The sequence below is a fragment of the Salinimicrobium gaetbulicola genome, from assembly GCF_042676025.1.
GTDB classification, from domain to species: Bacteria; Bacteroidota; Bacteroidia; order Flavobacteriales; family Flavobacteriaceae; genus Salinimicrobium; species Salinimicrobium gaetbulicola.
Genome location: NZ_JBHTJP010000032.1, coordinates 172,012 through 229,682 on the forward strand (window position 1 = coordinate 172,012; position 57,671 = coordinate 229,682).

General features: G+C 40.0%; 55 protein-coding genes and 1 tRNA gene (2 of these 56 only partly in view). 21 read left to right on the top strand and 35 right to left on the bottom strand.

The features are described 5' to 3' along the window. On the top strand, positions 1-757 hold the 3' portion of the coding sequence (locus ACFQ1G_RS02295; protein WP_380736650.1) for a tRNA pseudouridine synthase A. 29 nt of this gene lie to the left of the window's left edge; 757 of the gene's 786 nt are visible here — the last part of the coding sequence; its start codon lies beyond the left edge, outside the window; the stop codon is at positions 755-757. Positions 758-763: 6 nt separating this feature from the next. On the opposite strand, the gene recQ is transcribed toward ACFQ1G_RS02295, so the two are convergent. Continuing rightward, complete coding sequence (gene recQ, locus ACFQ1G_RS02300) at positions 764-2,863, bottom strand: DNA helicase RecQ (RefSeq protein ID WP_380736651.1); 2,100 nt, start codon at positions 2,861-2,863, stop codon at positions 764-766. 130 nt (positions 2,864-2,993) lie between these two features. Here recQ and corA point away from each other — a divergent pair, with 130 nt between their 5' ends. Beyond that, complete coding sequence (gene corA / locus ACFQ1G_RS02305) at positions 2,994-4,076, top strand: magnesium/cobalt transporter CorA (protein ID WP_380736653.1); 1,083 nt, start codon at positions 2,994-2,996, stop codon at positions 4,074-4,076. A 4-nt stretch (positions 4,077-4,080) separates the two neighbouring features. Here the strand turns inward: corA and ACFQ1G_RS02310 are convergent, their stop codons facing one another. Beyond that, positions 4,081-4,548, bottom strand: coding sequence for a hemerythrin domain-containing protein (locus tag ACFQ1G_RS02310; RefSeq protein WP_380736654.1), 468 nt, complete (start codon positions 4,546-4,548; stop codon positions 4,081-4,083). A 166-nt stretch (positions 4,549-4,714) separates the two neighbouring features. Here ACFQ1G_RS02310 and ACFQ1G_RS02315 point away from each other — a divergent pair, with 166 nt between their 5' ends. Beyond that, complete coding sequence (locus ACFQ1G_RS02315) at positions 4,715-5,038, top strand: hypothetical protein (protein WP_380736655.1); 324 nt, start codon at positions 4,715-4,717, stop codon at positions 5,036-5,038. Between the two features lie 56 nt (positions 5,039-5,094). Here the strand turns inward: ACFQ1G_RS02315 and ACFQ1G_RS02320 are convergent, their stop codons facing one another. The 3 genes from ACFQ1G_RS02320 to ACFQ1G_RS02330 are packed head-to-tail and all read right to left on the bottom strand — an operon-like array spanning position 5,095 to position 8,947. Further along, entirely contained in the window at positions 5,095-5,982 is an 888-nt protein-coding gene (locus ACFQ1G_RS02320; RefSeq protein ID WP_380736656.1) for a succinylglutamate desuccinylase/aspartoacylase domain-containing protein, read from the bottom strand. 23 nt (positions 5,983-6,005) lie between these two features. Beyond that, entirely contained in the window at positions 6,006-7,064 is a 1,059-nt protein-coding gene (locus ACFQ1G_RS02325; RefSeq protein WP_380736657.1) for a glutathione synthetase, read from the bottom strand. After that, positions 7,061-8,947, bottom strand: coding sequence for a flavohemoglobin expression-modulating QEGLA motif protein (locus tag ACFQ1G_RS02330; protein WP_380736659.1), 1,887 nt, complete (start codon positions 8,945-8,947; stop codon positions 7,061-7,063). Before ACFQ1G_RS02330 ends, ACFQ1G_RS02325 begins: the two co-directional genes overlap by 4 nt. 342 nt (positions 8,948-9,289) lie before the next feature. On the opposite strand from ACFQ1G_RS02330, the gene ACFQ1G_RS02335 reads away from it, so the two are divergent. Together ACFQ1G_RS02335 and ACFQ1G_RS02340 are read left to right on the top strand one after the other, a co-directional pair. Next, a tRNA-Arg gene (locus tag ACFQ1G_RS02335) sits at positions 9,290-9,363 on the top strand. A gap of 306 nt (positions 9,364-9,669) precedes the next feature. Continuing rightward, on the top strand, positions 9,670-10,512 hold the full coding sequence (locus tag ACFQ1G_RS02340; RefSeq protein WP_380736660.1) for an HAD family hydrolase: 843 nt from the start codon (positions 9,670-9,672) through the stop codon (positions 10,510-10,512). A 104-nt stretch (positions 10,513-10,616) separates the two neighbouring features. On the opposite strand, the gene ACFQ1G_RS02345 is transcribed toward ACFQ1G_RS02340, so the two are convergent. Both ACFQ1G_RS02345 and ACFQ1G_RS02350 read right to left on the bottom strand, forming a co-directional pair. Then, positions 10,617-12,107 carry a S10 family peptidase gene (locus tag ACFQ1G_RS02345; protein WP_380736662.1) on the bottom strand — a complete coding sequence of 497 codons (1,491 nt, stop codon included), beginning with the start codon at positions 12,105-12,107 and terminating at the stop codon, positions 10,617-10,619. A gap of 65 nt (positions 12,108-12,172) precedes the next feature. Then, positions 12,173-12,976 carry a phosphatase PAP2 family protein gene (locus ACFQ1G_RS02350; protein ID WP_380736663.1) on the bottom strand — a complete coding sequence of 268 codons (804 nt, stop codon included), beginning with the start codon at positions 12,974-12,976 and terminating at the stop codon, positions 12,173-12,175. 171 nt (positions 12,977-13,147) lie between these two features. Between ACFQ1G_RS02350 and ACFQ1G_RS02355 the strand changes: the two genes are divergently transcribed. Then, positions 13,148-13,672, top strand: coding sequence for an SRPBCC family protein (locus tag ACFQ1G_RS02355; protein ID WP_380736664.1), 525 nt, complete (start codon positions 13,148-13,150; stop codon positions 13,670-13,672). Beyond that, positions 13,669-14,367, top strand: coding sequence for an SDR family NAD(P)-dependent oxidoreductase (locus ACFQ1G_RS02360; RefSeq protein ID WP_380736665.1), 699 nt, complete (start codon positions 13,669-13,671; stop codon positions 14,365-14,367). The genes ACFQ1G_RS02355 and ACFQ1G_RS02360 overlap by 4 nt, the downstream gene beginning before the upstream one ends. A gap of 63 nt (positions 14,368-14,430) precedes the next feature. Here ACFQ1G_RS02360 and ACFQ1G_RS02365 read toward each other — a convergent pair whose 3' ends face one another. Further along, positions 14,431-15,885: a TonB-dependent receptor gene (locus tag ACFQ1G_RS02365; protein WP_380736666.1), complete on the bottom strand. Its 1,455-nt coding sequence runs from the start codon at positions 15,883-15,885 to the stop codon at positions 14,431-14,433. Between the two features lie 109 nt (positions 15,886-15,994). On the opposite strand from ACFQ1G_RS02365, the gene ACFQ1G_RS02370 reads away from it, so the two are divergent. Together ACFQ1G_RS02370 and ACFQ1G_RS02375 are read left to right on the top strand one after the other, a co-directional pair. Then, positions 15,995-16,756, top strand: a complete 762-nt coding sequence (locus tag ACFQ1G_RS02370) for an MBL fold metallo-hydrolase (RefSeq protein ID WP_380736667.1) — start codon at positions 15,995-15,997, stop codon at positions 16,754-16,756. Then, entirely contained in the window at positions 16,757-17,257 is a 501-nt protein-coding gene (locus tag ACFQ1G_RS02375) for a hypothetical protein (protein WP_380736668.1), read from the top strand. It begins immediately after the preceding gene. Here ACFQ1G_RS02375 and ACFQ1G_RS02380 read toward each other — a convergent pair. The 7 genes from ACFQ1G_RS02380 to ACFQ1G_RS02410 all read right to left on the bottom strand — a co-directional run bounded on the left by ACFQ1G_RS02380 (position 17,254) and on the right by ACFQ1G_RS02410 (position 25,479). Continuing rightward, positions 17,254-17,913, bottom strand: coding sequence for an alpha/beta hydrolase (locus ACFQ1G_RS02380; protein WP_380736669.1), 660 nt, complete (start codon positions 17,911-17,913; stop codon positions 17,254-17,256). The genes ACFQ1G_RS02375 and ACFQ1G_RS02380 overlap by 4 nt on opposite strands. Further along, positions 17,913-18,239 (bottom strand): DUF4870 domain-containing protein, encoded by a 327-nt coding sequence (locus ACFQ1G_RS02385; RefSeq protein ID WP_380736670.1) that lies wholly within the window; start codon positions 18,237-18,239, stop codon positions 17,913-17,915. The genes ACFQ1G_RS02380 and ACFQ1G_RS02385 overlap by 1 nt, the downstream gene beginning before the upstream one ends. Before the next feature lie 37 nt (positions 18,240-18,276). Next, positions 18,277-19,545 (bottom strand): dihydroorotase, encoded by a 1,269-nt coding sequence (locus ACFQ1G_RS02390; protein ID WP_380736671.1) that lies wholly within the window; start codon positions 19,543-19,545, stop codon positions 18,277-18,279. Further along, entirely contained in the window at positions 19,542-21,464 is a 1,923-nt protein-coding gene (locus ACFQ1G_RS02395) for a BatA domain-containing protein (protein WP_380736672.1), read from the bottom strand. The genes ACFQ1G_RS02390 and ACFQ1G_RS02395 overlap by 4 nt, the downstream gene beginning before the upstream one ends. Positions 21,465-21,569: 105 nt before the next feature. Further along, entirely contained in the window at positions 21,570-22,334 is a 765-nt protein-coding gene (locus tag ACFQ1G_RS02400) for a TIGR02757 family protein (protein ID WP_380736673.1), read from the bottom strand. A gap of 18 nt (positions 22,335-22,352) precedes the next feature. Further along, complete coding sequence (locus ACFQ1G_RS02405) at positions 22,353-23,012, bottom strand: ABC transporter ATP-binding protein (RefSeq protein WP_380736674.1); 660 nt, start codon at positions 23,010-23,012, stop codon at positions 22,353-22,355. Between the two features lie 22 nt (positions 23,013-23,034). Beyond that, positions 23,035-25,479 (bottom strand): DUF5916 domain-containing protein, encoded by a 2,445-nt coding sequence (locus ACFQ1G_RS02410; RefSeq protein ID WP_380736675.1) that lies wholly within the window; start codon positions 25,477-25,479, stop codon positions 23,035-23,037. 132 nt (positions 25,480-25,611) lie between these two features. Between ACFQ1G_RS02410 and msrA the strand changes: the two genes are divergently transcribed. Next, positions 25,612-26,157, top strand: a complete 546-nt coding sequence (msrA, locus tag ACFQ1G_RS02415) for a peptide-methionine (S)-S-oxide reductase MsrA (RefSeq protein ID WP_380736676.1) — start codon at positions 25,612-25,614, stop codon at positions 26,155-26,157. A gap of 59 nt (positions 26,158-26,216) precedes the next feature. After that, positions 26,217-26,525, top strand: a complete 309-nt coding sequence (locus ACFQ1G_RS02420) for a hypothetical protein (protein ID WP_380736677.1) — start codon at positions 26,217-26,219, stop codon at positions 26,523-26,525. Between the two features lie 59 nt (positions 26,526-26,584). On the opposite strand, the gene ACFQ1G_RS02425 is transcribed toward ACFQ1G_RS02420, so the two are convergent. The 7 genes from ACFQ1G_RS02425 to ACFQ1G_RS02455 all read right to left on the bottom strand — a co-directional run bounded on the left by ACFQ1G_RS02425 (position 26,585) and on the right by ACFQ1G_RS02455 (position 33,444). After that, entirely contained in the window at positions 26,585-28,843 is a 2,259-nt protein-coding gene (locus ACFQ1G_RS02425; RefSeq protein ID WP_380736678.1) for a TonB-dependent receptor, read from the bottom strand. Between the two features lie 51 nt (positions 28,844-28,894). After that, positions 28,895-29,215, bottom strand: a complete 321-nt coding sequence (locus ACFQ1G_RS02430) for a hypothetical protein (RefSeq protein WP_380736679.1) — start codon at positions 29,213-29,215, stop codon at positions 28,895-28,897. A gap of 11 nt (positions 29,216-29,226) precedes the next feature. Next, a complete protein-coding gene (locus tag ACFQ1G_RS02435; RefSeq protein WP_380736680.1) occupies positions 29,227-29,547 on the bottom strand; it encodes a DUF6787 family protein in 321 nt (106 codons plus the stop codon). 95 nt (positions 29,548-29,642) lie between these two features. Further along, a complete protein-coding gene (locus ACFQ1G_RS02440; RefSeq protein ID WP_380736681.1) occupies positions 29,643-30,068 on the bottom strand; it encodes a DUF6146 family protein in 426 nt (141 codons plus the stop codon). 144 nt (positions 30,069-30,212) lie between these two features. Next, a complete protein-coding gene (locus ACFQ1G_RS02445) occupies positions 30,213-31,163 on the bottom strand; it encodes a D-2-hydroxyacid dehydrogenase (protein ID WP_380736682.1) in 951 nt (316 codons plus the stop codon). 37 nt (positions 31,164-31,200) lie between these two features. Beyond that, positions 31,201-32,265: a 3-phosphoserine/phosphohydroxythreonine transaminase gene (serC, locus tag ACFQ1G_RS02450; protein WP_380736683.1), complete on the bottom strand. Its 1,065-nt coding sequence runs from the start codon at positions 32,263-32,265 to the stop codon at positions 31,201-31,203. A gap of 99 nt (positions 32,266-32,364) precedes the next feature. Then, positions 32,365-33,444, bottom strand: coding sequence for an acyl-CoA reductase (locus ACFQ1G_RS02455; RefSeq protein WP_380736684.1), 1,080 nt, complete (start codon positions 33,442-33,444; stop codon positions 32,365-32,367). A gap of 64 nt (positions 33,445-33,508) precedes the next feature. On the opposite strand from ACFQ1G_RS02455, the gene ACFQ1G_RS02460 reads away from it, so the two are divergent. Beyond that, positions 33,509-33,862, top strand: coding sequence for a 4Fe-4S dicluster domain-containing protein (locus ACFQ1G_RS02460; RefSeq protein WP_380736685.1), 354 nt, complete (start codon positions 33,509-33,511; stop codon positions 33,860-33,862). Between the two features lie 72 nt (positions 33,863-33,934). On the opposite strand, the gene ACFQ1G_RS02465 is transcribed toward ACFQ1G_RS02460, so the two are convergent. Next, entirely contained in the window at positions 33,935-34,363 is a 429-nt protein-coding gene (locus ACFQ1G_RS02465) for an FKBP-type peptidyl-prolyl cis-trans isomerase (protein ID WP_380736686.1), read from the bottom strand. A gap of 307 nt (positions 34,364-34,670) precedes the next feature. Here ACFQ1G_RS02465 and ACFQ1G_RS02470 point away from each other — a divergent pair, with 307 nt between their 5' ends. Genes ACFQ1G_RS02470 through ACFQ1G_RS02480 form a run of 3 tightly spaced genes read left to right on the top strand, consistent with a single transcriptional unit; the run spans position 34,671 to position 36,586 of the window. Then, the gene (locus ACFQ1G_RS02470; protein ID WP_380736687.1) at positions 34,671-35,138 is read left to right on the top strand and encodes a 3D domain-containing protein; all 468 of its coding nucleotides are present in this window, start codon (positions 34,671-34,673) and stop codon (positions 35,136-35,138) included. Then, complete coding sequence (locus ACFQ1G_RS02475; RefSeq protein WP_380736688.1) at positions 35,138-35,905, top strand: phosphatase PAP2 family protein; 768 nt, start codon at positions 35,138-35,140, stop codon at positions 35,903-35,905. Before ACFQ1G_RS02470 ends, ACFQ1G_RS02475 begins: the two co-directional genes overlap by 1 nt. 48 nt (positions 35,906-35,953) lie before the next feature. Continuing rightward, the gene (locus ACFQ1G_RS02480; RefSeq protein ID WP_380736689.1) at positions 35,954-36,586 is read left to right on the top strand and encodes a CPBP family glutamic-type intramembrane protease; all 633 of its coding nucleotides are present in this window, start codon (positions 35,954-35,956) and stop codon (positions 36,584-36,586) included. Between the two features lie 16 nt (positions 36,587-36,602). Here the strand turns inward: ACFQ1G_RS02480 and ACFQ1G_RS02485 are convergent, their stop codons facing one another. Then, on the bottom strand, positions 36,603-36,731 hold the full coding sequence (locus ACFQ1G_RS02485; protein ID WP_380736690.1) for a hypothetical protein: 129 nt from the start codon (positions 36,729-36,731) through the stop codon (positions 36,603-36,605). Between the two features lie 78 nt (positions 36,732-36,809). Beyond that, positions 36,810-37,460 (bottom strand): hypothetical protein, encoded by a 651-nt coding sequence (locus ACFQ1G_RS02490; protein ID WP_380736691.1) that lies wholly within the window; start codon positions 37,458-37,460, stop codon positions 36,810-36,812. A 98-nt stretch (positions 37,461-37,558) separates the two neighbouring features. On the opposite strand from ACFQ1G_RS02490, the gene ACFQ1G_RS02495 reads away from it, so the two are divergent. Then, positions 37,559-38,881 carry an aspartate kinase gene (locus ACFQ1G_RS02495; RefSeq protein ID WP_380736692.1) on the top strand — a complete coding sequence of 441 codons (1,323 nt, stop codon included), beginning with the start codon at positions 37,559-37,561 and terminating at the stop codon, positions 38,879-38,881. A 73-nt stretch (positions 38,882-38,954) separates the two neighbouring features. Here ACFQ1G_RS02495 and ACFQ1G_RS02500 read toward each other — a convergent pair whose 3' ends face one another. Next, positions 38,955-40,208, bottom strand: a complete 1,254-nt coding sequence (locus ACFQ1G_RS02500; RefSeq protein ID WP_380736693.1) for a glycosyltransferase — start codon at positions 40,206-40,208, stop codon at positions 38,955-38,957. A gap of 87 nt (positions 40,209-40,295) precedes the next feature. Between ACFQ1G_RS02500 and ACFQ1G_RS02505 the strand changes: the two genes are divergently transcribed. Beyond that, on the top strand, positions 40,296-40,808 hold the full coding sequence (locus tag ACFQ1G_RS02505; protein WP_380736694.1) for a GreA/GreB family elongation factor: 513 nt from the start codon (positions 40,296-40,298) through the stop codon (positions 40,806-40,808). Here ACFQ1G_RS02505 and ACFQ1G_RS02510 read toward each other — a convergent pair. The 6 genes from ACFQ1G_RS02510 to ACFQ1G_RS02535 form a co-directional block, all read right to left on the bottom strand. Beyond that, the gene (locus ACFQ1G_RS02510; RefSeq protein ID WP_380736695.1) at positions 40,799-43,705 is read right to left on the bottom strand and encodes a peptidoglycan-binding protein; all 2,907 of its coding nucleotides are present in this window, start codon (positions 43,703-43,705) and stop codon (positions 40,799-40,801) included. The genes ACFQ1G_RS02505 and ACFQ1G_RS02510 overlap by 10 nt on opposite strands. 8 nt (positions 43,706-43,713) lie before the next feature. After that, a complete protein-coding gene (locus ACFQ1G_RS02515) occupies positions 43,714-44,235 on the bottom strand; it encodes a DUF4402 domain-containing protein (RefSeq protein WP_380736696.1) in 522 nt (173 codons plus the stop codon). A 21-nt stretch (positions 44,236-44,256) separates the two neighbouring features. Then, positions 44,257-44,985 (bottom strand): molecular chaperone, encoded by a 729-nt coding sequence (locus ACFQ1G_RS02520; protein WP_380736697.1) that lies wholly within the window; start codon positions 44,983-44,985, stop codon positions 44,257-44,259. A 170-nt stretch (positions 44,986-45,155) separates the two neighbouring features. Further along, entirely contained in the window at positions 45,156-45,650 is a 495-nt protein-coding gene (locus tag ACFQ1G_RS02525; protein ID WP_380736698.1) for a DUF4402 domain-containing protein, read from the bottom strand. A gap of 77 nt (positions 45,651-45,727) precedes the next feature. After that, the gene (locus ACFQ1G_RS02530) at positions 45,728-46,195 is read right to left on the bottom strand and encodes a DUF4402 domain-containing protein (RefSeq protein WP_380736699.1); all 468 of its coding nucleotides are present in this window, start codon (positions 46,193-46,195) and stop codon (positions 45,728-45,730) included. Positions 46,196-46,423: 228 nt separating this feature from the next. After that, the gene (locus ACFQ1G_RS02535; protein WP_380736700.1) at positions 46,424-46,903 is read right to left on the bottom strand and encodes a DUF4402 domain-containing protein; all 480 of its coding nucleotides are present in this window, start codon (positions 46,901-46,903) and stop codon (positions 46,424-46,426) included. A gap of 289 nt (positions 46,904-47,192) precedes the next feature. On the opposite strand from ACFQ1G_RS02535, the gene ACFQ1G_RS02540 reads away from it, so the two are divergent. After that, positions 47,193-47,618 (top strand): DoxX family protein, encoded by a 426-nt coding sequence (locus ACFQ1G_RS02540; RefSeq protein WP_380736701.1) that lies wholly within the window; start codon positions 47,193-47,195, stop codon positions 47,616-47,618. 54 nt (positions 47,619-47,672) lie between these two features. Here the strand turns inward: ACFQ1G_RS02540 and ACFQ1G_RS02545 are convergent, their stop codons facing one another. Further along, the gene (locus tag ACFQ1G_RS02545; RefSeq protein ID WP_380736702.1) at positions 47,673-48,524 is read right to left on the bottom strand and encodes an OmpA/MotB family protein; all 852 of its coding nucleotides are present in this window, start codon (positions 48,522-48,524) and stop codon (positions 47,673-47,675) included. Between the two features lie 332 nt (positions 48,525-48,856). Between ACFQ1G_RS02545 and ACFQ1G_RS02550 the strand changes: the two genes are divergently transcribed. Both ACFQ1G_RS02550 and tamL read left to right on the top strand, forming a co-directional pair. Beyond that, positions 48,857-53,884: a translocation/assembly module TamB domain-containing protein gene (locus ACFQ1G_RS02550; RefSeq protein ID WP_380736703.1), complete on the top strand. Its 5,028-nt coding sequence runs from the start codon at positions 48,857-48,859 to the stop codon at positions 53,882-53,884. A gap of 2 nt (positions 53,885-53,886) precedes the next feature. Then, a complete protein-coding gene (tamL, locus tag ACFQ1G_RS02555; protein ID WP_380736704.1) occupies positions 53,887-56,163 on the top strand; it encodes a translocation and assembly module lipoprotein TamL in 2,277 nt (758 codons plus the stop codon). On the opposite strand, the gene upp is transcribed toward tamL, so the two are convergent. After that, positions 56,160-56,819 carry a uracil phosphoribosyltransferase gene (gene upp, locus ACFQ1G_RS02560; protein ID WP_380736705.1) on the bottom strand — a complete coding sequence of 220 codons (660 nt, stop codon included), beginning with the start codon at positions 56,817-56,819 and terminating at the stop codon, positions 56,160-56,162. The two genes, tamL and upp, sit on opposite strands and share 4 nt — an antisense overlap. Before the next feature lie 295 nt (positions 56,820-57,114). On the opposite strand from upp, the gene ACFQ1G_RS02565 reads away from it, so the two are divergent. After that, a complete protein-coding gene (locus tag ACFQ1G_RS02565; RefSeq protein WP_380736706.1) occupies positions 57,115-57,501 on the top strand; it encodes a nuclear transport factor 2 family protein in 387 nt (128 codons plus the stop codon). 48 nt (positions 57,502-57,549) lie between these two features. Here the strand turns inward: ACFQ1G_RS02565 and ACFQ1G_RS02570 are convergent, their stop codons facing one another. Further along, positions 57,550-57,671: the final stretch of a hypothetical protein gene (locus ACFQ1G_RS02570; protein ID WP_380736707.1), read on the bottom strand. The gene runs 250 nt beyond the window's last position; only the last 122 of its 372 coding nucleotides appear in the window; its start codon lies off the right edge, out of view; it ends in the stop codon at positions 57,550-57,552.

The window sequence follows — 57,671 nt, forward strand, 5'->3', positions numbered from 1 at the left end:
AGAAATCCAGTATCTGGGTTACCGTTTGCATGGCTGGCAAATACAACCCGGGCTTAAAACGGTGGAAGGTCTGGTCAAGAAAACCCTGAAATTCGTTTTAAAAGAAACAAAGTTCAAAATTTTGGGAGCCAGCAGGACAGATGCCATGGTATCTGCACATCAAGCCGCTTTTGAACTTTTTATTGACCATGATCCTTTAGAAAACATGGCCGATTTTTTAGTACTGTTCAACGCCAACCTTCCGCAAGATATAAGGGCGCTAAGTATTAAAGAAGTAGATGCAAAATTCAATATTATCCAAAATCCCAAACAAAAAGAATATTTATACTTGTTTGCCTTCGGAAGAAAAAGCCACCCGTTTGCAGCTCCTTTACTGGCAACGTTTTTAGATCATCTGGATATCGATCTCATGATGGAAGGCGCAAAGCTTTTTGACGGCACTCATAATTTCAGGAATTACTGCACGAGGCCTACAGAACATACCATCCTGGAAAGAGAAGTTTCTTTTTGCCGAATTGAACCCAATTCTGAAATAACCGCAAGTTTTTTTCCGGAAAAAACATTCTTGTTACGAATACAGGGACCAGGTTTCCTTCGTAATCAGATTCGATTGATCATGGGAACCCTTGTTATGCTGGGAAGAGGAGACCTGAGTTTGGAGGACATTCAAAAAAGCCTGCAAGCCGATGTAGATATGCCCATGAGTTATATCGCACCCGGGAGTGGCCTAATTCTGAATAGCGTAGATTTTTCCTGATTCTAATTAACCTTCCTTAGCAATAATTGCAAGAGCGAGTCTAATGGTCCAGTAATCTATTGATTCCTCAAAGTGCTCATAATAAGCTTTGAGAGTAGGATCCTTCAATTCCCCTTTTGCTTTTTTGACAGCTTTAAGTTCTTTCTTAGTTACAAAGTTATGGAGGTCTACGTCCTTGTCCATATCATATAATTTGGCAAGGTGTGAAAAAATGGTAGTGACAGCCAGTTTTCTCTTTTTTGAGATCTCTTCCACACTTAAGCCATCCTTGTAAAGCTCATAAGTTTCTTTATAAGTACTGCTTTTTTTCCGAACTTTTTTTTCTCGTTTTTCCTTACTAAAAGCAATGATCTCTTTGATAAAGCGATACCCGTAATTTTGCATTTTTTGACGTCCCACCCCGCTTATTTGCATGAAATCTTCATCGGTCATAGGGCGTTGTTTTTCCATTTCCTTGAGCGTCGCGTCGTTGAAAATAAGGTATGCAGGGAGTTCTTCTTCGTTTGCCAGTTCAAGCCTTAACTTTCTCAGTCTTTCGAAAAGGGTATTTTCAACTTTCTTTTCAGCTACCTGAGGTTCTTTTGTTATTTCTACATGACTTACATCTGCTAACCGCACTTTTTCTTTTTCAAAAAGCACCTTTTTAGCAAGACTTGTAAGCCTGAGTTTATTTTGGTCGTGAAACGCAATTTCCACATAACCTAAATTAATAAGCTGAATAAGGTATTGCTGCCAATCCCTCCAGGAAATATCTTTTGCGATCCCAAAAGTACTGAGTTGCTGGTAGCCTTTTTCCAGTACATTTGAATTATGTGCACCCCGTAAAACGTCTATAACCATTGAAATTGGCTCCTGTTCTTTTAGTCTGAAAATGGTTGACAAAGCCTTTTGAGCCGTGATGGTACCGTCAAAGAATTCCGGCGGATTCTTACACACGTCACAATTCCCGCAATCTTCGGTGATCAATTCACCAAAATAGCTTAGCAGGATCTTTCTTCGGCAACTCAGGGCTTCGGAATATTGCTTCATTCGATCCAGTTTTGCCAATTGCACCTGTGAGTTCCCGCCGGTTTCAGCAAACTTCTGAAGCTGGATCACATCGGCATAACTATGGAATAACAATGTAGAGGAGGGCAGACCATCTCGACCTGCACGTCCTATTTCCTGGTAATAGCCTTCTAAATTCTTCGGAAGGTTAAAGTGGATCACCCACCTTACATTCGATTTATCGATCCCCATTCCGAAGGCGATCGTAGCACAAATGATCTGATTTTTATCATTAATGAAATCTTCCTGGATCCTGGTTCTTTCGGTATGTGATAACCCTGCATGATAGGCTTCTGCGTCATAACCTTTACTTTGTAGTTTGGCAGCCAGATCTTCGGTGTTCTTTCGGCTTAAACAATAGATGATCCCGCTTTCATTTTTCCTGCCTTTTAAAAAAGCTGTTATCTGTTCAAATTTTTTGGTGCCTGGCCGAACATCCAGGCTTAAGTTCTTTCGGTCGAAGGATGCTATATGTCTTTTGGCATTGGGAATATTAAGCTGGTCACAAATATCTTTTCGCGTGGCTTTATCTGCAGTCGCCGTTAGTGCTATCATAGGAGTAGAGGGGTAGCGGTTCTTCAGATAACCTAACTGCGTATAGGCAGGTCTGAAGTCATGTCCCCAGCTGGATATACAATGGGCTTCATCAATGGCGATCAAACTTATGTTTCCGGAGGAAAAAAGTGCATCTATATACTGCAGGCTTTCCGGTGCCACATAGAGCAGTTTTATCTCATTTTTAGCGACCTTATCAAATATACCTTGTTGTTCAGCTTCGGTTTGGCTGGAGTTTAAAAATGCTGCGGAAATACCATTTGCCTGTAAGCCATCAACCTGGTCTTTCATTAACGCGATCAAAGGCGAGATCACAAGGGTGGTGCCGGGAAGCAGAATGGCCGGTAACTGAAAGCAAATTGATTTTCCCCCACCGGTAGGCATGATCACTAAGTTGTCATTCCCCTCAAATACCGAATCTATGATCTTACCTTGTAAAGGCCTGAAGGTATCATATCCAAAATATTCCTTTAGAGCTGTAAAAATCTGCTTTTCTTCCACCATGCTGCAAAGGAAAACAAAGCATCGGCAATAAACAATAAGAACGAAAATCTTTCCGAAGCAAAAGAGTCAGGTTAAATATTCATGTAGACTAATGGGATTATTTTTACTTTTATAGAAATTACCAGAATCTATGGGAAAGCGTAAAAGGTATTTATCAAGAAGGCCAACATCCAAAAAGTCATTGAATCAGGCACCGGGAACGGTAACCTATGTTGGGAGTAAGGAAACAGTAGAAACCAAACTTGATATTATTGATTATAATACCACTTCATATGAGCGATTTACTTCAGATTCTATAGAGGACGCCTTTAAGTTTGAAGAAGAAAATAATGTTACCTGGTTCAACATTGATGGACTAAACAACACGGGAGCCATCACCAAGCTCGGAAAATACTACGAATTACATCCGCTTATTATTGAGGATATAGTTAACACTAACCAGCGGCCTAAGATCGATGAATATCAGGATTATTTTTTCATTGTAGCAAAAATGCTTTATAGAAATAAAGAAGGGACTCTTGAAAATGAACATATAAGCATTGTTCTTGGTAAGAATTATGTACTGAGCTTTCAGGAAGCGGGGGGTGATGTATTTGACGGAGTGCGACAACGCCTGGCCGGTGCAAAAGGACGGATAAGAAGCAGGGGAGCAGATTATCTAGCTTTTGCCCTACTTGATGCTATTGTCGATAATTATTTTATTGTCCTTGAGGAGATCAGTGATAAGATCGAGGATATTGAGGAGAGGCTTTTAAGTGTGGAACCAAATGATGACATCACCTTTGAAATACAGGAACTTAAAAAGACCATGTTGCGCATAAGAAGAGCGGTTTTCCCACTTAGAGAAGTAGTTAGCCGTCTGGAAAAAGTAGATGGTGGTCTTATTGACGAACAAACCGTTCATTACATAAGGGATCTGTATGATCACATTTTACAGGTCTCAGAAAATATTGAGGTTTACCGGGAAATGTCCTGGGGTCTTATGGATATGTACATGACCACCATTAGTCACAAAATGAACGAGGTTATGAAGGTGTTGACAATTATGGCATCGATCTTTATCCCGCTTACCTTCCTGGCAGGTATCTACGGAATGAATTTCAAATATATGCCAGAGCTGGATTGGGAATACGGTTATCCAACCCTATTGATAATAATGCTTCTTCTGTTCATTGGTATGATGATCTACTTTAAACGTAAACATTGGTTATAAGCGACTAATGAAGCCAGAATTTATCATGCCAGTCATCGGGGTCCGGAGTCTCAATGGTATCTTCTCTCGCTTTTAGTTGCTCCAGCCTTTCTTCTGAAGCTTCTTGCTGAATCTCGTTGAATAAAATCCTTTCTTCAAAGCGAATGTGCTTCTCAAGTTGTTTCTCAATTTCAGAAAGTGATCTTATAATATTGGATTTTTCGTTGAACAGGTTATTTAGTAGAATATGTTCCCTTTTGGCTCTTTTTATGAGCGGATGGTCATTCCCCAATATTGTAAAGATCTCATCTTCTTCAAATTTAAAATGTGGAATGAGTTGAGATTTATAGAAATGATCTGTATATGCCTTAATCCGATTGTCAGAAATTTGTTTTTTTCGGCCTTCTCTTATTTTCCAGCATAGCAACAGTCCATGATGGTGCTCTTTACTTAGCGGTTTAAGTGCTTCATGTCTTTTTAACGGATGATTCATATTGCTCATTTTGAAATGAATATTTCCAAAGGTATAATGCATAGATTGGTAAACCTATGATTGGTATCATGTTTATTGTAAGGAGATTATGAAATCAAATTTATCAAGCCATTAACAATTTTATAATCGATTCTCATTTACATTTAATGGTTTTTAAATTAATGGAATGAGAAAATTGACTTTAATAATGTCGGTAGCCTTATTTTTAGTAAGCTGTGGCTCCAGTAATTACTCTTTTAAAGAGCAGAACGTAATAAGAATGGCCGTTGACACTCCGGAATATTTCGATAATCCAAAAATGCATTCCTTTGATAAAGAATGCAGGAGTCCTCTGACCGATCCCCGGGATGGTACGGAAATCAACTTTCTGAGAGCTTCCTGGCCGGTAGCTGATTACAAGGTGCCAACCGGTAAATATGGAGTAAGACAGGGAGAATTGTTACGAGTAAACTGTAAAACAGGTGAGGCCATAGGGATCGTGAAAAGATAAATGAAAAAAGGCGACTTAAATAAACAGTCGCCTTAACTTTTTAAGTTGGAAGTCATTTATACCTCCTGTATCACAAAAAATCCGTCATTGCCCTGAGATTGATATAATGGCATAAAAATATACGCATCCCATTCGCTTCTAATCTCCTTTCCATTGCTGATAGCTAATAATTCACCTTTTTCGATCTTTTGGAAATTCTTATATCCAGATTCCATTTTAAAAGAATCTCCCTCCTTGATTTCATGCCGGTAAATGATCTCAAAAGTCTTTTGTTCCGGTGCATTTTCCTTGGCAAATTTATCAACGCAGTCCGGATAACAGGATATTTTCGAAAGGTCTAGACCACAAGCTTCTTTTAAAGCCAGCCAAATTACTCCTTCATGATTTTCTACGGAAGCCGGACTGGTGTGCTGTCCTGCTTCAAACACAAAGCCTGTTAAGCCGGTTCTGCTCATGTAATGGTCAATAGCTCCATAAACGATATCACTAAATCCACGGACAATATAAGTGGGGAATTTATGGGCCCAGGGATCATTATCATTAACCTCCTGAACTGATATATAAGGCAGACTGTCAGAAGATGTTGTATGGCAATCCAGGAAATAGCGCTTTGAAAATTGAGATTCCGGAAACTGCTCCAGTACCTCAATGATCTCCTGCATTTCTTTTTGTTCGGTTGTATCCGGATCTTTATTTACATTTTCTTCGATCCAGGTCCTGTTGAGATCCTCATCAATATATCGCTGACCTTTTTCAAGAGCTGTAGTGTTTCCGCGTACCCCGACTATTCTTCCGTTAATTTCCGGTTGATTCTTTTCCAGTTCCTCGAATACTTTTTCCAGGGCTTTTACACCGCTGGGTTCATTACCGTGGACACCTCCCGTAACGAATAGGAGTGGGCCTTTTTTGTTACTGGTATAATTTCCTATAATTCTACTTTTCATATTTTATTCTATTCTATTCTATTCTATTCTATTCTATGGGCCATTGTAGCAAGAACTTTATTCTCTATTTGACCGCTATACATTTCTTTATATGTTACCTTTTTCTCAATGGAATCGATCACGATGTCTGAAAAATCTGGTAAGCCGATCTCTTCAAAGTGATCCATTCCACCAGGACTTAATACGTTGATCTCAATCAGTTTATCTTCTACTACATCAAGCCCTACGAAAAACAAACCGTCTTTGATCAATTTAGGACCCACGACATCTACGACTTTTTTTATGCCGTCAGTAAGTTCGGTTTTCCCTGCTTTTCCTCCCTGGGCAAAATTGCTTCGGAATTCACCTTTTCCACTAACCCTTCTAATAATTCCATAATTGCCGTCCTTTACCATGACCTCACCATTCAAAAGAAGTACCCTTACATCTTCTTTGGCCGCCGGAAGGAATTCCTGGGCGATCACGTACCCTTTATTGATGATGTTCTCAATGATCTGATTAAGGTTCTTTTCATTCTTGTCAATGAGGTATACATCTCTTCCCCCCGAACCTTCCAAAGGTTTGAGTACCATTTTCTTTTTATTGTCTTCAAAGAACTTGAGAATTTCCTCTTTATTTCTAGTGATAAGGGATTTAGGCTTGATCACACTAGGTAGTTCTTCAAAGTATAATTTGTCAATAAAGGCATTTGAAAGCGCATAGGCATCATTGAGTACCAAAACACCTTCCTGTTGCATCATTCTTCCGAAGGCTACACCGGCTTGTTCTGCCCATTGACGGGTAGAGCCTTCCTCGGTAGGATTGTTCCGAATAAATAGTACATCAAGATCGGTTGCAATGATTCTCTTGTGTTTTGCTTTATCACTTTGAAGCAGTTCCAAATATTCCTTTGGGGAACTGGCTTCGGCAGATTTAGAAACGTAGGTACTGTTAATACTTAACTTTTCGGTATTTGTAAAAGAGAAGTCTCCAACGCCCATGACATAAACGTCATGTTTTCGTTTCCAGGCTTCATAAATAAGATAGCAGGTTGTACCACAGGTTTCGGTATCAATGCCGTTAACTACAAAACATATTTTCATGTGTTGATCATTTGTGAAAGGGGAATTCCCTCTCTGATTTTTAGTAATTTATTTTTTGTTTCATCGGTATTCAAATATCTGGGCATGAGGTTCACCGGCTTTAAAACACGGCGTTCTCTTAGTTCAGTAATAATTGGAATGTGCTCCAGAGCAAATTTTCCGGTAAGAAGGGGAGCAAGCTCACCACCTTCTTTCAAATGTTCCCTTAATTGCAGCAAACCTTTGAGGTAGGAGATATCCTTAGTGAAACCTCCACCCTGCATAATACGTGAGGTTGTGTTGAAAGATCTGTGCGGGGAAAATCCGTAGTCCTCATGCAGTAATCTGAAGATGTCCTGAAATTCTGCCCCATGCATTCTTGCCGAAGCTGCTACAACCCTTCCGGCAAGGGTACGCATCCTGTTTGCCGTTAGCCCGCCTACCAGGTATTCTGCCAGAACGGCCAGGCCTTCCTGAAGGGTGTCATAATCTGTAAGTCCCACGGAAAGCAGACGTAATGGCTGTTGATTTCCATTGTAATAAGTAAGCACATGGGTTCCTATCTCATGTTGAATAAGGGCCTTGGTTTCTTCAGAATCCAGTTTGTAGTCACTTGGAATATAAAGCTCCCCCTGAGAGACCATTAATATATTGACATCATCTCTTACATGCACTTTTCCGGTAAATCGGGCGTCCTGTTGTCTGAAATATTCAAATTCAGCGTGGGCAAGAGTTTCAAAATCCTTGGCTTTCATAACATTGTCAGATTCCCGGGCATCTTCTTCAGGAACCTCCCGAAGCAAAGTTTCTGATTCCTTTTGAAGCTCCTTGTCAATATCACCATATAACATCATACTGTTATAAAAGAAATCCCTTGAACCCCTATCGGTAAGCATACTTATTTGCAGATCAAGTTCTTCTCTTTTTTCCCGGAAAATATACGAGAGGGCAGGATCGTCAATATCCTCCATTTTGAGGTTGTATAACCTTCTCTTGAGTACATCGGGGTCTACCGGAAGTAATCGATAATGGTGAGTGAGAACCTTTTCATAATTAGATTCAAAGAAAGTATCTTTTATATGTCTAATATTTGCAGGAGAGATCAACCATAGAAACTGGTAGGAATTTTCTATTTGCGCAAGTTGTTTATCAATTTCCAGTACATTTTTCTTCAGACTTTTTTGTCCTAAAGCCCTGTAACTTTTAACTCCGCTGGAGGTCTGGATTCTGATGAATTCATAAATGGTTTTATGGAGGGCTACCACAAGATCATCTTTAAAACTTCTGAAGAATACAGGGAATTCTTTACCAGATTGACTGCGGTACACCGGAGGAACCTCAAGAGATATTAAAAGACATCCTATGTCCCTGAGGGATTCCAAGGGGAGAAGTGGTTTCAAACCTTCAGGGTGGCGGTCTACGGTATCCTCTATTACACAGAAATCAAGATTCAGAACCTCATACTTTCCGTTTAAGTAATCTAATTCCTTTTTTAAAATTTTGATAGTAGAAGGAAGACGGTCGGCGGGGCCTTTGATTTTAAATTCTCTACTTTTTATGTCTCCGGCGTAAATTTCAAAAAGGAGGAAAGTTTTGAATTTGGAAGACATCGCCTCACTAAGTTGATACATGAGTCTCTGGTATCCCTCCCAATCCCGATCACCTATGATCAGGTAAGAAGCTTCACTTAGAACGAATCTTACAGTGGCTCTGTCTACATTTTCCTCATCCTTAGTTGGTTTATGACGATAAACTACCAGGTAGGGCAATTCGTCACTCATATGGATATAACCATCTCCGGGAAGGTGCTTTTCCAGTTCACAATCTTCCTGAAGTTTTTCGATCATCTTTTCAATGGAGGCCTCGCTCAAAGGTTGCATTTCATTAGATGTGCTAACTCCCATGTTTGAATTTAAATTTTTTGGATTGTCAGGTAAATTCCTTTACCAAGTGGCGTTTACGTAAATGTAACGGATTATAAGTTTTTTAGAGAATAGGCTAGAGGCTCTTAGGCTAATATTAGCAATACTTTAATAGTACTTTTAGAATTCAGAAAATGGTAAGAATTCTTTACCTGAAACGAAGGATTGGTCAATAATTGAACGAATTAAAGGCTGTAAGAATTTATTAAAAAAAGTTTGAGGGCTACTTGCTTGATAAATATATGATTATATAAACGTGCCGAATTAATTAAAATTTTTGCTTGTGAATATTGAAAACCTCATTATATTTGCAACCGCAAAAAGGGTCGAGTAGCTCAGTTGGATAGAGCATCTGCCTTCTAAGCAGACGGTCACAGGTTCGAATCCTGTCTCGATCACTGAAAACCCCTCATTAGAGGGGTTTTTTGTTTTTAAAGTAATAGATTAATCTGTAATTGAGTTTAATGCTATTCAGGCTCTAAAGCCAGTTTCTTCCACTTCTGTAGGGTAGGGTAAATTCCAGAAAGATCAAACCATTAAAATACTGCTTTCTCAAAATAAGGGTAACCACCCATTAATTCCTAGATTAAAAAGCTATTAATAGTAAGAATTAGCATGTTGTTTGTTGTGTTATCTTTGAAATTTCCTTAACATCGAGGATCATCAAGTTCATTTACTTTTGATGCTTCAGAAACAGAAATCATATGGATTATTCAAATATAAAATTGGTCGTAAGCGACATGGATGGTACTTTATTGAACAGTAACCACCAGGTGAGTGACCGATTCTTCAATGTTTATAAACAATTAAAGGAAAAGAACATTCGCTTTGCCGTGGCTAGCGGACGTCAATATTACAGCCTTAAGGAACGAATGGAGCCCATTAAGGAAGACCTCGTTTTCATTGCTGAGAATGGCGCCATAGTTATGGATAAAGAAGAACAACTCTTTATTCAACCAATGGAACGGAAAAAGGTTTTGGAGGTGATAGCCGAAGTACGGGCGCTAAACAATAAATACCTTATCCTTTGCGGGAAAAAACAGGCCTATATTGAAAGTACAAATCCTCAATTTATGAAGCCATTTTTGAATCACTATGAAAAATATAAGGTGGTAGAAGATGTGAGTAAAATAGAGGATGATGAAATATTGAAATTAACCGTTTGTGATCCTTCAGGAGCAGAGGAGAATACTTTTCCACATGTAAAGAAATTTCAGGATGAATTCCAGGTGAAATTATCAGGAAAGATCTGGATCGATTTTAATCATAAAGAGGCTCAAAAAGGGAATGCATTAAAAGCTTTACAGGATTACTATGGCATTGATAGAGAGGACACCATGGTCTTTGGGGATTTTTTCAATGACCTGGAGCTTTTTGAGCAGGCGGCTTATAGTTTTGCTGTTGAAAACGCTCACCCTGAAGTGAAATCAGTTGCTCGTTTTAGCGCAAAGAGTAATGATGATAACGGGGTAGAAGAGGTACTTGAAAAACTAGTGGAAGATCTTAAGGTAAAGGTGGAAAGCTTCAGTCATAAAGATGGTTTATAGCTGCCAAAAATTATCATTCAGAATTTATTTTTAAAGAACAATGTAAATCAAAATTCCCCCTGAAGCTTCAGAGGGAATTTTTTTATTACGTCCAATCGACTGACTTAGTATCTTGCTGGTTGACCAGGTTTCGGAAGGGAATTTTCTATAAAAGCCCTCAGGTCATTATTGGCCTTTTCGAGGTCTTCATTTCTTAGGTACATCATATGTCCGCTACGGTATCCTTTAAAGCTAAGCCTGTCTTTCATTTTTCCGCTGGTATCTAACTGCCACATGGTATATTTCGCATCAAAGTAAGTGGTCGCCCCGTCAAAATACCCGCTTTGTATCAATACGTCCAAATTTGGGTTTTGTGCCATAGCCTGCCTTAAGTTTTCACCCGTGTTGTTTTTAGATCTATCCCAGGGGTGAACCGGTCCAAACATGAAATAGGTTAAATCTGTTTTGAACTTCAATTCATTCTGCAGGTAATAGTTGATGGCCGGTGTAAAAGAGTGCAGCCATGAAGTTAATTCTGAATTATAATCAGGAGAATCTCCGGCTTCCTTTTTATCCAAGCCTAGGTACCTGGAATCAAGTCGGCCTATCGTAGAGCCATTTTCATCCCTAAGTAAGTCCTTCCAGAAATAACGGTAAGGTACTTCCAGGTTGTGTTGTAGAATCGTTTTTTCTGAAATACCAGAGTATTTGGACATGCCCGCAGCTATTTCTTTTCTTTTTTCGGCAGAGAGAAAGCCTCCTTTAACAAGAGCAGGTAAAACTTCGTTGATAGCGTATTCTTCGGCTTCTGGCAATAACTCCTCCAAGTCTTTTTTCTGAAGCTCCTGCGGAAGGGCATTGTGAAACCATGCTGCAGCCGTAAAATACGGAAGCCTATTAGCAACTTCGACCGGCCCGTCACGATCAATTCCTATGTCGGTAGGAGAGACCAGGATCACTCCATTCAGATACATCCACTGGCTGTTCTGAAGTTCCAGCGCAAGGCCTGAAACTCTTGTTGTGCCATAGCTTTCCCCAATCAGGTATTTTGGAGATAACCAGCGGTTGTTTCTGGTTACAAAAGTATTGATCCATTTTGCAAGATAAGTCACGTCTGCATTTACTCCGAAGAATTGTTCCCTGTCTCTTTTTTTATCACCCTCAGGTTCAATAATGCGGGAATAGCCCGTATTTACAGGGTTTACATATACTATATCAGCAACATCAAGGATTGAAAAAGGGTTTTCTTTGATACCGTAAGGCTGGACTGGAAATCCTTCCTCGTCAATTTCAAGTACGCGTGGTCCGGTGTAAGCGATGTGCATCCAGACCGAAGCTGAGCCCGGCCCACCATTAAAGGAAATGACCAAGGGGCGGTTTTTAAGGTCTTTAATCCCGGAGCGTTTATAGTAGGTGTAAAATAGAGAAGCTACTGCCTCCCTGTCTTCATTCCAAACCGGTTGCATTCCGGTAGTGGCGGTGTAAGATATTTTTTGTCCGTTGATCGTCACTTCATGATTTGAAACCACGGTGGTATCTACAGGGATGGGTATCTTTTGGCTAAAACTTGTTAGGGGAATAATACTCAGGAGGAGTAAGGCGTAAAATTTTTTCATGGGTGGTTTTAGATTTTAAAACCTAAAAATATGAATTTTGAACACACTCCTCCCAAATTCTGATTTTAAAAGCTGTAGTTAAGGCTTAGACCCTGGTAATCTCTTCCTGCTGCAGGATAAAGGCTTAGGTTGGAGTTTTCCTTTTTATGTAATTCAGGGATAAGAATCCCGGATACTGCCCCAATGCTGTACCCAAGAATGTTATCTGTCAAAAAGTGTTTCCCTGCTTCCAAACGTAAATAACCTACATATGCCGGCACCAACGCAGCAGCTGTCCAAACATATGGCCTGGCCCAGGAATCGGGGTTGAAATCGTTGAATATTTTTGCTGCGAAAAAGGTGGCTGCTGCAGTCGCAGCTGTATGTCCCGCGAAAAAGGAACGACGGGCCCCGCTTTCACGACGTTCATTGTCTGGTAAATCTTCGTTGTACACTAAAGGTCTGCTTCGGTTTATAGAACCGGCCGTGATGGTGTATAAGGCTCCTGTAGTAGCCATGGTTTCAATGAACAGAACAGAGATCTGTCCGGCATGCGGACTAAAATCCTCTGTGAGCATCATGGCAAACGGGACTGCAAAGGATCCGTAAAAAGGGTAATAACTGATTTTATCAGCATTCTCAGAATAATAACCAGCAGACCAGCGATCAATACCTGGAACATCATCTTTGGAGATCGCGGCTAATTCTTCCATTGTCAGGTCTTCTTTATCCTGGATAAGTTTGAAGCCAAGTGCGTTTAGGCCCAAACCGGCTCCAACCCAGGTACCGTCTTTTGCCCAGCTGAGTTCATATGGAGAATCATTCTGAGAAGAGGAGTTAAAAATTCCTGCAAACACCATTAATATTAGTAGGCTTATGTTCCTTGTCATAATTTCGTTTTTTACCAAATCTCGCTGAAAACAGTTGTAAAACCAGTAGGTTTAACCAAATTATAAGAACATTCTTACGATTTTATTAAGCCTTTCTAAACTTTTAACTTCACTTTTGTTTAAATAATTTATTTAAAACCTAGACAATTTATATATTTGTATAAAATTGCTATGAAAATTTACACCTTACATACGGTCCAAAAGCTGCCCATTTCTTTAAATGAAGCCTGGGAGTTTTTTTCCAGCCCTCACAATTTGAAGGTCATTACACCAGACTATATGGGCTTTGATATTTTATCAGGGGGAGACAGGGAAATGTTTCCGGGTCAGATCATACAGTATGTTGTGACTCCTATTGCCGGAATTAAAACCAAGTGGGTTACCGAGATCACGCATGTTAAGGACAAAGAATACTTTGTTGATGAACAGCGTTTTGGTCCATATGCTTTATGGCACCACAAACATTTCTTGAAAGAGATACCAGGAGGGGTTGAAATGGAGGATATAGTAGATTATAAACTTCCATTTGGATTCATGGGAAGAATGGTCCATCCTTTTCTAGTTGCCCCAAAATTAAAAGAGATCTTTTCGTATAGAAAAGATAAACTGGAAGATCTATTCGGAAAATTTATTCCAGAAACCGAAACTTCAGAGGACCCTGAGAAAGAAATTTCCATTGAAAAACAATTGCTATGAAAAAGAAAATTTTGATCATTGGAGGTTCCCATGGAATTGGGCTGGAAACAACCAGACTTTTGGCTAAAGACCACGATATTTATGTAGGCGCCAGAACGAAGGAAAACCTAGTGAATATTGATTGTAACTATTTCAACTTTGACGTTTTGAAGGATGATATAGCTTCTGTCGGGCTTCCAGATTCCCTGGATGGTTTTGTTTATTGCCCCGGAAGTATCAATCTTAGGCCCTTTAAAATGCTGAAGCCTGAGGACTTTCAGAAGGAATTGGAGTTGAACTTCCTTTCATTGGTAAGGATTCTTCAAGGGATCCTTACGAAGCTGAAGTCAGGAGAAAAAGCCAGTCTTGTATTTTTCAGTACTGTGGCAGTAAAAGTAGGCATGCCGTTTCATACCAGTATTTCCGCAGCTAAAGGTGCTATTGAAGGATTTGCCAGATCTCTTGCAGCCGAATATGCGCCAACCTTAAGGGTGAATGTGATAGCTCCATCTCTTACCGACACTCGATTGGCTGAAAAGCTGGTTTCCAACGAATCTAAAAGAAGTGTGATAGAGGAAAGGCATCCTCTAAAGAGAATTGGAGAAGCTTCAGATATCGCTAACCTTGTGGAATATCTGATCTCTGATAAAAGTAGCTGGATGACCGGACAAACCATTGGAATGGATGGAGGTCTATCTTCCCTGAACCTGAATTAGTGATTAGTAAAACAAAGAAAGCCGGAAATTTTTTCCGGCTTTCTTTGTTTTTATATTCTAAAATTAGGCTTTTTGAGCTTCTTTTTGTTTCTGGTGACTAAACAGGTTGTGTTCTTTGATCATTGCTGTGGTTTTTTCCGGAAGCATTTCTTCCCAGCCGGATTTTCCTTCAGCGATCATTTGTAGTACTTCTCGAGAATAAATATCAAGAATTTCAGGATCAAAGTTTTTAATATCTACCACTTTACCATTGTACTTAAAGAATTTATATAATTCCTTCATACGAGGGTGTACTTTCAGGTTCTCACTGGTGGTGATCTCTTCTGTATCCTTATCTTTCAACGGATACAAATAAACCTTAAGGTCTTTAAAGAATAGTTTACCAAAAGCTTCAAGGATACCACCACTCAAGTGACGATAGTATTTCTCATCAAAAATATCTACCAGATTATTAACTCCCATTGCCAGACCCATACGTTCTTTTGTGTAGCGTGAGAAGTATTCTACAACTCGATAGTACTCCTGGAAGTTTGAGATCATCACGGTTTGACCCAGAGAACAAAGAAGTTCTGCCCGGTCCATGAAATCCCTTTCATCGATTTCACCTTCAGCCCGAAGGTTTGACAGAGTGATCTCGAAAATCACTTCAGTATTATCTTCGGCAACGCGATTTTCCTTGATGAATAGCTCAAGAGAGCGTTTATACATGTCCATATTGACCTTGGTAACCGGTCTGAAACTTCCGCGAAGGGCAAGGATGTTCTTTTTGTACAGGATCTTTGCAGGAAGCACGTTATTTCCGTCAGGAGCAAACATCACCGCCTCGGTCATACCGTTCTTAACCAGCTGTAAACTCATTAAGCGGTTATCAACTTTTTCAAAACGCGGTCCTGAAAAGTTAATTGTATCGATCTCTATTTGATCCTTATCAATGTGATCATAGAGGTATCGAAGTAATTTTTTCGGGTTATCGTATTTATAATAAGCTCCGTAAATAAGGTTTACGCCTAAGGTTCCTAAAGTATTTTGCTGAAGCCTCGCGTCGTTTTCATGAAAACGTATATGCAGGATGATCTCGTTATACTCCTCTTCAGGGTGTACCTGATAGCGGATACCTACCCAACCGTGACCTTTATACTTCTTAGCGAAGTCAATAGTTGCAACGGTATTGGCATAAGTGAAAAATAATTTATTGGGGTGCTTCTCGCGGGAGATACGTTGCTCAATAAGGTTTGTCTCGTGATTAAGCATTTTCTTTAAACGCTCTTCAGTTACGTATCTTCGGTCGTCTTCGATTCCATAGATAGCATCACTGAAGTCCTTATCGTAAGCACTCATCGCCTTGGCAATGGTTCCGGAAGCTCCTCCCGCCCTGAAGAAGTTACGAACGGTTTCCTGTCCTGCTCCAATTTCAGAGAAGGTTCCGTAGATATTCTCATTCAGGTTTATGCGTAACGCTTTACTTTTTATGGAAGGGACATTTTCAAACTCCCGATCTCCCATTATAGTTATAGGCATAGCTCTTATTTTATTTTAAAAATGTAGTTGTGTAAGCTCATTTCAAAGGTACTAAAATGCAAGGCTAAACAAAAAAATAATACTTAGTTTTGTGGTAAATCAAAAGGTTTTGAAGGTAACATTTTTGGGAACAGGAACTTCACAAGGAATTCCGGTTATAGGGAGCACCCATCCGGTATGTTTAAGTGATGACCCACGCGATAAAAGATTAAGAGTTTCGGTGCTTGTTGAAGTTGACGACATGAACATCGTAATTGATTGTGGCCCTGACTTTAGGCAGCAAATGCTTACAAATCCTATCGATCATTTGGATGCCATTCTTTTCACTCATGAACACAGTGATCATACTGTGGGTATGGATGACATCAGGCCTTTCTTTTTTCAGCAAGGTGATATTCCCGTTTTTGCCCATCGTCGGGTTATGGAATCTCTAAGACAGCGCTTTGATTATATCTTCGCTTCAGATAATAAATATCCGGGTGCACCCAGTGTTCAGGAACACGAAATTGAGAATTCAGATTTTAAGGTCAAAGGCCTTACGGTAACTCCGGTGAACGTGATGCATAACAGGGTGCAGGTCTTTGGTTTTAGAATCAGGGATTTCGCTTACATCACAGATGCCAAGACCATAGAAGAGGAGGAGGCCGAAAAATTAAAAGGGGTTGATGTCCTGGTGGTTAATGCCTTGAGAAAGGAACCTCATCATTCTCATTTTAACCTCGAAGAAGCCCTGGCGTTCATCGCGAAGATCCAACCAAAAAGGGCGTATCTCACTCATATAAGCCACGTAATGGGATTTCAACAAGACGTACAGGCCGAATTGCCCGAAAATGTCTTTCTGGCTTATGACAACTTAAAAATCACTATTTAAATGCGAAGAAGCTTTTTACTTTATCTTTTTGTCTTTACTGCCTTGCTGGCTGTTTTCATGTATGTAACCGGACAAAAAATGCTCGAGTCAAAAGAGCAAAAAATTGAAAGTCTTCAGGAGGAACTGGCATTCGCCTCTTCACGATCTGATTCTTTATTGACTGAAGCATCATCTTCTACGGAAACGTTCACTTTGAAAGCGAATGAAGAGGCGCTTTCCTATCTCGAGAACAGAGGTTTTGTTGCTTCGGAAATAGCCGAAAAAGTAGAATCTCAGTTGATAGCTGGTAATAAGGCTGATGCTGATAATGCTATGGTACCGTACGAGGGAATGGACGGATTTTTCAGGATCAATAAGGTAGAGCTAATCAATCATAAATGGATACTTGCCAGTTTCACCGATGGTACTTACTGGGGAGAATTATTCCTTACTTATGAAATTGATGATGACGGTAAAATTGAAGTAAAGTCAGAAAAAGCTCTGATCTACCCTAAAAACTAAAGCCTTTTTTCCAGCCACTTTTTGAGCTCAAAGAAATTTTGAGGAGCCACACCATGACCTACAGGAAATTCTGAATACGAATTCTCGATCTTCATTGAATCCAGGAAAGGTTTTGTGTTTCGGGCCCAGGTTACCGGAATCACCTGATCTGAGCTTCCATGGGAACTGTAAATTGAAAGCTTGGAGAAATCATTGTTTTGATATCCTTCTTTAATGATGCCTGTATTAATATAACCGCTAAGCCCGATGACATTTTTCACCTTTTCAGGGTAGGATAGCGCTACTGAAAAACTTAGAATACATCCCTGACTAAAACCTAGTAAAGTGACATTTTCAGGATCTACCGGGTAAGTTTCAATAGCTTCATCGATAAAGCCGGAGATCTTTTCACGGGAAGCAACGGCCTGTACATCATCACTGAATTTGCCGTCATTATTATCCCAATGTATAGCATACCATGCGTTTCCGTAGGGAGGCATTGGATATGGTGCTCTAAGGGAAATGATGAAAAGTTCATCTGGCAATTCTTCAGCAAAAGAAAAAAGATCTTCTTCATTACTACCATACCCATGCAGCATGATCAATAAAGGGGCTTTTTCAATTGAGATTTTGGGTTTTCTTACTAGATGATATAGGGATAGGGTTTGTGTGCTCATTAATTAATTGTACTAAACCATTTTTGAAAATACTCTCCCAGAACCGGGACAAGATTGCGTTCACCCTGGATGGCTGCCACCAGGCCAAACCCCCAAAGGATAAGTATGAAAATATAGAATGCAGAGGAGATCATCCAGCTGTCAAAAGCTGAAACCAGCACCCCTAAAAGGTAAAAAGTAAGATGTACTCCTAAAGCCTGCCTGATATGAAATGACGCAAATGGATTCTTATTGTCATTGTTCATGAAATAGGCGAAGATAGTGCCAATAATAGTGATATAAGCGACGATCGCCGCAGCTTTACCTTGTTCAGCTTCAGTCTGCATAGTTTTGATTTTTACTCTGTAAAATTACGATTTTCTCTTATTTTACAGGTGCTTCCGACGGGAAATAATTTTTTCCGGCTAATACTCCGTAGACTTTTCCTTTCAATTCATGGCCTAAAAACAGACTGTTCTTAGAGCTGCTGAAAATGTGCTTTTCTTCGAAGGTAAAGCTTGCTTCAGGATCGAAAAAAGTGAAATTAGCGGGAGCTCCTTCTTCAATAAAGTTTTCGGGAATATTGAACCTTGTCTTTCCGGTGGTCAACATTTTCACAGCTGTTTTAAGGGTCACCAGCTGTAACAGGGCACCAAAAGCAGATTCCAGTCCAATGGTTCCATAAAGAGCATTGTCGAACTCAACTTTTTTGTGTTCCACATCCATTGGGCTGTGGTCGCTTGTTACCATATCGATGGTGCCGTCTCTAAGACCCGATAGCAATGCTTTAACATCTGACTTTGTTCTTAATGGTGGTAGCACTTTTGCATTGGTGTTGAAGTCCTTGAGCATGTCATCTGTAAAGTACAAATTGTGTATAGCAACCCCGCAGGTCACATCAAGGCCTCTTTCTTTGGCATCCCTGATGAGTTCAACAGCTTTCGCCGTTGAAATAGTGGGGATATGAAGTTTTCCGCCGGTATATTCCAGGATATATAGATCCCTGATGATATGTAATTCTTCGGCTAAAGCCGGAATTCCTTTTAGACCTATCAGCGTACTGTTCTCGTTCTCATTTACCTGCCCGCTACCCGCGATCTTATTTTCTTGCGGAAAGGATAGTACAAGTCCGTCGAAGTTTTGGGTGTATTGTAAGGCGATCTTTAGCATATTCGGATTACTGACTGCTTTTTTATAGTCTCCGAAAGCGATCGCACCGGCCTGTTGCATGTCATACAATTCGGCCATATCGATTCCGTTACTGCCCCTTGTTAAGGCGCCTATTGGGTAAAGTGCGACCGGGTGGCCTGCTGCCTTATTTTTAAGAAAGGAAACAGTTCCTTTGTTGTCTGTTACCGGATCGTTGCCCGGATTAACAGCCACAGCCGTAAATCCGCTTTTTGCGGCTGTATTTAAACCGTTTTCGATGGTTTCCCTGTCCTCAAAACCGGGCTCCCCAAAATTCACACTACTGTCAAACCAGCCTTGAGAGATATGAAGGTTCTCAAAAGAGATTTCTTGATCTACTTTTTTGGTTTTTATCTGTGGTGAGATTTCCTTGATCAGGCCATCTTCCACCAGGATATCCATAACCTTATTGTTGAACGGGCTCTCATTGTCAATGATCTTAGCAGATTTAATCAGTAGCTTCATTTAAAATATTTTAGGATGAGCAATTCAGTAAGTAAGAAAATTAAGGCAAAAATAACAAACCATTTCCAAAGAACATCTACTTTCCCTGCAGTTTGAATCTCATCAAATACGGTGGGGATTTTTGTCTGAATTTTTATGGCTTCGGAAGGTTTTAAGTCCATATAACGCAAATCGCTCTCAGACCTGTCAAGGTTAAAGCTTAAAGTTTTCAATTTGAAAGTATCTTTCAGTACTTCATAATGACCTTCTTTTTGGGGCATCTCCTCTAAAAATATTTCTACTTTATTGCTATAGCTTTGCTGCCGGGGAATAAATCCGGCTTCTGAAGACTGGAGTTTTAAGATCTCGTCCTGTTGCAAACTGGCCTGAAGGCTTACTTCATCATTTTTTCCTAATACAGAATAAAGGGATGGCGGTGATATAGCCATGTTCCCGATATTGTAAAAGGTTGGAACTATTAAAGGAGCTCCCTGGAAATTTGAATTTTGAAGGTTTAAAGGTGCAGTGAAAACGAACATATTTCCCCTTTGGAATAAAAAAGGATCATTATTCTCATATTTTAATACAGGAGTTTCCCTGCCTGTTACCCGAAAATAGCTGTTGACTTTCGGGTATTGAAAGTTTTTTACTTTTTCTTCAAATACCGGTTCATACAAGGGGTGCGCGTAAACAATTTCAGTGATCAGTTTTTCCTGTTCTATTTTCTGACTGAAATCCGGGAGGTTCAGGGTTCGAAAAAGTGAATTGTAATTTGAAAGCTCAGCTTCTTCGGAAGGAATGAAGATCAGAACCGTGTTTTCATCCTGCAAGCGTTTAATTTCTGTTGTAAGTGGTCCTGAAAGGTTCTTGGGTTCATTCAGAATGACCAGGTTGGCGAAAGACAGCTCATTAAAATCCACTTTATTTTCCGGGAAGATAATCAGTACAAATTCAGGATCGGTAAAGATCCTTTGCAGGAAGGAAGCATCGGCGTCGCCAATTGCCACTACCTTAACAGGATCAACAGGGTTGATGCTGAAATATAGTTCATTGTCAAATTGAAGACCCTTATCTTCAATTAGGATCCTTCCGTTCTCTATGGGGCCGGAAGTGAGCGTGAAAGTGGTGAGGACTTTATCTTCTTCAATCTTAACCGACTTTTTAGCTAAAAGATTTTCCCCGTTATAAAGAGCCACCGGAATTTCATTTTTTAAGGTGCCGTATCTTTTCAACGACACCGAAAGCTCGGTTTGGTCGACATTTTGAGTGCTTATAAAAGCTGAGTCAATGGAAACATTGCCTTTTTCTTCCGGTTCTAAGCGTACCAGATATGTGAATAGATCATGATTTCCAGGAATATTTTGATCGCCTGAACCTTGAAAATCTGAAATTGCAATGAATTTATTCTTGCTTTGAGCATTATCATGGCTCATCGTGTTCGCTTTCAAAAACACGGTTTTCCAGTCTAACTGAGATTGGGAGTAATCCAGCTCCTGCAGTTTTTTCCGAAAAGAAGAAGCTTCAATATCCTTAAATTCCGAATCATTCGTAAATAATGAAACGTTTCCTTCATTAGGCAGGCTTTCCAAAAGTTCCTGTACAGCTCGTTTTAAAAGGATCCCGCTTTTACCTTTAGCCTGCATACTATAGGAATTGTCCAGGTAAATGATCGTTTTTTCAGAGGTGTACCTTTCATTTTCGGAAGGGAAGTAGGGCTGGGCAAACGCGATAATTATGGAAGCGAGTAAAAACAGTCGGGTAAAGAGGATTAGCCATTTCTTGATCCTTGAGCTTTTCCGGGTCTGCAGGACCGCTTTTTTGAGGAATTTGACGTTTGTAAAATATTCGGTTTGGAACCTTCGCAATTGAAAAAGGTGGACCAACACCGGTATCACCAATAGAAAAAGCAGATAAAGTAGTTCAGGATGTTTAAACTGCATTTTGTCGCATTAATTCCTCTATTTAAAGGAACACGGCTATTTTAAACCGATGTTCATCCTGATAAAGATATTAAATATGCTTAAAACCAGGGAATCGTGGTTGAATTAATATTTTTCAAATACACCTAGCCCAAAAAGCGCGAAATCATATTTTACCGGGTCCTCAGCATCCATCTTTCTTAAAGCCGTATCTAGTTCCAGTAAAGCCTTAGCGTCATTTTGTTTTCTTTTAAGAAGACCCAGCTTTCTGGCTACGTTTCCTGAATGTACATCAAGTGGACAGGACAACAGGGAAGGAGAGATGTCTTCCCAAAGACCAAAATCTACATTTCCGGCATCCCGGCGAACCATCCATCTAAGGAACATATTTATCCTTTTAGCAGCCGAATTCTTAAGCGGGTCGCTAACATGTTTTTGAGTTCTGGATTGGTGCGGCAACTCAAAGAATATCTTTTTAAATTCATGAATAGCAAGTTGTAAACCCCGTTCATTTGAATGTTTGGTAAAGATCCCTTCCAGGCCATTATGATGTTTGTAGATGTTCTGTAGGGCCTGAATGAAATAGATAAGATCTGTGGAATTGAACGTACGGTGTACGAAATTTTCAAGGGCCTCCATATCCTGTTCGCTGTGTTCCATCACGAAATCAAATGGTGTATTTCCCATTAATTCCATGAGAGAATGGGCATTTTTAAGGATACTCTTTCGGTTTCCCCAGGCAATGGTAGCAGTTAGGAATCCGGAGATCTCTTTGTCCTCCTTCAGGCTGAAAAGATGCGGGATCTGTACCGGGTCTGAAGAAATAAAATCCGGGTTATTGTATTGGTCTACTTTAAAATCTAGAAATTCCTTTAATTCAGTAGCAGTCAAAAATTCGATTTTTTACGGTTATATGATCTTCCCGTCTACCATGGTCAGTTTTTTATCGGCCATGTCAGCGAGATCCTCATTATGCGTAACGATTACAAAAGTCTGGCCAAATTCAGCTCTTAGTTCAAAGAAGAGCTTGTGCAAATTTTCAGCCGATTCGCTGTCAAGGTTCCCAGATGGTTCATCAGCAAAGATCACTCCCGGATTGTTGATCAGGGAACGAGCTACGGCGACACGCTGTTGCTCTCCACCGCTCATTTCGGCGGGTTTGTGATCAGCTCTTTTAGAAAGGCCCAGAAAACCAAGTAGCTCTTTAGCTCTCTTTTCAGCTTGATCTTTCGGGGTATTGTGAATATAAGCAGGAATGCAAATGTTTTCCAGCGCAGTAAATTCAGGCAAGAGTTGGTGGAACTGAAAAATGAAACCAATATTCTCATTTCTGAACCGTGAAAGTTCTTTAGAAGAGAGGGAGTAGATATCAACCCCGTTCACGATTAAATTACTATCCTTTTGTTTATCTGGGTTTTCTAAAGTTCCAAGAATCTGGAGAAGAGTTGTTTTTCCCGCTCCCGATGCCCCGACGATAGAAACGATCTCACTCTTTTTAATATGAAGGTTTACGCCTTTTAAAACATGAAGGTCGTTATAGGTCTTGTGAATATTTTCTGCTACGATCATAATTTTATTCTCTGTTGCAATATTAACCTTTAAACCTGTTTTTTATGTTATTATAATCCAAATAATACACAATTCGCAGGGAAAGGGTATGTTTTGCGGGTTGCTGAAAGAGGTTTTCCAAACTTTCAGTATATAGAAGTTCACTTTGATCATCTAAGTGTAAAATGGAATTCCTGTAAAGCAGGATCATCTCACTTCCGGGAGCAAAACGCCATTGGTAACTTAGGTCAAGGTTCCAGATATTGAAATGCGCGTTAGGATCATTTTCTGAAGTTACCTCATAATCATAGGCTTCGAGATCACCGGTTTGAAGTAGTCTGCTGTAATCTCCATCGGAAAAATTGGCTGTTGACCAAAAGTTTCTAAAGCTTAAACTAAGCGCGTCCTTTGTACTGAAGTTATATGTTCCTTGCAACGAGTTTTCAATACTTTCCATATCCCTGTTTCCAAAGACGATCTCTCGTGGTTCAAGAGCTACGAAACTTTGACGGTTGATCTCGTTTGAATAACCAAAGGAATAGATCAATAAAAACCGATTATTGACCCTAAAGCGGGGAGAAGCGGTAAAATTCACCTGATTGTGAGCTGTACCCAGATATTTATTGAATTCAAGACGGGAATCTATCGCGATTCTTTTTCGGTAATCTGAAGAGATCCAGCCTTCTAAAAAGGCATTTTCGGGATATTCAACATACCGGTTCTTTCGGCGAGGTTCGAAGAAATCCTTAAAAACAGTGCTGTAATTTGCCGATCCTCCAAAAGCAAAACGATCCGTGGTAATTCCGAAGAAGCTGGCTCCAAAATTGGAAGCTACATTTTCATCAGGATCATACCTGCGCAGGTGATTCCCGAATAATTGTATTCTGTAATCATTAAAGATACCTGTAGGTTCAAAGATCCGGTAGGACGTCTTCCAAAAGAAGTTATTGTAATTGTTCATGAAATTCAGCCCGAGATCATTGATGTCATAGGTCTCATTGGCAAATTCATGACGCACTCCATAGCGGAATTTGCCCTTTGTCCTTGAAATATCCAGAACAGAAGCGAACCCGGTAAGATTCTCTTCTGGCAGATTCACATTACTCATCTTAGCCTCTCCCGTAAAGTTGAAAGAGCTGGATTTATTAAATACGTCAAAAAGGAATCCTGTCACATTACCATCCCTAAAATGCCCGTTTCGGGTAACATTTGTATTGATAAGGGAAATGGAAGATTTTTGGTTGAATTGCTGATCGAGTACAAAAATATTGTAGTTAGCGAAGGGTTCAGTGGTTATTTCCCTGGTTTCTCCGGAAATGGTGTCCCGGAAACGTGCTTTCTCTACTTGAGTAACGGCGTTGAAAAAACCAATTCCCAGGCCACTATCGGTTCTTCCGGAAATCTTTAAGGCATTCAAAAGATCTGTTTTGTCCGGATTTTCGATCAGCTCTTCATTTTCCTTTAGCTGTTCCTCAGCATTTTCATAACCGGTAGGTTGGTCTCCGATCCTTCGGGAATAAAAAAGATCACCTTTTGTGAACAGTTCGGTTCCTTCCGTAAAGAAAGCCCTGTTCTCCCCAAAAGTCTGCTCAAACGGTCCCAGGTTTAGTTTTACTTCATCATAAGCGGTTTGACCAAAGTCTGGAATAAGAGTGGCATCGAGAGTAAATGCATCATTAATTCCATATTTAAAATCCATACCCGCACTCAGTTTTGAATCATTGTCCCCGTCATAATTTTCTACCTGACCCGAGACATACGGATAAAAACTCAACCGTACCGGAGCATCGATGTCAGAGATTCCTTTTAAAAGTCCATTGTAATGGGTCACTTTCCCTACAGATTTATCAATATAGCTCCAAACGTAGGTTTCGTTGAGATGATTGATACGCCGTCCAAACTGGGTGCTCCATATTTGTTCTTTCTTATCTGGGAATCTCAAAGCTGAATAAGGGATACGCATTTCGGCATACCAGCCTCGTTCATCAATAGAAACTTTACCTTCCCAAACCACATTATAACCATAATCCTCATTTTCACCTTTCATCTTTGCATCGGCAAGTGTTCCCGCGGCAGTAATTACAAACCGGGTTTGGTTTTCTCCGTCATTATAGGTGTTCAGGTCAAAAACGAAATAGTCGGCAACCGGAAGGTTGTCACGCTGGGCGAATTCCCTGCGAATATTTTTGGGTTCATGGTCAAAAAGTAGCGCGGCTACATAGATTGCCTCATCTGTATAGGCAATTTTCACTTCGGTAGAATGAGTAGGGGGAGCGGGTGTCCCGTCACCCGGATCGATCATGACAAAATCTGATGCCACCGGTACCGATTCCCAAACCTGCTCGTCAATAATTCCGTCGATCTTAGGGGCATTTTTGATTCGTACTGCGTTATAATCTTTACTTTCTTTTCCGTAAGTATCGTTTTGGGAAAATAGGGATACAGAATGAAGAAAGATCATTAAAAAGATCGAAAATCTAGAGGGCATTATTAAAGAATATTTAAAAGAATCAATTTTATACTGCAATGTTACTGAAGAAAAGCATAATCTGAAAGTATCAAATCGGGTAAGTATTGATAATCTTGAATTATTCTCTACTTTTAACTTAAAACTATTGTTATGAATTTAAATGAACTTGAAAAAGCCACTTTTGCAGGTGGTTGTTTTTGGTGTACCGAAGCTGTCTTCCAACGTGTGGAAGGAGTGGAAAAGGTAATTTCGGGATTTACAGGCGGGAATATTAAAAATCCACCGTACCGTGAAGTGATAACCGGGAGGACCGGCCATGCCGAAGCCATTGAGATACAATTTGACCCTTCAAAAACCTCTTTTGAGGAACTCCTTAATATTTTCTTTGCTACTCATGATCCCACCACCCTTAACCGACAACAAAATGACGTGGGAACTCAATATAGAAGTGCGGTTTTCTATCATTCCGAAGAGCAGAAGCAAACCGCGGAAAAGGTTATTGATCAACTTGAAAAGGAGAAGGTCTTTGCTAATCCTATAGTGACCGAAATCGCTGCTGCCGGACCTTTTTACAAGGCCGAAGAGGAACATCATGATTATTATAATAAACACGGGTCACAGCCTTATTGCCAGATTATCATTGATCCTAAGGTGCAGAAACTCAAGGAGAAATTCGCTCATAAACTAAAATCCTAAAAAGGGATACCTCCTAAAAATGGCACTTTTCTTGCATTATTAAGAGAAAATATGAACGAATGAAAAACGGAAAAAATAGATTACTGGTTAAAAGTTTGGTGTATGATGCCATTGGTATGGCAAGTTCTTCTATTCCATTTGTTGGTCCTTTTTTAGACCTGTTGTGGGCACCATACGCAGCAAATAAAATGTCTGAAATGTTTCCCGGAAAAAGGGGAAAACTGGCTTCGGTCATCGTATTTCTGGAAGAGATCCTGCCTTTTACAGATATTATCCCAACCTTTACGTTGATGTGGCTTTATACATATGTTTGGAAAAAGGAGCGCGGTACCCAAGGCCTTGTTATTGAGGCTGAAGTGATTCAGTAATTTTAACTAATAGTATTAAATAAAAACGGCGGATAATTACTTATCCGCCGTTTATGTTTTTAGAAGGTAATTTCAGCGCTAACTGAAATATTCCTGCCCATATTTGGAATGCCTTCCGGCTTGAGCCTGGAAAGATGGGCGATATAGGTTTCATTCAATAAATTAGTTCCGGTAAGTTTTAATCCTATCACTGTAGAACTAAGTTTGAATTCTCCGCCCAGCCCCATGTTTAAAAGAGAATATCCGGGAGTGCTGGTTTCAAATTCGTCAGTTCTGTTCTGGTCAAAAAATGATTTCAGGCTTATTGAAAAGAAACCATTCTCTGCAAAATCCATCTTCGGAAGCTCTATCCTTAGAGTATTTAATAAAGACGGAGCAGGGATCAAAGGCAGATTGTTGCCATCCTCCTTTTCACCGATGACCAGTTCGAAACTGTTCTCAAAATGCAACCAGTCGAGCGGGTGAGGGTGGAAGTGAACTCCGGCTTCTCCGCCATATAATATTGCATTATTTTGAATGTAATTAAAAACAGGAGCTTCATCCTGAAAGTTTCCGGTTGGTTCCAGGTAGATGTAATTATTAATATGATTATAAAAACCATTAGTGAACACTTCAACATGCTCATTGCCGAATTCCAAGGCAAGATCAAGCTGATAATTTTGTTCGTTCTCCAGATCTGGATTTCCTATTTCATAGCGGTTTGCACCGTGATGCACCCCATTGGAAGTGAGTTCAGCAAGGTTTGGAGCGCGAAAACCGGACGCGAAATTTAGCCTGGCAGTAAGATTTTTAGCAACATTCAACTTTACCCCAAGTGAAGCATTATAGCTATCAAAATTTCTTTCCAGGTCTGCAATATAATCAGGCTCACCAAGAGAACCCATTTCGGAGGTTTTCAGATCTCTGTGATCATATCTTAATCCGGCCTGAAAATCTATTTTTTCAAGGTGGTAATGGGTGGTAGCCATTATTCCCAGATCTACCGTAGTAGCATCCGGGATCAAAATTTCTTCTCCCAAATTTCGATTCTCCTGAACCATTCCCTGTACACCCAGGATTGTTTCAAAGTTCGCAGCCTCCGGAAAATGGTATTTTACATCATAATTAATAGTTGACAATTCCATTTCAAGAGCGGCTTTTCCTTCTTCGTGAGCCTCATGTTCTTCCTCAGTCTCTCCTTCGTGATCTTCTTCATGCTCTCCTTCAAACTCTTTGCGGTTATTGAAAACATAGCCCAGTTTTAGATCAAGGCTGGAGTTGCTGAAATAGAAGTTATTATCCAGGCTTAAAATATGGTTCTGAATCTTTTGATATGGTTCCATAATTTCCTTGGAAGTTGATTGCAGGCCAATTTCTTCAGGAATTCCTGCTTCCCCGGAATTCAAGTTATACCGCAGATCTCCTTTATAACCAGAAGTTCTATATCCAATTCCTGATTTCAGGTCAAATTCATTAAATCTCGTATTAGTAACACGGTCTCCATTACCTGTTAAGTAATCACTGTGGACGGCATAATTACCACGGACAAGAAATTTCAGATTTTCTCCAGAAGTTTTAAACCCGGCATTGGCCTCCAGTCCCTGAGTATTGGAATAATAATTAATTTTTGCATCCACTTCGGTATCTTCTTCGGCGGCATATCTTTCCGGGTTTAAATAAAGGACACCACCCAGCGCATCGCTACCGTACAACAAGGAAGCAGGGCCTTTAATGACTTCAATACTCTCTGTACCGGAACTGCTTAATCCAAGACCATGTTCATCCCCGAATTGCTGATTTTCCAGGCGCACACCTTGAGTATATACCAATACACGATTTGAACTTAATCCCCTAATGACAGGTTTCCCAATTCCTGTACCGGTACTTATGGTTTCAACTCCTGCAAGATTTGAAATCCCTTCGGCCAGTGTTAACGTCCCGGTTCTGTTTATTTCTTCCATAGTTGCGCGGTCCACTTTCATGACATTATCACTCTGTAGTTGATGAAAGGGTGTGGAAACGATCACTTCTTCCATTTCAATGGCAGTAGGTGAGAGGAGTACTGTTAGAGGTTCATCAGAAGGTATTGAAACTTTCTGGGTTCTGGTGCCATAACCCAAAGATGAAACCACCAGAGTATAATTTCCTGAAGGGATATTGTTTATTGAAAAATTTCCATTGACATCTGAAATACCGCCTTTTTCAGGTTCCTGAAGGTAAACGGTAGCTCCAATGATCGGTTCTTCGGAATTGGCATCCAGAATACTTCCGGTTAGGTTATACTGACTATAAGATATTCCGGTCATAAATAAGAATGACCAGATCAATAATTTATGCATGTGAATTATTTTAAATACGTAATAAGGGCAAAAGCCCAATTGAAATAACTGTTATGAAGCTAATTCAGGCGGGCCACGCTGTTTGAAAGCGTGAATTGTTATCGTATTTAAAAATAGATAGGTAGTTTCAATTTCAGAAGATATTTCTTCAGGGAAAAACAGGGTATAAGAAGAAAAATCAGGATAGGAGAAACTTACTTTCTGAAAGGAAAATAATTCGCAATCCACATTTTTTCCGTGGAAATGAGAATCTGCATAATTATTACATACTTCGTGTTGATGTCCCACCAAAATATGAGCAAACTCTACCGTAGAGGGAAAGCTTAAAAGCCCAATAAGCAGTATTATACCAAACTTAGCGAAGGCTTTCATGATAGAACTGATTATTTTTTAATTCGAAGGAGTCCCATTCTGGCGAGCATATTCTTCTCGAAATTCCAGAAAAATTCAAACTGACCAAACAACCAACCATAACAGACCAACAGGATCTGGTAAGTTGGAAAAATGATCAAAATTCTTAGTGCGTAATAACTTAGCCCACCCCAAAGAAATTCAGAAGTGAAATTTAAACGGGTAATTCCCAGGTAGTCCAGGAGGGGTCTTGCAACAAATAATGAAGAAGAACCTGTAATACTGAAAACAAGGAGGATCAATAAAACTTGTCCGTTGGAAGAAATTCCCCAGCGTTTTTTTAATTTTTCCATGGCGCAAAGATAAAAAAGAAATCAGACAAAGATGTAAGATTAAATCACCTGAATGAAAAAATATATAAAAACCTAAATATCAAAGTTTTAATGAGTTAGAAGCGAGTTGAAACCGAAAACCTCTGGTTGTATTTTCGGGACAGGAAAACGAAGTAATTATAAAGCTTGTAATTCACCTCATATCCGTAATCAATAGTGGGATCATAGTTTATTTCCTGCACATAAATGTCAGGGTCATACCTAAAAGGTTGTTGGACACGTTGGTTATAATCGGTAACCAGGAAGCGGTTCTTGTTCTCAAGATAGTTTTGGGTATAATAACCTTCAGGTTGTGCTTCTGAAGCCAGAAAATATGAGAATCCGGGTTCAATGATGATGATCTCATACTCCAGTTCATCATTGGCTATGACCACTGTATCAATGACAGCATCATCATTGGAAGTTTTCATTTCCCGTGTTTTGGTTGAGGAGCAGCTGTAAATAAATAACCCCAGAATAAATACGTAAATCAGGTTTTTCATGATAATTGTTTTTTGGCGTGGGGAGCGACAAGGTTTTTAATTATATAATGTACGAAAAAATCAATATCACAACTTATAAAACCCTCTTAAACAAAAAAATGCTCCTTTTTAGAGGAGCATTTTAAATATGAATTGTTTCGGGTCTTACTTAATTAGATCAATGATCTGTTCTGCAAGCTCAACTCCGATCCTGTCCTGAGCTTCGTTAGTTGCAGCTCCAATATGCGGACTTAACGAAACATGGCTGTTCATTAACACTTTAATGGCCGGAGAAGGCTCGTGTTCGAAAGTGTCAAGACCGGCAAAGGAAACCTTACCCGTGTCCAGAGCTTCGATTAGCGCGACTTCATCGATCACGCCTCCACGGGAAGCGTTGATGATCCCGACACCATCTTTCATTTTCTTGATCTCGTCTCTGCCAATTACGGGCTCTTTTTGAGACGGAACGTGAAGGGTAATAAAATCTGAATGTTTGATGAGATCTTCAACAGGTTCGGTCTTAATTGGGATCTTGATCTCCTGGTGATTATAGAACTCCAGGGTGATCTCAGCTTCTCCTTCAGTACGATCACTGGCTATCACTTTCATTCCAATACCAAGAGCGATCTTGGCAACCTCACGTCCAATCCTTCCGAAACCGATAATTCCGAGGGTTTTTCCTCGTAATTCCTGACCTCCGGAATAACTTTTCTTGAGCTCTTTGAACCTTGAATCTCCTTCAAGAGGCATCTCGCGGTTAGCCGCGTACAAATATCGAACACCACTAAAAAGGTGAGCGAAAACAAGTTCTGCGACAGAACTAGAAGAAGCAGCCGGGGTATTGACCACGTGTAAGCCTTTGCTTTTTGCGTAGTCAACATCAATATTATCCATCCCAACACCGCCGCGACCAATAAGTTTAAGATCTGGGCAGGCATCGATTATGTCTTTTCTTACCTTGGTGGCACTGCGTACCAGCAAAGCATTGATCTTATTTTCCTGCAGGTAATTTTTAAGTTGCTCCTGCGCAACTTTGGTGGTAATTACTTCAAAACCGGCATTTTCTAAAACTTCTTTTCCGCTTGTTGAAATACCGTCGTTTGCTAAAACTTTCATGTATTAAATTTCTCTTTTATAAAACTTTGAATTTCAATTAGGCCTTGCGCTCTAATTCACTCATCACATCAACCAATACTTCCACACTTTCAAGTGGCAGCGCATTGTACATGGAGGCACGATAACCACCTACACTTCTGTGTCCGTTGAGGCCGTTGATCCCGGCTTCTCTCCATAAGTTGTCAAATGTCTCCTTTAAATCATCATCTGTAAGATTGAAGGTGGCGTTCATGATACTGCGATCCTCTTTACTGGCATAACCTTCAAACAATGGATTGATGTCAATTTCAGAATAAAGCAGGTTGGCTTTTTTCTCATTCATCTCTTCCATAGCTGCAATACCACCGTTCTTTTTGATCCATTTAAGGGTTAACAAGGAAACATATACCGCATAAACAGCCGGTGTATTATACATACTTGCCTTGTTAAGGTGAATCTGGTAATCCATCATAGAAGGAATAGATCGTTCCACTTTTCCTAAGATATCTTCTTTGATCACTACTAAAGTGGTTCCTGCTGGGCCCATATTTTTCTGGGCTCCGGCATAGATCAGGTCAAATTTGGAAAAATCCAGTTGTCTTGAGAAGATATCACTACTCATATCACACACCATTGGTTTTGGAGTGTTAGGAAATTCCTTCATTTGAGTTCCGTAGATCGTATTGTTGCTGGTGCAATGGAAATAATCTACATCTGAAGGGATGAAAAAACCTTTAGGAATATATTTGAAATTTTTATCGGCAGAAGACGCTACTTCGGAAACTTCCCCAAAGAACTTTGCCTCTTTGATGGCTTTGGTACTCCAGGTACCGGTATTAAGGTAAGCCGCTTTGTTCTTAAGCAGGTTGTAAGCAACCATCAAAAATTGGGTACTGGCACCTCCCTGGAGAAAAAGAGCTTTATAACCTTTGCCTTCCAGACCTAGAAGTTCCAGGGCAAGGCTTCTGGCTTCTTCCATCACATTTACAAAATCTTTGCTGCGATGAGAGATCTCCAAAATGGATAAACCTGAATTATTGAAGTCTAAAATGGCTTGAGAGGCTTCTTTAAAAACTTCCTGCGGAAGGATACAAGGGCCCGCGCTATAGTTGTGTTTTTTCATACTAAAAATTTTAACAGTTACAAATATGAGAAAACTAAAGCGGATTAGTTGTTATTAAAACGATAATTTAGGAGGGATTTCCTCCCGAAATATCAGTTTTTATACACTTTTGGTCAGAAATTCGAGAGTATCCACATTATCAGCATAATCCCACAATTCAGGATGCTGAGTTTTTCCGAAGTCAACTTCATGCTCGAACACATTTTTGGAAACCACACATTGAATATTCTCTTCCTGTTCTTGCAATTCATTTTTTAGAGCCTCGACATCTGAATATTGCTCATAGAACAAGGTGGCGATAGGGGAGCCAAAGGACTTGTCTTCCTTGAGGATCAAAAATCCGTTTTCCAGAAGTTTGAACTGGCTCATTAAATACACGGCCTTGTTATAATCGTAGTTATTAGCGTATTTCGCCTGGTTGATTATAGGGTTCCAGGAATACATGGCCTGGAAAAAGGCATCGAAATCATAATTTTCGGGAACGTATAATTTTGATACGTTGCGGCAACCCAGACCGTAGTATCTAAAAATATCTTCGGAAAGGGCTTCCAGTTCTTCCTTGGTTTCGTTTCCTGTAAGGATCGCTACGGAATTTCTGTTCTTCCTGATGATCGATGGTTTTCCGGCGAAATAATATTCGAAATAACGGGCGGTGTTGTTACTTCCGGTGGCAATAACAGCATCATAATTCTTCATTTTTGAAGCTCCTTCCGAAGATTCAGAAATAAAGGAAATAGAATCTTTCCATTTTGGAGCCAGGGCGATCAAGTAATCGGCCAGCACAGGAAGTATCAATTGATCATTAGAGGATTGCTTGACTAAAACTTTGTGACCACTCACCAGGACCGAAATAAAGTCATGAAATCCAACCAAAGGAATATTCCCGGCCAGGATGAGGCCTACGGTTTTTGGAGCGACCTCTGGAAAATCATATTTTGAAAGCCATTTATCAAGGTTCTCTTGAGTTAACGCCTTGCTCCATTCTTCGATTGAGAACAGCACATTTTCTTTTGTAAACCAGCCATTATAATGTACTGCCGACTCAATTTTATCAATCAACCGATCAAAGAACTGATCGTTATGTGGTACATCTTCATTTTTCTCAATTCCTGAATTAGAAAATTGCCCCAGGAATTTGCCAAGGTTTACTAAGTTTTCTTTTCGCGCTTCGATTGTCATTCCCTTATTTGTTTAAGAACTGATTTGGCTTTAAATTTGTGCAAATTTAGAATAAAAATAACCTATGGCAATTATAATAACCGACGAATGCATTAACTGTGGAGCTTGTGAACCGGAGTGCCCTAATACAGCTATTTATGAAGGTGCCGATGACTGGCGATATGCCGATGGGACCGATCTTAACGGAGACGTGGTTCTTCCAAATGGCAAAAGTGCCAATGCCAGTGAGCCTCAGGAACCACTTAGTGATGAAATATATTATATAGTTCCTGATAAATGTACCGAGTGTAAAGGTTTCCATGAGGAGCCTCAATGTGCGGCGGTTTGTCCTGTAGACTGTTGTGTGCCAGATCCTGCCAATGTTGAGACCGAAGAGGAATTACTTGGTAAGCAGTCATTCATGCACCACGACGATTAAATTTGGAAAAGTATACTAATAAAAAACCCTGCAATCTTGCAGGGTTTTTTTATTTCAAAGCTGTAAAGCTTATTACTTGATCTCAACTACTTCAAGGTCAAAAACAAGGTCTTTTCCAGCTAAAGGATGGTTTCCGTCTACAACGATGGTATCTTCTTTAACTTCGGTTACAACCAAATTCATTTCATGACCGTCAGGGCTTTTAGAAACAAGACCCATTCCTGGCTCAGGCTTGATCTCTTCCGGTAGCTGACTTTTTTCCACTTCCTGGATCAATTCCGGTCTTGGCTCTCCGTAAGCTTCCTCAGCAGGTATGTTGATGGTTTTTTTCTCATTTACTTTCATATCCAGCAGACCTTTTTCAAAACCTGGGATCAACTGTCCCTGACCCATAGTAAATTCGATTGGTTCTCTTTCCAAAGAACTGTCGAAAATCTGTCCGTCAGTTAGTTTTCCGGTGTAATGTACTCTTACTGTGTCATTTTGTTTAACCTGACTCATAATAACTTGTTTATCTATTAAAAAATAATGTGAAATGGAAATAAAACAGAAAATAAAAAGGGAAGACCTTAACAGCGCTGGATAAATATCCCACATTTCGGTCTGCAAAGGTACCAAAATATCTAGGAAAGCCAAAGATTCAGGCAATTAGTCTCATAAAACCGTAATTCAGAAAAAAATTGAGGCTCAGAAAATATTTTTCCTGTTGGTGAGTTTAAAATTGTATTTCTTTGAAAGCCTTCTTAAAAGAGGGTTAAGAAAACATCGAAATTCGGTGGATCAAATTAAATTTATTAAGTTGGTAATAATGATTTCAGAAAAGATCCTTTTAAAGATCCTTTTTATCCCCTTGATTTTTGCAGGAAGTTTGACTGCCTGTGACGAGGGAATATTCAGTGAAGAGGAAGAATGTGTTGACTGGGAGTCAATTGTGGTTACGGCATCGGCTTATAATTCTCTTGAATTACAAGGACAGGGAAATGCCAGGATCACTGCCTGGGGAGACACCTTAAAACCGGGAGTACAATCTATTGCGGTCTCAAGAGACCTTATTAAAAGAGGACTCGATTACAAGACCCCTGTTAAGATCGAAGGATTTGACGGGGTTTTTATAGTCAATGATAAAATGCACTCCAGGTGGAAAAACAAGATCGACATTTATATGGGGATCGATAAAAAGAAGGCGATGGAGTGGGGAAGAAGGAAAGTCGTGATCTCGTTTCCTGTTGAGGGAAAAGATGAATTTGAAGAAATAATCAACCAAACCATAAATTAATGAGAAAAGGTATCACACAGGCGATTAGTGATTTCGTGGATTTTATGAGGGAACATGGTTCGAGGAATCACCCTTATTTTCCTTATTACTTTTTGATAGTAATATCATTTATCGTCTTTGTTATAGGTACCAACGTATTTGTGGAGTTGAGTGGAGAGATTTCGGGAAGTGTCTTAAGGGAATATGATACAAAGGTCACAGATTTCGTAACTTCTTTCAGGTCGCCGGAGCTTAATAATTTCTTTCAATTCGTTACAGATCTGGGGGATCTGTATGCTTATATTGTCGTAACTACTATTGTCGCGCTGTTCTTCTTTTTCAAACTCAGGAATAAACGCTTTATTTTCCAGTTAGTGGGAGTGGTGATCCTTTCTGCACTGGCCAATATTGCCTTAAAACGAGCTTTTAACCGCGCTCGTCCTACCATTGAGCATTTGGTAGTCGTGAAGACCTTAAGTTATCCCAGTGGACATGCTATGAGTGCAATGGCCTTTTACGGCTTCCTGACATACCTTATTTTTCAGATCAAAATGAAACGCTGGCTCAGGGCAATTCTGGCATTTATCTTTATTTCATTAATAATATTAATAGGATTGAGCCGAATTTATCTGGGAGTTCATTTCCCTTCAGATGTTGCCGGAGGGTTTATTGCCGGGTTGATCTGGGTGGCATTCTGTATAGTCCTTTTTAATATTATAGCCCTGTTGAGATTACGCAAGAGGAGAAGAGACGGCACTTATGAAGTAGAGGAGAATCTGGAAGAATAAAAGTCAGACTCTGAAACATTTTCTTGCCTAATAATAACCTACAACAATATGAACTGTCGAAAGATCTATAATTCCATTCCTTTTTTGGTGATGGAATTCATATTGTTCTATGTTTTCGTTCCATTCATCGTAAACAAGTATTTAGATGGCTGGTATAAGATCATCCCTTTAATTTTGATTGCAGCGACTTTTACTATACTTCTTATAGGAGATCCTGAATTTGACAGAAGGGTTTTTTCTCGTTTTCGTAAAAGATATGTTGGCAAGAGTGTGGTGCGTATCGTGATCATTTCCATACTGCTGGTATGGTTCACTTTCTGGATCTATCCTGATCTTTTTCTGAAGTTTCCGATCCGCAATTTTGATGAATATGTACTGACCTTTTTCCTGTATCCTATAGCTTCGGTTTTTCCTCAAGAGATCATCTACCGGGTCTATTATTTTCATCGATATGAAACCCTGATTCCTGAAAAATACCTCTTGATGTTTAGCAACGCGGTTATCTTCGGACTGACTCATTTTATCTACGGAAACTGGGTTGCGCCTATAGCAACCTTTCTGGTGAGCTGGATTTTTATTTACAATTACTTACAGACCAAAAGTTTGCTGAATGTGAGCCTGGAGCATTATTTCTACGGAATCATCATGTTCACGATAGGCTTCGGATATTTTTTTCAGTAGGAAAGAAAAAGAAAGATCAGATCCCCAGATAGGATAATAGCCACCAAAGGATGATGAACACGATAATGATACCGAAGCACCCGCATCCACCACCAATTTTCTTAGCGCCATAACCTGCCAACAGGGCTCTGATGATCTTTCTCATAGCAATTTTTCAAAATAAAAATAGGAGAAAGCTGCGACCTGGAAATGCGCTTTATGAAAAGTTTAATTTAAAACAGGATTAACTTCGGCTCTTGATCTCGTTCATTAATAAAAAAGCCTGATTCACATACTGCTGTTCCAAAAAGATGGTGAAATAGTTGGAAGTTGAGATCACTTCATACACCGGAATCCCTTCATAAGCTAAAAGCTTGAAAATGTAGAAATAGAGACCTACCGTTTTAGTATTTTTCTCGGGTAAAGCAATTGTTATGGAGGATAATTCCTCTGAGACGTTTACCAGCTTTTCCCCTTCAAAAATCTCTTTTATTGTAGCTTTAAGACTGGTAGAAACCAGAAAAATACTTTCCTGGTAGTTGCTGGAATAATTGAGGTAAACGTTTGACTGATCTTTAACTACATTTAGAAGCTCTGCCTTTTTTGAGATAGTTTGCTGGGAATTGAGGTAGGTGAATTCGGTGATCCCTGAACGCACAATAATATCACCCAGTTCCCTGAAGTTCTTAGTCGTGAACTTATTGCGTTTAGGGTGATATCGTCGCAATGCCATAATGATGGAACCCTGCTTCACCGGTTTTCTCATTTCCTTCTCCACCTGTGGCTGCAGGTCGGCTGCCAGGGAGCTAAAATTGATAATATTTCTTGCCAGGGCATCATCCAGGAAGGGTTGATGCTTTATTATATCATGTACACAGGTACTTATCGTCTTCATTGTTAAATATTATACATTTTGTGCAAAGATATGAAAAAGAGTGTGTTTTTTTTAGCCTCAGGAATTATGGTGCTAATTATGCACTTTCTAAATTGCTTATGAAGGTTTTAAAATTTGGTGGTACTTCTGTTGGAACTGCAGGAAGTATCAAAAATGTCAAAAAGATTATCGCTTCCCAACGGGGGAGAAAGGTCGTGGTGGTATCTGCCATGTCGGGCGTGACCAATGATTTGGTGAGCCTTTACCAGCTTATAAGAGCTAATAAAGAGAATGATGTTTCTGAAAAAGTTCAGAACATCCGTCAGAAACACCTGGATCTTATTGCAGAGCTTTTTACTTCAGATGCTGCCCGAAATACCATTCAGCAATTTGAAAATCTTTTTTCACAGTTTGAAGAAACTGTTTCAGACAACAAAGATCTTTCCGAAGCTATGGTGATTACTTATGGGGAGAGTTTTCTGAGCCTGATCTTCTCGCGATACCTGGAAGCAGAAGCTCTACCAAACACTCTTTTAGATGCGAAAGACTTCATGCATATTTCAAATGTTGAAAATCCTGATATTGAAACTGTTCAAGATCTGCTTTTAGAGACCCTTGACCGGGAAGTATCTTCAGAAGTATACATTACCCAGGGATTTGTTAGAATTGACAGGAATAAGAACATAAATACCCTGAACAGGGGAGGAAGTGATTATACAGCAACTATAATAGGTGCTGCCCTGGATGCCCAGGAAGTGCAGATCTGGACCGATATTGACGGTTTCCATAACAATGATCCGCGCTTTGTAGAAAACACAAAAACCCTTCAAAACCTCACTTTTGAGGAGGCTGCCGAGCTGGCATATTTCGGGGCTAAAATATTGCACCCTCAAACCGTTTCTCCTGTAAAGGAGCGGGATATACCCATCTATTTAAAGAATACGTTCACTCCCGAAGCGGTTGGAACTAAAATATCCTCAGATATCACTGAAACTGGTTTAAAGGCCATCTCAGCCAAGGACGGCATTACGGCTATCAAGATCAAGTCAAACCGAATGTTGATGGCACACGGGTTCTTAAAAAAGATCTTTGAGGTGTTCGATAAACACGAAACCGCTATCGATATGATCACCACTTCAGAGATCGCTATTTCCCTTACCATTGATGACACCCGAAACCTGGATGATATTCTTTATGAATTGAATGATTTTGGTGAGATCACTGTTGATAGGGACCACAGTATTATTTGTATTGTGGGCGAGGGGGTGATCAATGATAAAGACACCTTTCGACTTTTTGAAATACTGAACGATTTCCCCGTTCGAATGATATCTTATGGTGGCAGCAGCAATAATATTTCCCTTTTGGTGGAGACCAGTAACAAGGTTAAAGTATTGCAATCGCTAAACCGAAAATTGTTTGTTGAAAAACTGCTAACGTGAGCTTTTTAACTCTTGTGTAACGTTGTTAGTTTTTTGTTTGGATTGTGGATGGCCCGCAATTTTGTGGGCTTTCCTATTTTTTGGCTGTCAGGTTCTCCAACCGGTTTTTCATCTCAATGTATTTTGACATGAATTTGGTACTTGCTAATTGATGGTGCTGGAGCATGGTACCGGTGAAATTAACTTCCCTGTGTTCCTGAAGATTACTTAAAACTGATCCAATTCTTTTCTGAAGCATCATTGAAAAAAGGCTTTTAGAATACCTTATTTCCAGGATCTCAAAACCTTCTTTTTGTGCTTTTTCCCAGGCCGAACTGTTTGAGTATAGCTCTACTGCGGCATTTGCAAATTCTTCAGGGTTCCCGGCTATTTTACCGCCCCAAATATTTGTTTCAGACATTCCTTCTGCTCCTAAAGGTGTGGTGACACTGGGTGTTCCGGTTTTCATGGCATCGATAAATTTACCTTTTAAACCGGCTCCAAATCGTAAAGGAGCTAACAGTACTTTTGAATTCCTTATTACTTTTTCTGCGGAATCAGCCCGCCCTTTTACGATAAAACCTTCCTTAACGTTATGCAACTGGCTGACTTTTGCTGTCGCATAGGCTCCGTAAATATGTAACTCTGCAGAAGGAAGCTGTTTTCTTATCAACGGCCAGATATTCTGTTTCAGGTGGAGTACCGCATCCCAGTTCGGATCATGCCTGAAGTTCCCGATACTTACAAAATGTTCCCGATCTTGAAAAGTGGGAAGTTTACTCCTTTTTTCTTCGGAAGGGATCTCCTCCATAAATGGTAAGTAGAGCAGCAATTCTTCAGGGAGCTTAAAAGTAGATTTTAGTAGATCCATTTCCATTTCAGAAATGATCAAAGAAAGGTCACAGCGATATATACTGGCGATCTCCCTTTTTGAAAGGTCATTCTGAAGCATAGAAACTGAAAGCGGTGAACCCTTCTTAAAAGCTTCCTGCCGTGCCTTTCTATAGAAGTGCAGATCTTCGGTATCCAGTATCTTTAAAGCATCCGGGCAAACTTCAGAAACCCGCCACCCGAACTGTTCTTCCATCATAAATCGGTCAAAAAGCACTATTTCAGGATTTAACTTCTTCAGAAAAATATCGAATTCGGGATCATTAAGTTTGATCTTCTCTGTTCTTATTCCGTGTAAGGAAAGATCTTCCATAACATCAGTTTCCGAAGCAGTAGTGGCAAAGGTGATCTCGAATCCTTCCGACTTAAAAAAGCTTAACAACTGCATCATCCTGGTGCCTGCTGCCGAAGATCTTGGTTCAGGCCAAACGTATCCAATAACTAAGAGTGATCTCATGTTTCAAAAATAGCGGAAAATGACGGGAATTGGCGGAAGTTTTTGATTTGTGCCGGGTTATTCAGATATTTAAGAAAACAATTGATTATGAGCCGAGGATTTGTAAAGGAAGACGACCAGGAAGAAGCGCCATTCATCCCGCCACGCGCGGCATTGCCGGCAGGAGTTACCAATTATGTAACTCCCGCGGGATATGAGGAGCTGATCGCCGAAAGGGAGGATCTGGAGGAGGAGCGCAGAAACCTGGATATTTCAAGTGATAAAGAAAGACGACACGCCCTGGCTATAATTAATGGAAAACTGAATCTCCTGAACGATCGGATCGCTTCGGCCAGGATCTTAAAACCTGAAGATCAGCCTGAAGAGGAAGTAAGGTTTGGTTCCACCGTAAGTTTTAAAAACCTGAACGGAAAACAAAAGGGTATCACCAGTACTTTCCAGATCGTTGGCGTAGATGAAGCCGATATAAAGCAGCAAAAAATAGCATTTTTGGCACCACTTGCGAAAGCCCTGACTGGCAAAAAAGTAGGGGAGACCACCCAGGTTTCTATGGCCGGGGAATTAAGAGAACTGGAAATTACAGGAATACGTTATTCCTGATCGATTATTTCTTCTTCTATCAGGATAGCTTTTAAAGCGTTCAGGGTTTCAGGCCCAAAGATCCCGTCGATCCTAATTTCAGCGTCATTCTGGAAATTCTTAACTGCGTCAAGAGTTCTGTAACCAAAAATCCCGTCAATTTCTCCGCTGCGATAGCCCAGTTCATTCAGGAATTTCTGAATCAATTTGATATTCTCATCTGTATCACTGAAGGCATAAATACCTCTTTCTCCCAGGTCAATTAAGAATAATCTTGGCTTTTTAGGAATTTCAGTCATGTCTGTCTCCTTCATCGAACTTTTTGAAACGGAATCCACTTCTGTTTCAGGATTAGGACGAATAAAGAATTCCATAGTATCTACGATATCCCCATATTTTGAGATCTCAATATTGAAAGGAATTTCTGATGGTGCAGCTTGGAAATCAAGTTTCTCAAGCTGTTCCGGATCTATTACAGCCCGGTAATGGCCCGGTGCAAGTCCCAGGTAGGTGAAATAACCGTCGCCTTCCGTTAGAAATTCAGCAGCTACGCTATCGTCCCTGTTGAGGATCTTAACCCTGATACGACCCTGCCCGCGCGTTCCTTTTGAGTCCTGCAGGTAAACCATTCCGCCGACTTCCCCCAGGACCTGGATGGGAACATGAATTTCCTGGAACTGGTTCGGTGTGGTATGCACTCCGATCTTCGGATTCGGGATCTTCCAGGCAATGTTATCCAGCCTTACAGGATCCAGTTGTAGTAACAGATCAACGTAAGGTTGCAGTTCAGTGATCCTAATCACGGTTCTGTCCTTGTTGTAAGTTACGTTTCCTGCACGGTTGCTCAACTCCAGGCCGGGGACTCCCGGTTCCATAGGATCTTTCTTGCCGTTCCAGTTCAGGTCCAGGAATGGAACAAGTGTTAAGGCAGCCCTGGTTACTGAAGTTCGGTTTCTGGCCATCACATAGCCGTTATTGTCATCAAAAAGTATACTTCCCTGCGCCGATTCTACAAAAGAGCTGTTATTTCTTCCGATCCTTGAGGAGAAGGAGGTTTGAGCCATATCAAAGCTGTATCGCAACCCGAATTCAAATATATGTTGATCTCTCCGGAAGTTATTCTCATAACCCACATTCGCGAATCCATTCTTAAAGACAGGACGTTCCAGTTCTACATTCAGGTTCGTGAACGTATTGCGGCTCACATCATATTGAACGCGTGGAGAAAAAATCAGTTTATAAGGTAATCTATAGGTTTGAGATAGGGAGCTGTAAATAGTGGGATCGTCAACCCTGCTATTAAAAACTCCGTAGGTCGTTAGGTTAGTACTAACGCCCATAAATCCTCCCGACAGCAGTAATTGGGCTGTAGTAAGTTTAGTGGCGGGCATAAGGATCTGGTTCACGCTCATCCTGCTGAACATATAGAACGCCTTGGTCCTGATAGGAGTAGATAAACTTATTTTACGTTCCTCCAGGTAATTAAGCCTGATAGCAGTTTGATCCTCATCATATTTGATATAATTCAGGTCTACCTGCAGACTTTTTGGGGTGTGATAGCTTAACAAGGCTTCACCCTTAACACCATACATGTATTCCCCGCTGAAAAGCAGGCCGGTAGCCACCCTCGCCGAGGCATTTACAAAAGGCATAACCTCGCCGCTGCTGACATCTGAAAGATATTCCACACCACCACCCAGCGTAATGGCATTATTGAGACCATAGTTCATATTAAGGCGTGAAAACCTGTCATTCTCAGGATTTTCAAGGATCCCTGCACTTAAAGTGTATTCGAATTCATTCTTCGGCACAAAATTGTAGGGTATGTTGATCATTCGTTCCTCGGTTCGCTCTTCCCCGTAAGGCCCGTAAAACCTAAGATCTACTGCTGTATTTCCGTACATTAAAGGCACTTCGAAAGTGTAAAATCCCGAAGCGTCTGCCACCGTAAAATCCACCAGGGCGTTATTCACGTATAATTCCACCGTCCACCTGGGCTCTGTAAAATCACTCAGGGTAAATGTTCCAAAACTTCGACGGTTCTGAAAAGGGCTGTTACTTAATTGTACTCCGTTAATGGGAGCAAAGAGCGAGGAAGTAGCCTGGGTATTGATCCTTCCGGCGCTAACCTGTTTAAAGAATTTACTGTAATTGTTGACCAGTCTCCATTGATAGAACTGGTTTCGGGAGTTAAAGGGTACCCGGGTTGAGTAATTCAATCGCACATTGGTTTCTCCTCCCAGGAACATGGTTCCCAGACCCAGATTCAACCGATTGTCATTCGAAACCTGGGTTTGTTGGGTCGAGGTAACGCCCCAGTCGAGGAAGCCAGGTTTAAAAAAGGGATAGCGGCGTGGCATGATGGTATCGGGATTCACGACACCCTTAACCCGGTTCAGGTTTTCACGGATCTCCTTTCTTTTCATTTCCCTGACGAAAGGCAGTTCTTTATCAGTTTCAAAATTCACCGAGAGACTCCGAAAAGAAAAGTTAGTATGAAGCCCGAACACTTTCCCGAAATAATCTGATTTTAAATAGTTTCCTGTGGGAGATTTGATCACATCAGATTCTTTTATAGGAAAGGTTTCATCCCTGTAAACGATCTCAAGATCTTTATAGTTTATATGATAGGTGGAGTCGGGGTGGATGATGAATCCTAAAACTCCTGTATTTATTTCAACATTTTTAAGCTGGAGAATATCAAACAGGTCTTGAACCGGTAGGTAAGCGTCATCGCCCTGAATCGCGACAGGAATTTCTACAACTCCCATTTTAGGGACCGACATTTCAACGTTTAGTTCGTCGTGGCCGGGTAAGTTTTGCTGGGCATGTAACCGGGGAATTGTGAGAAGTAATACAGACAGCAATAAGAAATTAGGAGTCCTTAAAATAGTTAATATCTTTAACCGGTCATCCATTAAAATCCTTATTGAAAAGTAAAGATTACGTCCACCGTTACGTCAACTGTCCCTGAATAAATTCCACTAGGATCTTCCGGTCCGCCCACGGTTAATGTTCCTCCCATGTAAATAGTTTTAGGTGTATTCTGGGGAAGAAAAAAATTATTGTCGCTGAAATTTAAAGATAATTCTAATATTCCCGTTCCGCCGATTAGTGTTGTTGGCAATGAAGTAATATTTACAACTTTGGCTGCATTCCCATTCCCGTTCCCATTTCCATTACCAGTAGTATTAGCAGTCGTGCTTATTTCAATACTAGCTACAGAACGGGGCTTCCCAAATTTTAATGGATAGATGTCTCCAGTTGAACTAACTGAACCATCCCCATTTAAAGTTATAGTACCACCGGAAGCTTTTGCAAAGGTTCCAAAATCTAAACTCCCAACAACTCCATCTATGGTTATTTGCTGAGCTAATCCCTGTGATGTTATTAAAATAAAGCTACCTAAAATAATAATCTTTGGAATCGATAAAATTTGGAAATGCATATTTAAAAGCTGTTTTGATAATTAGAGTTCAATTACAGCTACCGAAAGTTCCTGGTCAGTATCTGAAGTATAAGTAACTTTTAATTTACCTGATTTAAAATTTAATCCGTCTAATTGATTTAAAATCATTTTAAATTGCCTATTGGGATTAGGGGTATATACAGAAATTCCTTTTACCAAACCAACAACTGTGGTTTCGCCAGTGGATGAAATATGTTCTACGTTAAGATTTCCATAGACAGACATATTCCCGGATCGATTTATGATCATTGATAACCGCGGGTGTTCTTCTTCAAAATTTAATTTAACATCACTAAGACTAACCTCAGTAGTGGATTTTCCATGACGAATAATTACCGGTATGCTGATTCCAAAAATGGTTTTAATGTTAATAGAAATAGCACCTGAATTCATTTGTTCAGCTTCTCCTAAGGCAACCTGATTATCGACTGCCCTAAAATATACATGAGATCGATATTCTCCCTCCTCTAAATTCCCGGTTCGGGTAAGTTGAACCCTAATTGTTTGAGCTTCGTTTGGGGCCAGGGTCACTCTTCTTGGAAAATAGCGTAAAAAATCGGTTGCAAATCGTTGTCCCTCATCCGGAGTCTCAATTTGTTCAAATTTCCCGTCTTCAGTCATTCTATAATTAATAAAAGAGATGGCGTAAATGGCCGTGTCCTTACCGGTGTTTGCGAGATTTATTTCCTGGGATCGCTGGCTGCCGTCAAATACCAATCTTTTAGGCATAACCATTAAATCTCCTTGTGCGGATGCACTTTCTACAGGAAAAAATAGCACAGTTAAAAGAATACCGATAATAAAGGGGAGAACTTTTCTATTCATGGGGCTATATATAACATATTACAGGCTTCAAATATAGGGAAATAGCCGCAAAAAGTTAAAGATTTGTGAAAGTTTCAGTTATAAGAAACTGTCACATTAAAACCACTGGAATTCGTGTAAAACCCGGAAGGCTGATTGGCTTCCAAATTGAGAGTGGCCCCAATTTTCAATACGTCTAGTGTTTCACCAATTGTAGGATCTACCTTAAATTCATCAATAATAAGTATTTGACTCGGATCTTCCTGGCTGTATAAGGTGAATGAATTAGGTAATGAAATTGAATATTTATTATTTCCATGGTTAACAATCGCTTCTGCAGGAGCAACATTCCCCGGAAAAGTGCTTGAGATCTGCACCCCTTGTGCAATTCTGTTGCCATTGGGAGAGAGAACTACCTTACCCGGATTAAATGCGCTTATCACATTCCCAAAGTCCAGATCTACAGATTTTGTAATCTTTATAGGGTCTATAATTGTAGCCCTGCTATTTACCGTAGCCGCTGCAGAATTTTGAGAATTTGCGGTCATGGTAAAAAAAGAAAACAGAACTATAAATATTAGCCTAACCATATGAAGATAATTATATTTTCATAAAAAAGCCACAACACTGTTTATAAAACTAGTTTTGTGGCTTTTTTAGATAGTAATTAATTGTATGCTACGGTAACAGAAATTGTACCGGTATATGATCCCGTAGTTTGGGATGCACCTACGGTTAATGTACCTCCGATGTGTACAGTCTCATTCCCAGAAGCATCAAGAGTTTCATTTGCATCATGAGTAATACCTGTAACATCCATAGTAGCGGAAGATACAGATTCAGTTAAAGTAGCAGTTTCTCCTACCGTAATAGAGTAAGCTTCATCGGGTTCACCAGTTACGGTTAATTCAGCAGCCGAAACTACCCCTCCGGCTATTTGCGTTTTTGTTCCAGTTGGGGTTCCGGCATAATCAATAATGACGGTTCCTGCTGTATTGTCAAGTTTACCAAAGTTAAGGCCTGTGACCTCAGTAAACTTAATAGCTTCAATAATTTCTGCAGCACTGCTTACGGTAGTTTGTCCAAAAGCAGTTCCTGATATTAACATAAGTAGTAATAAAGTAATCTTTTTCATTAGGTCGATTTAAAAAGGGGTTAGTTCAAATTCGAACCAAATATTGGGTATATCGAAGAATCCTACAAATAAAGTCGGTGAACGTAAGAAATACTCGTTAAAGTGTTAATTCCGCCTTAAAAATTCGCTAAAATGCAAGAAAACTACTGTTTTATTAACGATAAAAGAATAAAAATCGACGTTAAACGATTGATTATGAAAGTAATGGAGAATTAAATAGGAATGTGCTTAATTGTAGTTTACCGTTACCGGAATGGAAGTCAGGGTTTTATAGTTTCCGGGGCGCTGACCGGCCTTCACATCTAGGGTGGCACCTACTTTTATCTCGGGAGTAGTTGAAGAGATTGTGGATTCTTGAAAGTTACTGGTGAAATCTTTTATTACGACTGTTTCCGTTCCGTCGCTTAAAAAATATTCTCCCTTGGGCAGGCTAAGAGAAAAAGAATATCCGTTCTCTCCGGTCACTTTAAATGAGGCCGCAGAGACCATTGCCCCGTCTGCCAGTTCTATACCGCCTGTGGTAATTCTGTCATTTTCGGGAGTCAGGATAACGGTGCCACCATCTTTAGCATCCAGGGCAGCAAAGTTCATATTAGAAGTGTTTGTGATCCCGATCGGTTCGATTATGGTCACCGAAGCCGTGAAAGTAGCTGTAGCCTGAGTTTGGCTATAGACGATACTTCCGTAGAAGAAAAATAATATGCTCACAATTAGGGGTCTCACTTCATGTTTTTTCTTAATGCCAATGTAATAAAATTTTTTTCTCAATATCGATGAAATGCACAATAATATCGTTAAAGTACCAATTTTAACATTCGGCTATACTACAAATATTTAGGAGGGATTGTTTAATTTACTGAAAAACCGTGACTTAATCCTAATTTTTAAAATATGATCATCATCATGTTTTAATTTTGTAAGAAAAGGCTTTCAGGAAAGGGACTTTATAAATATTTATCGAATTAATGGTATATTAAACCTCAAAACCAACCACATCATGAGAAAAATTTATTCTACCAATCTAAACCTTCCCAGTATTGATGCCGGTCTCCTGGTATTGAGAGTGGGTGTCGCAGCATTCATGCTTACCCATGGAGTCCCCAAACTTTTAAACCTTTTTGGAAGTGAGGAAATTGCTTTTGCCGATCCATTAGGATTGGGAGCCACAACCTCGTTGTTGCTTTCAACTTTCGCGGAGTTCATTTGTTCTATCCTTATTCTCTTTGGATTGGGAACCCGTCTTGCTGCTATTGTCCTGATATTTAATATGGCTGTTGCCTTTTTTATCTTTCACGCGCAGGATCCATTCAAAGGAAAAGAGCTTGCCGGAGTCTTTCTCCTTATATATATAGTAATACTAATAACAGGGGCAGGGAAGTACGCCCTCGATTATTACTGGCTTAAACGGACCAAGCATTCCTAAAACAAAAAAGGGTTGTTCTCTCGAACAACCCTTTTCATTTTTCCGGTCTAAGACCTACATATCGTCTTTCTCTAAAGTTTTATTATCAGCTTCCAACATGGCAAGGAACTTGTCCAGGTTAGGAATGATGACAATTCTGGTCCTTCTGTTCTTCGCACGATTTTCGGCAGTGTCATTAGGAGCTAAAGGCTTGAAGCTACTTCTTCCCGCAGCGATCAGTTTTTCAGGAGCCACATCAAAACGGTCCTGTAACAATCTAACAATTGCAGTTGATCTTCTAACACTTAGATCCCAGTTGTCCACTAAATAGGAATTTTCAACCATGGTTTGAGAATCTGTGTGGCCTTCAACCATTACTTCCATAGTAGGTTCAGAATTGATCACTTCAGCCAGCTTCTCAAGTAGTGGATACGCGTCTCTGCTCACCCTGTGGCTTCCGCTTCTAAAAAGAAGTTTGTCAGAAACATTGATCATCACTACAGTTTTATCAATAGAAATCTCAACATCTTCAGAGTCACCACTACTAATCTGGTTCTTTAGATTATGAGAAACCGCCAGGTTGATGGAGTCTTCGAGAGTTTCAGCTTTCGCTAATTCTGCCTGATCCACATTTTTCAGGGTCTCTCTCATTTTCCTTTTGTTGGCATTTGACATCACTGTCAATTCATTGATCTCAAGTTTTTGATCGTTTTCATCTTTCAAAGAATTGATCTTCGCGTTATAATCAGAAACACGGGCTTCAATTACGCCTAATCTTTCCTCAAGTTCTTCTTTTTCTACCTGGGTTTTCTGCAGACTGCTTCGGGTTTGATTATAGTCTTCCTCCAGGGCCACATATTTCTTTTTAGATACACAAGAGGTTAACATGCTTGCTGCCAATACCGTTACGGTAAGAATTCGTTTCATAATGTTTAATTTTTGTTTTAAAGTTCACTTTGATATTTGGGTTATCGAGACTTTAAAACGTGTTTTATAATGCGAAATTATATAAAAGGCATTTTTACTTCTTTGGTTTTAACGGAAGATTATTATCCTAATAAGTCAGTTGCTAAAAAAGTCTTAATAAACTGGCTGAATCACGTTAAATTTTTACCTTTTTGAAATATTTGAAGTATCGCTTTTCCCCTGATTTTATCAGGTTTTTTCGAAACATCTGAAGCACAGATTTTTACAGCTGCTTTACCCGGAAAAGATTAAATTTATACTCCTATCTTATATAAAACTATACGCTCAATAAATTGGAACCCGAAAAAAAAGAGAAGAAGAAAGATAAAAAGAAAGGCTCAGGGTTAAGGCTCTTCGGAAAGATCCTTTTAGGGATTTTTATTTTCTTGCTTCTGTTGATACTGTTTATCCGCAGTCCCTGGGGGCAGGGTATTATTGTTGATCGATTAGTTTCTTACCTTGAGGATCAAACAGGTACAGAGATCAAAGTGGATCGACTTTTTATTACCTTTTCCGGAAATATTAACCTGGAGGGATTATATATGGAGGATAAGCAAGGGGACACCTTGATCTATTCTCGTTACCTGGAAGCTGACATTCCCTTATTACCTATTATTAAGAAGCAGGGTTTTTCTATTGATAATATTGATTGGCGTGGGGTAAGAGCCAATATCCGCCGCGTAGACAGCGTTTCAGGGTTTAATTACCAGTTCCTGATGGACGCCTTTGTTAGCCAGGATACTACAGTCGCTGCCACGCCTGCCGATACGACGGGTGCCGGAATGGAATTCAGCCTGGGAGATATACAGCTCTCTGATTTTCAATTGAAATTTAACGATCAGGTAGGAGGGATCGATAGTCAGTTTAATCTTGGGGAACTGGAAGTGGAAGTTGAAAATTTTGATCTGGCTGCAATGGATTTTGATATCCGGGAGGCTACTCTTCTGGATACCCGTTTTTCTTATGTCCAGACCAAGCCATTCCCTGAAAAAGAGGAAAAAGATCCGGCACCTCTTCCGAAGATAGCTATTCATAACTTGAAACTCGATAATGTTTCCGGAGAGTATAATTCCATTCCTGACGGACTTTTAGCAGATGTTTCTATAGATGATCTGATAGTTGAACTACCTGAAGCTAACCTTTCTGAAAATGAGATAATTCTGGAGCGCCTCAGGTTGAAAAATTCCAATATCCTGATCCACACCACGACTTCTTCCGAAGTGAGTATAGCTAAAGAAAAAATACCTTCTGAAAAACCCATTTTTGAATGGCCTCAATGGGACGTAATTGCCGAAGAGATTACTCTGGTGGATAATCATTTTCAATATATCGTAGATTCGGCCACTCCGCAAAAAGGAGTTTTTAATCCCAATGCGATCGATATTCAGAACCTTACTTTTCAGGCAAATCATTTAGCTTTAAAGCCCGGTTCTGCCGAATCATTCGTTCAAAAATTGAATTTCAGGGAGGCTTCCGGCTTAGATCTTACAAGGCTGGCTTTTGACCTGGATGTTTCAGAAGAAAGCATGTCATTAAACAACCTAAACCTTCAGTTAAATGAAAATGTTGTTAGAGGTGACCTTGGTATTGAATATCCCGGTCTGAATAATTTCCTTAATGAGCCTGAAACGGGCAGGGTGGACCTTCAGCTACCTGAATTTAAAGTTAACCTGGAAGAATTATTCTTTTTCCAGCCGCAGCTAAGAGAGAATGAATATGTCAATGCTCTAAGCGAAAAAAGTTTATACGGAAGCCTTTATGCAGACGGAAAACTTTCCGAAATAAAGGTTCAAAATTCCCGGGTCAATTGGGGGCAAAATACTTCTGTGGCACTTAACGGAAATATTTTTAATGCTACGGAACCTGATAAAATAGGATTCGATTTTCCACAGTTCAGAGCTGTTTCCACGCGCAATGACATTTTGAAATTTGTAAAGGAAGAAGACCTTGGCATTAAATTACCTGAAAATGTTGAGATCACCGGAAATTTGAGTGGTACTCCTGAAAATATTCAGATCGATGCTAACCTGAGCTCTTCTATGGGAGATCTTCAAATAGCCGGTAAATTTGTTTCAGCACCCGGGATCGCCTTTGACGCCGATGTTCAGGTCACCGAATTCAAGGTAGGGGAACTGCTTCAGAATAAAAGTCTTGGTAATGTGAGCCTTGACCTTAAGGCTTCCGGAAACGGAGCAAATGTCAATGAACTGGATGTGGACTTCAAATCAAATATTTCCAGTTTTGGGTACAATAATTATACTTTCAGGAATCTGGATCTTTTAGGAGAACTCGAAAATGGAGAAGGTTATGTAGAAGCGGATTATAAGGATGAAAACCTCAATATGACCCTGGAAGGTTTTATTGAGATGGACAGTATCGCACCTAAAATTGCAGTACAACTTGATGTTATTGGGGCGAATTTGCAGGAACTGGGATTGTTTCAGAGACCTGTGAACGCAGCTTTAAAGTTGGAAGCTAATTTTAAAGGGAATGCGACCAATTATGATGTTTCAGCAAATATTACCGATGGAATCGCGGTTTATGACAATGAATCTTATCTCCTGGGTAATCTTGAAGTCACAGGCCATGTAGAAGAAGATACGACCTCCCTTGATATTCGCAACCGAATACTTAATCTCCGGTTAAGGTCCAATGCCAGCCCGATTGACTTCAGCAAGGCTTTAAACAGGCATTATGAGAGTTATTTCTCTACCATAGAAAGAACCGATACCGTACAAAACCCGGTTAATTTAGACCTTACCGCAGAAGTAAGTCCCACGCCCATGTTGGAGGAAGTATTCTTGCCGAAACTGGAAGGCTTAGATACCATAAAGGTTAAGGTTGATTTTCGGGAAAAGGAACGAAGCTTAATTGCCGATATTGATCTTCCATATATCAAATACTTCGGAAGTGAAATTGACAGCCTTCGCTTTAACCTGGATTCAAATAAGGAGGGATTAGCTTTTGACTTCGGATTAAAAAGTCTTGATTTTGGTCCGTTGGCCATTAAGCAAACTATTTTAAAAGGGGAGTTAGCCGATCAGAATCTAGAATTGGATTTTACTTCAAATTATGAGGATAAGAAATTAATGCATATCCGGTCCCAGATCTCAAAGTCTGAGGAGATCCTTAGAATTCATGTGGTGCCGGATGAATTTGTCCTCAACGCGGTGCCATGGAATATCGCCCCTGAAAATGAGATCTTAATAGGAAAAAATAATTGGGAGTTCAATGATTTCCGGCTTACCAGAAACGGCCAGGAGATGATCGTAAGCAACCAGGTTCCCGGTGTTCAGAAAGAGCATATTGGGCTGGAGTTTGAAAATTTCAACTTAGCGACACTATTTTCCTATCTGAACCCTGAAGAAGTCCTGGCGTCAGGAAGGCTTAATGGGAATTTTATTGTTGAAGAACCCTTTGGCAGCACAGGGATGTTAGCAAATTTAAGGATCAATGAATTTGCGGTCATGGAAGTGCCTTTTGGAATTCTCACTTTAGAAGGTGAGGCTGTAGGCAGCAGGACCTATGATTTCGATCTCGCTATCAAAGAAGGCGATGTCGACCTGGATCTTACCGGTAATTATCAGGCCGATGAAACTGCCGCTAAATTAAACCTTGACCTCGATCTTAACGAAGTTAAAATGAAAGTTGTAGAAGGCCTTTCCTCGGGTGCTTTGAATACAACTTCCGGAAGTTTTTCAGGAAATATTTCAGTCAAGGGAACTACTGCAGATCCTGTTTATGAAGGGACTTTGAACTTCAATCAGGCGGCATTTACGGTAGCTACTTTGAATGCCTCCTTCGTCCTTGCAGATGAGACCCTGAAGGTTACTAACGAAGGCCTTTTCATGGATAATTTTGAAATTAGGGACAGCAAGAAGAATACCCTGGTGCTTGATGGCGGAATTTATACGGAAAGTTTAACCAATCCTGAATTTGACCTGGATTTTACTGCTAAGAATTTCACCGCTTTGAACTCTACCGAGGAGGATAATGAACTCTTCTACGGAATCGCGGTTTTTGATGCTGAAGGTAGTGTTACCGGGAACCTCGAGCTTCCAAAAATAGATCTGGACCTGGACATCAAGGAAGAAACAGATATGACCTATGTGATTCCTTCTGCACGCCTCGAGATCGAAGAAAGGGAAGGAGTGGTTAAATTTGTGAACAGGGAAGACCCTGACAGGATACTTACCCAGACCACTGCCAGCGAGGATGCGATCACATTTTCGGGCCTTAATCTCAATTCTTATATAAACCTGGAAAAGAATGCGACCTTCACGATAGTTCTCGATGAAGATACCGGAGATCATTTTAGAGCTTCGGGGGAGGGAGATCTGTTGTTCAATATTTATCCTAACGGAAGAACCACGCTCTCGGGAAGAGTAGATATTAATGACGGATATTATGAAATGAGCTTGTATAATCTGGTAACCCGGAAATTTGACCTGATGGACGGAAGTAGCATTGTCTGGGCCGGGGATCCTTTGGACGCTGATCTTGATATTACAGCGGTTTATAGAGTAGAGGTCTCCGCTTCAGGATTAATGGCTCCGCAGATCACGGGAGCAGATGTAGATGTGAAAGACAGGTACCGTCAGGAATTACCTTTTTTGGTCTATCTGAATATTGACGGGGATATATCTCAACCTTTGCTGTCCTTTGGACTTGATATGCCTGAAGACGAGCAAGGCGCTATTGGAGGGCAGGTGTACGGAAGGGTTCAACAGATCAACACACAGGAAAATGAACTCAATAAACAGGTTTTTTCACTACTCGTTCTTAACCGATTCTTCCCCGATTCGGGAAGTGACGGAAGTGCAGGTGGAACACTCGCATTTGCAAGAGATAACCTGAATGAAGCCCTTTCAGATCAGCTGAATTTATTTTCAGATAAACTGCTGGGAGAAACCGGAATTGATCTCAAATTCGGTTTGGATAGCTATACAGATTACCAGGGAGAAAGTCCGCAGGAACGAACCCAGCTGGATATTACCGCTCAAAAAAGCCTTTTAGATGACCGATTGATCGTGAGTGTAGGAAGTGAAGTAGACCTTCAGGGTAGCAGCCAGGTGGAAGAGAGCAGCCCGGTAATAGGAAATGTGAGCCTGGAATACCTTTTAACCGAAAACGGCCGATTCAGACTGAGAGCTTTCCGAAGAAAATCTTATGAGAATGTAATTGACGGACAAATAATCGTGAGCGGTCTTTCCCTGATCTTTACCCAGGAATTCAACAAGTTCCATGAGATCTGGGACCAGGTGATTAAAGACGAAAAGAAAAAGAAAAAACAAAAGGAAGAAGAAGAAAGTGGGGAGTAATTATGAAATATAATTTTAAAAAGTTCGGTTTTTTATTATTTATCTCTGCGATAATAGTCTTGCAGGCCTGTAGTGTGAAAAAGTTCATTCCTGAAGAGGAATTGCTTTACACCGGGGCAGATCTAACCCTGGAATCAAATAATGAGATTGAAAATAAAAAAGAGCTTAAAGCCCAGCTGGAAAATCTTATAAAACCGGAACCTAATTCCAAGATCTTAGGATCAAGATTTAAATTGTACTTCCATTACAAAGCCCAGAAGGAAAAACCCGGTTTCATTAATAAGTTCATGAATAAAAAGTTCGGGGAAGAGCCGGTTTATCTGTCAGATGTAGATCCATACCAGACGGAAGATATTCTGAAGAACCGACTCGAGAACAGGGGATATTTTTACAGTAGGGTAAATCATTCGGTTGAAGAAAATGAAAAAAATAAAACTGCCAGGTTATCCTATACCGCTATTTTACCCGAGGAGCCTTACAGGCTTGAGAATTACAAGTTAGATAATGATACCTTACCTATATACCGCGAAATAAAAGAGACGCTTCCAAATGCCCTTTTAGAGCCTGGAATGCCTTTTAATTTTGCCATGATGAAATTGGAAAGGGAGCGAATTGACAGGGAACTTAAGAAAAGAGGTTATTATAATTTCAGTTCTAATTTCCTGATCTTCGAGGCAGATACGAATCAATATGACCAAAAGAAATTTGATCTCTTTTTAAGGCTCAAGGAGGAAGTACCAAAGGCGGGAATAAAACCTTATAAAATAAAGAGAATCAATGTTTATCCTAACTATGTGGTAGGCACTGATACCTTAAAAAAGGACACCCTTAGATATGAGGACAAAAATTATATACAGGCTAAGGAATTCTTTAAACCAAAGCGCCTTGATCCCTTTATAATTTTGGATGAAGGGCAGTTGTACGACCCTAAAAAATCGGCTTTGACAAGTCGAAGATTAACCTCAATCGGAGCATATAAGTTCGTAAACATTAGATATGATGAACTGGATTCCATCTCAACCGACAGTTTGGGATACCTGGAAACGAATATATTTCTATCTCCTCTTAATAAAAGGGCTATTCGCGCCGAAATTCAGGCTGTAACGAAGTCAAATAATTTTGCAGGACCGCATTTGGCTATTACCTACTCAAACCGGAATCTTTTTCACGGGGGAGAGATCTTGAATATCACCGGAAAAGTGGGTTACGAAAAGCAACTTTCGGGAGGGAATCAAACCGGTTTGAGCAGCACCCAATTCGGGATCGAAACGGCCTTGATCTATCCCAGAATGCTTTTTCCAATAGCTGTGAACAATGACTGGTTTAAATATTCCATTCCCAAGACCAAAATAGCCGCAGGTTTTGAGTATCTCAACAGGAGTAAGCTGTTCAGTTTGTTCTCGGCTACGGGAAGTTTCGGATATATCTGGAGAGCCAACAAATATGTGACGCATGAACTGAATCCATTCTCGGTAAACTATGTGAGGTTGAGTAAGACCACAGAAACATTTAAAGATATTTTGGAAGAAAATCCGTTTTTAAAGACCAGTTTTGATCAACAGTTCATTGCGGGGCTCACCTATTCTTTTACTTATAACGGAATGGTGGACCAAAATGATACACACCAGTTCTTTTTGAACTCCAATCTCGATGTTGCCGGAAATATTCTTGACATTTTAAGTAAAGGTGAATCACCTAAACAATTCCTGGGTCTCGATTTTGCCCAATACGCCAAAATAGATGCAGATCTTAGATACCATTTTAAAATTGATCCCAATCAAACTATTGCTTCCCGTCTATTTGCGGGAATAGGGATCCCTTATGGTAATTCGGAGATTATGCCTTTCAGCAGGCAATTCTTTTCCGGAGGTCCGTACAGTGTTCGGGCATTCAAGATCCGGTCTTTGGGGCCTGGATCTTATCAACCTGAAGAAGAAGACATAAATTCATATTACGATCGTACAGGTAATATTAGGCTGGAAGCTAACCTGGAATACCGGTTTCCAATTTATCAATTTTTAAAAGGTGCGGTTTTCACTGATGCCGGGAATGTATGGAACACTAAAGAGATCCCCGATGCCAGAGGGAAATTTGGTTCTAATTTTCTCAATGAAGTTGCAGTGGGAGTAGGTACCGGTTTGAGGATCGATATTCAAAGCTTTGTTATCAGATTTGATCTAGCGGCTCCCTTAAGAACGCCATGGCTACCTGAAGGAGAACGCTGGGACTTAAAATTGGATGAGCTGGTATTAAACTTTGCGATCGGGTATCCTTTCTAATGCTGCATCTTGGTCCCGTAACAAAGATCTCCGGCATCTCCAAGACCGGGAACTATATAACCACGCTCATTTAATTCTTCATCTATGGTAGCGATCCATAAATGTGTGTTTTCAGGGAATTCAGATTGCATGTACTCAATACCTTCCTTCGCCCCAATAACTGAAACCAAATGGATGTTCTTCGGAGTACCCATGCTCTCCAGAGCCTTCATGACATTGACAAATGAACGACCTGTCGCCAACATAGGATCGGCAAGGATCAAGGTCTTATTATCTAATGAGGGAGAAGCAAGGTATTCTACCAGGATCTCAAATTTTTCATCATTATCGGGGTGATGTCTGTATGCTGAAATGAAAGAGTTTTCAGCATCATCAAAGTAGTTCAGTAATCCATTATGTAATGGTAGACCGGCTCTTAAAATAGAGCAAAGTACTATGTCTTCAGCTGGTAACGGAACATTTGCCTGACCTAATGGGGTTGTTACCGACGTGTCATTATAATTTAAGTGTTTGCTCAGCTCATATCCCAACACTTCACCCAGTCTTTCTATATTTCTCCTGAAGCGCATCCTGTCAGTCTGGATATTTATGTCCCTTAACTGGGCGATAAACTTATTTGCAATGGAATTGTTCTCTAAAAGATGGTGAATGTGCATAATCAAGATATAATTGTGGGAGATAAAAACCCTTTAACGGGTTCAAATTTAAAAATTATTAAGCCACAACTCCGCAATTGTGGCGAAAATTTGCTGGTTTTTGGAATCTATTTTTAAGAATTATCGAATCAGGCTTTCCAAAAATGCAAATGCGCTACACATTTTTAGTTTTCTTATATGAGAAAATCGATAAAAATTGGTAAATTGAGATATATTGCACTGCAATTCAGATAAATACACGGATCTATTCCTGGAATTAAAGAAGATTACTCCCTTATTCTCAAATTTAATTGGAATGAACACTATAGAACAATTTATCAGGGAAGTCAATGAGGCCATTTCTGACGTAAATACAGACTATTTATTAGATAAAATCACAGATGATTTTTGTTGGACCATTATAGGTGAAAAAACTGTGAGCGGGAAAACAGAATTTTCCGAAGCTATGGATCAAATGAGAGGCTTGCCAAAAATGAAAATTAGTATTGAAAAGGTAATGACAGACCAGCAGTGCGCTACCGTAGAGGGAGTAGTTGTAGGCAAGAACCGTAATGGGCAAAAGAAATATTTTGCGTTTGCCGATATTTATGAATTGGAAGGGGCGAACGATCCTAAAATAAAAAAATTAACTTCTTATGTTATTGACGTAAGTAAACACAAACAATACAAGGAAAGTTTTTAAAAAAAGAGAGGATTTAAAACCTCTCTTTTTGCATTCCTACTATCTATTTTATTCGGATCCTTTTGACCGCCCCTTATATTTTTCGGCTTTATCCCCTTTATAAATGGTATCTGACTGCTCCTCCATGTTATCGTTGGAGTTTGCAGATTCCTTCGGCCTCTTTTTCCTTT

Bases quoted from the DNA above. Each gene is read 5' to 3' on its own strand.
- ACFQ1G_RS02350 (WP_380736663.1), bottom strand. From the start codon at position 12,976: ATGACAAGGAACATAAGCCTACTAATATTAATGGTGTTTGCAGGAATT.
- serC (WP_380736683.1), bottom strand. From the start codon at position 32,265: ATGAAAAAACACAACTATAGCGCGGGCCCTTGTATCCTTCCGCAGGAA.
- ACFQ1G_RS02360 (WP_380736665.1), top strand. From the start codon at position 13,669: ATGAAAAAGAAAATTTTGATCATTGGAGGTTCCCATGGAATTGGGCTG.
- ACFQ1G_RS02485 (WP_380736690.1), bottom strand. From the start codon at position 36,731: ATGAGAAAGATCATCAGAGCCCTGTTGGCAGGTTATGGCGCTAAGAAA.
- ACFQ1G_RS02395 (WP_380736672.1), bottom strand. From the start codon at position 21,464: ATGCAGTTTAAACATCCTGAACTACTTTATCTGCTTTTTCTATTGGTG.
- ACFQ1G_RS02325 (WP_380736657.1), bottom strand. From the start codon at position 7,064: ATGAAAATATGTTTTGTAGTTAACGGCATTGATACCGAAACCTGTGGT.
- ACFQ1G_RS02365 (WP_380736666.1), bottom strand. From the start codon at position 15,885: ATGCCTATAACTATAATGGGAGATCGGGAGTTTGAAAATGTCCCTTCC.
- ACFQ1G_RS02410 (WP_380736675.1), bottom strand. From the start codon at position 25,479: ATGCCCTCTAGATTTTCGATCTTTTTAATGATCTTTCTTCATTCTGTA.
- ACFQ1G_RS02515 (WP_380736696.1), bottom strand. From the start codon at position 44,235: ATGCATTTCCAAATTTTATCGATTCCAAAGATTATTATTTTAGGTAGC.
- ACFQ1G_RS02380 (WP_380736669.1), bottom strand. From the start codon at position 17,913: ATGAGCACACAAACCCTATCCCTATATCATCTAGTAAGAAAACCCAAA.
- ACFQ1G_RS02405 (WP_380736674.1), bottom strand. From the start codon at position 23,012: ATGATCGTAGCAGAAAATATTCACAAGACCTATAACGACCTTCATGTT.
- ACFQ1G_RS02540 (WP_380736701.1), top strand. From the start codon at position 47,193: ATGAGAAAAATTTATTCTACCAATCTAAACCTTCCCAGTATTGATGCC.
- ACFQ1G_RS02465 (WP_380736686.1), bottom strand. From the start codon at position 34,363: ATGAGTCAGGTTAAACAAAATGACACAGTAAGAGTACATTACACCGGA.
- ACFQ1G_RS02320 (WP_380736656.1), bottom strand. From the start codon at position 5,982: ATGAAAAGTAGAATTATAGGAAATTATACCAGTAACAAAAAAGGCCCA.
- ACFQ1G_RS02425 (WP_380736678.1), bottom strand. From the start codon at position 28,843: ATGCATAAATTATTGATCTGGTCATTCTTATTTATGACCGGAATATCT.
- ACFQ1G_RS02510 (WP_380736695.1), bottom strand. From the start codon at position 43,705: ATGGATGACCGGTTAAAGATATTAACTATTTTAAGGACTCCTAATTTC.
- ACFQ1G_RS02315 (WP_380736655.1), top strand. From the start codon at position 4,715: ATGAGAAAATTGACTTTAATAATGTCGGTAGCCTTATTTTTAGTAAGC.
- ACFQ1G_RS02505 (WP_380736694.1), top strand. From the start codon at position 40,296: ATGAGCCGAGGATTTGTAAAGGAAGACGACCAGGAAGAAGCGCCATTC.
- recQ (WP_380736651.1), bottom strand. From the start codon at position 2,863: ATGGTGGAAGAAAAGCAGATTTTTACAGCTCTAAAGGAATATTTTGGA.
- ACFQ1G_RS02490 (WP_380736691.1), bottom strand. From the start codon at position 37,460: ATGAAGACGATAAGTACCTGTGTACATGATATAATAAAGCATCAACCC.
- ACFQ1G_RS02480 (WP_380736689.1), top strand. From the start codon at position 35,954: ATGAACTGTCGAAAGATCTATAATTCCATTCCTTTTTTGGTGATGGAA.
- ACFQ1G_RS02525 (WP_380736698.1), bottom strand. From the start codon at position 45,650: ATGGTTAGGCTAATATTTATAGTTCTGTTTTCTTTTTTTACCATGACC.
- ACFQ1G_RS02520 (WP_380736697.1), bottom strand. From the start codon at position 44,985: ATGCCTAAAAGATTGGTATTTGACGGCAGCCAGCGATCCCAGGAAATA.
- upp (WP_380736705.1), bottom strand. From the start codon at position 56,819: ATGCACATTCACCATCTTTTAGAGAACAATTCCATTGCAAATAAGTTT.
- corA (WP_380736653.1), top strand. From the start codon at position 2,994: ATGGGAAAGCGTAAAAGGTATTTATCAAGAAGGCCAACATCCAAAAAG.
- ACFQ1G_RS02390 (WP_380736671.1), bottom strand. From the start codon at position 19,545: ATGAAGCTACTGATTAAATCTGCTAAGATCATTGACAATGAGAGCCCG.
- ACFQ1G_RS02530 (WP_380736699.1), bottom strand. From the start codon at position 46,195: ATGAAAAAGATTACTTTATTACTACTTATGTTAATATCAGGAACTGCT.
- ACFQ1G_RS02470 (WP_380736687.1), top strand. From the start codon at position 34,671: ATGATTTCAGAAAAGATCCTTTTAAAGATCCTTTTTATCCCCTTGATT.
- ACFQ1G_RS02545 (WP_380736702.1), bottom strand. From the start codon at position 48,524: ATGAAACGAATTCTTACCGTAACGGTATTGGCAGCAAGCATGTTAACC.
- ACFQ1G_RS02460 (WP_380736685.1), top strand. From the start codon at position 33,509: ATGGCAATTATAATAACCGACGAATGCATTAACTGTGGAGCTTGTGAA.
- ACFQ1G_RS02435 (WP_380736680.1), bottom strand. From the start codon at position 29,547: ATGGAAAAATTAAAAAAACGCTGGGGAATTTCTTCCAACGGACAAGTT.
- ACFQ1G_RS02420 (WP_380736677.1), top strand. From the start codon at position 26,217: ATGAAAAACGGAAAAAATAGATTACTGGTTAAAAGTTTGGTGTATGAT.
- ACFQ1G_RS02375 (WP_380736668.1), top strand. From the start codon at position 16,757: ATGCGAAGAAGCTTTTTACTTTATCTTTTTGTCTTTACTGCCTTGCTG.
- ACFQ1G_RS02345 (WP_380736662.1), bottom strand. From the start codon at position 12,107: ATGAAAAAATTTTACGCCTTACTCCTCCTGAGTATTATTCCCCTAACA.
- ACFQ1G_RS02430 (WP_380736679.1), bottom strand. From the start codon at position 29,215: ATGAAAGCCTTCGCTAAGTTTGGTATAATACTGCTTATTGGGCTTTTA.
- ACFQ1G_RS02565 (WP_380736706.1), top strand. From the start codon at position 57,115: ATGAACACTATAGAACAATTTATCAGGGAAGTCAATGAGGCCATTTCT.
- ACFQ1G_RS02385 (WP_380736670.1), bottom strand. From the start codon at position 18,239: ATGCAGACTGAAGCTGAACAAGGTAAAGCTGCGGCGATCGTCGCTTAT.
- ACFQ1G_RS02330 (WP_380736659.1), bottom strand. From the start codon at position 8,947: ATGGGAGTTAGCACATCTAATGAAATGCAACCTTTGAGCGAGGCCTCC.
- ACFQ1G_RS02355 (WP_380736664.1), top strand. From the start codon at position 13,148: ATGAAAATTTACACCTTACATACGGTCCAAAAGCTGCCCATTTCTTTA.
- ACFQ1G_RS02500 (WP_380736693.1), bottom strand. From the start codon at position 40,208: ATGAGATCACTCTTAGTTATTGGATACGTTTGGCCTGAACCAAGATCT.
- ACFQ1G_RS02310 (WP_380736654.1), bottom strand. From the start codon at position 4,548: ATGAATCATCCGTTAAAAAGACATGAAGCACTTAAACCGCTAAGTAAA.
- ACFQ1G_RS02495 (WP_380736692.1), top strand. From the start codon at position 37,559: ATGAAGGTTTTAAAATTTGGTGGTACTTCTGTTGGAACTGCAGGAAGT.
- ACFQ1G_RS02440 (WP_380736681.1), bottom strand. From the start codon at position 30,068: ATGAAAAACCTGATTTACGTATTTATTCTGGGGTTATTTATTTACAGC.
- ACFQ1G_RS02475 (WP_380736688.1), top strand. From the start codon at position 35,138: ATGAGAAAAGGTATCACACAGGCGATTAGTGATTTCGTGGATTTTATG.
- msrA (WP_380736676.1), top strand. From the start codon at position 25,612: ATGAATTTAAATGAACTTGAAAAAGCCACTTTTGCAGGTGGTTGTTTT.
- ACFQ1G_RS02455 (WP_380736684.1), bottom strand. From the start codon at position 33,444: ATGACAATCGAAGCGCGAAAAGAAAACTTAGTAAACCTTGGCAAATTC.
- ACFQ1G_RS02340 (WP_380736660.1), top strand. From the start codon at position 9,670: ATGGATTATTCAAATATAAAATTGGTCGTAAGCGACATGGATGGTACT.
- ACFQ1G_RS02445 (WP_380736682.1), bottom strand. From the start codon at position 31,163: ATGAAAGTTTTAGCAAACGACGGTATTTCAACAAGCGGAAAAGAAGTT.
- tamL (WP_380736704.1), top strand. From the start codon at position 53,887: ATGAAATATAATTTTAAAAAGTTCGGTTTTTTATTATTTATCTCTGCG.